This is a genomic window from Clostridium sp., from assembly GCF_051650885.1.
Classification (GTDB): Bacteria; Bacillota; Clostridia; order Clostridiales; family Clostridiaceae; genus Clostridium.
In genome coordinates, this window is record NZ_JBOFRG010000241.1 from 1 (window position 1) to 54,862 (window position 54,862).

40 protein-coding genes, 6 tRNA genes, 1 pseudogene and 1 other annotated feature are annotated in these 54,862 nt (G+C 28.5%); of the genes and pseudogenes, 40 read left to right on the top strand and 7 right to left on the bottom strand.

What is annotated here, in order from left to right; translation table 11 throughout:
• Window positions 1-61 precede the first annotated feature (61 nt).
• The 7 genes from ACRC28_RS11350 to ACRC28_RS11380 all read left to right on the top strand — a co-directional run bounded on the left by ACRC28_RS11350 (window position 62) and on the right by ACRC28_RS11380 (window position 5,097).
• A tRNA-Ala gene (locus ACRC28_RS11350) sits at window positions 62-137 on the top strand.
• 110 nt (window positions 138-247) lie between these two features.
• Window positions 248-751 (top strand): HD domain-containing protein, encoded by a 504-nt coding sequence (locus ACRC28_RS11355; protein ID WP_438543562.1) that lies wholly within the window; start codon window positions 248-250, stop codon window positions 749-751.
• An 86-nt stretch (window positions 752-837) separates the two neighbouring features.
• Entirely contained in the window at window positions 838-1,344 is a 507-nt protein-coding gene (locus ACRC28_RS11360; protein ID WP_438543563.1) for a transcription repressor NadR, read from the top strand.
• A gap of 66 nt (window positions 1,345-1,410) precedes the next feature.
• A complete protein-coding gene (locus ACRC28_RS11365; protein ID WP_438543564.1) occupies window positions 1,411-2,820 on the top strand; it encodes an NAD(P)/FAD-dependent oxidoreductase in 1,410 nt (469 codons plus the stop codon).
• 110 nt (window positions 2,821-2,930) lie between these two features.
• Window positions 2,931-3,158: a DUF1667 domain-containing protein gene (locus tag ACRC28_RS11370; RefSeq protein WP_438543565.1), complete on the top strand. Its 228-nt coding sequence runs from the start codon at window positions 2,931-2,933 to the stop codon at window positions 3,156-3,158.
• Window positions 3,159-3,242: 84 nt separating this feature from the next.
• Window positions 3,243-3,448, top strand: a binding site (T-box leader).
• Window positions 3,449-3,509: 61 nt separating this feature from the next.
• Window positions 3,510-4,787: a serine--tRNA ligase gene (serS, locus tag ACRC28_RS11375; RefSeq protein ID WP_438543566.1), complete on the top strand. Its 1,278-nt coding sequence runs from the start codon at window positions 3,510-3,512 to the stop codon at window positions 4,785-4,787.
• 94 nt (window positions 4,788-4,881) lie between these two features.
• On the top strand, window positions 4,882-5,097 hold the full coding sequence (locus tag ACRC28_RS11380; protein ID WP_438543567.1) for a hypothetical protein: 216 nt from the start codon (window positions 4,882-4,884) through the stop codon (window positions 5,095-5,097).
• A gap of 5 nt (window positions 5,098-5,102) precedes the next feature.
• On the opposite strand, the gene ACRC28_RS11385 is transcribed toward ACRC28_RS11380, so the two are convergent.
• The gene (locus ACRC28_RS11385; RefSeq protein WP_438543568.1) at window positions 5,103-5,921 is read right to left on the bottom strand and encodes a Cof-type HAD-IIB family hydrolase; all 819 of its coding nucleotides are present in this window, start codon (window positions 5,919-5,921) and stop codon (window positions 5,103-5,105) included.
• A gap of 152 nt (window positions 5,922-6,073) precedes the next feature.
• Here ACRC28_RS11385 and ACRC28_RS11390 point away from each other — a divergent pair, with 152 nt between their 5' ends.
• The 3 genes from ACRC28_RS11390 (at window position 6,074) to ACRC28_RS11400 (ending at window position 8,982) form a co-directional block, all read left to right on the top strand.
• A complete protein-coding gene (locus ACRC28_RS11390) occupies window positions 6,074-8,644 on the top strand; it encodes a YfhO family protein (RefSeq protein ID WP_438543569.1) in 2,571 nt (856 codons plus the stop codon).
• Window positions 8,645-8,766: 122 nt separating this feature from the next.
• A tRNA-Ser gene (locus ACRC28_RS11395) sits at window positions 8,767-8,858 on the top strand.
• 33 nt (window positions 8,859-8,891) lie between these two features.
• Window positions 8,892-8,982: transfer RNA gene (locus tag ACRC28_RS11400), tRNA-Ser, on the top strand.
• 133 nt (window positions 8,983-9,115) lie between these two features.
• Here the strand turns inward: ACRC28_RS11400 and ACRC28_RS11405 are convergent.
• The 3 genes and pseudogenes from ACRC28_RS11405 to ACRC28_RS11415 all read right to left on the bottom strand — a co-directional run bounded on the left by ACRC28_RS11405 (window position 9,116) and on the right by ACRC28_RS11415 (window position 11,258).
• Window positions 9,116-9,472 (bottom strand): C-GCAxxG-C-C family (seleno)protein, encoded by a 357-nt coding sequence (locus ACRC28_RS11405; protein WP_438543570.1) that lies wholly within the window; start codon window positions 9,470-9,472, stop codon window positions 9,116-9,118.
• A 14-nt stretch (window positions 9,473-9,486) separates the two neighbouring features.
• Window positions 9,487-9,766: pseudogene (locus ACRC28_RS11410) on the bottom strand (rhodanese-like domain-containing protein).
• A 160-nt stretch (window positions 9,767-9,926) separates the two neighbouring features.
• Entirely contained in the window at window positions 9,927-11,258 is a 1,332-nt protein-coding gene (locus ACRC28_RS11415; RefSeq protein WP_438543571.1) for an FAD-dependent oxidoreductase, read from the bottom strand.
• A 562-nt stretch (window positions 11,259-11,820) separates the two neighbouring features.
• Between ACRC28_RS11415 and ACRC28_RS11420 the strand changes: the two genes are divergently transcribed.
• From ACRC28_RS11420 to ACRC28_RS11465, 10 genes are all read left to right on the top strand, one after another.
• A tRNA-Ser gene (locus ACRC28_RS11420) sits at window positions 11,821-11,912 on the top strand.
• Window positions 11,913-11,939: 27 nt separating this feature from the next.
• A tRNA-Ser gene (locus tag ACRC28_RS11425) sits at window positions 11,940-12,030 on the top strand.
• A gap of 183 nt (window positions 12,031-12,213) precedes the next feature.
• Window positions 12,214-12,564: a LiaF transmembrane domain-containing protein gene (locus tag ACRC28_RS11430; protein ID WP_438543572.1), complete on the top strand. Its 351-nt coding sequence runs from the start codon at window positions 12,214-12,216 to the stop codon at window positions 12,562-12,564.
• Between the two features lie 140 nt (window positions 12,565-12,704).
• Window positions 12,705-16,157, top strand: coding sequence for a helicase-exonuclease AddAB subunit AddB (addB, locus tag ACRC28_RS11435; RefSeq protein ID WP_438543573.1), 3,453 nt, complete (start codon window positions 12,705-12,707; stop codon window positions 16,155-16,157).
• Window positions 16,138-19,830, top strand: coding sequence for a helicase-exonuclease AddAB subunit AddA (addA, locus tag ACRC28_RS11440; protein ID WP_438543574.1), 3,693 nt, complete (start codon window positions 16,138-16,140; stop codon window positions 19,828-19,830). The genes addB and addA overlap by 20 nt, the downstream gene beginning before the upstream one ends.
• A gap of 97 nt (window positions 19,831-19,927) precedes the next feature.
• The gene (locus ACRC28_RS11445; RefSeq protein WP_438543575.1) at window positions 19,928-20,350 is read left to right on the top strand and encodes a GtrA family protein; all 423 of its coding nucleotides are present in this window, start codon (window positions 19,928-19,930) and stop codon (window positions 20,348-20,350) included.
• Window positions 20,337-21,284: a glycosyltransferase family 2 protein gene (locus ACRC28_RS11450; protein ID WP_438543576.1), complete on the top strand. Its 948-nt coding sequence runs from the start codon at window positions 20,337-20,339 to the stop codon at window positions 21,282-21,284. The genes ACRC28_RS11445 and ACRC28_RS11450 overlap by 14 nt, the downstream gene beginning before the upstream one ends.
• Window positions 21,285-21,322: 38 nt before the next feature.
• Entirely contained in the window at window positions 21,323-22,843 is a 1,521-nt protein-coding gene (locus tag ACRC28_RS11455; RefSeq protein ID WP_438543577.1) for a DUF6056 family protein, read from the top strand.
• A 211-nt stretch (window positions 22,844-23,054) separates the two neighbouring features.
• The gene (locus tag ACRC28_RS11460) at window positions 23,055-25,613 is read left to right on the top strand and encodes a YfhO family protein (protein ID WP_438543578.1); all 2,559 of its coding nucleotides are present in this window, start codon (window positions 23,055-23,057) and stop codon (window positions 25,611-25,613) included.
• A gap of 249 nt (window positions 25,614-25,862) precedes the next feature.
• Entirely contained in the window at window positions 25,863-28,085 is a 2,223-nt protein-coding gene (locus ACRC28_RS11465; RefSeq protein ID WP_438543579.1) for an SH3 domain-containing protein, read from the top strand.
• Between the two features lie 186 nt (window positions 28,086-28,271).
• On the opposite strand, the gene ACRC28_RS11470 is transcribed toward ACRC28_RS11465, so the two are convergent.
• A complete protein-coding gene (locus tag ACRC28_RS11470) occupies window positions 28,272-29,561 on the bottom strand; it encodes a CCA tRNA nucleotidyltransferase (RefSeq protein ID WP_438543580.1) in 1,290 nt (429 codons plus the stop codon).
• A gap of 68 nt (window positions 29,562-29,629) precedes the next feature.
• The gene (locus ACRC28_RS11475; protein WP_438543581.1) at window positions 29,630-30,385 is read right to left on the bottom strand and encodes a hypothetical protein; all 756 of its coding nucleotides are present in this window, start codon (window positions 30,383-30,385) and stop codon (window positions 29,630-29,632) included.
• 140 nt (window positions 30,386-30,525) lie between these two features.
• Between ACRC28_RS11475 and ACRC28_RS11480 the strand changes: the two genes are divergently transcribed.
• From ACRC28_RS11480 to ACRC28_RS11535, 12 genes are all read left to right on the top strand, one after another.
• A complete protein-coding gene (locus tag ACRC28_RS11480) occupies window positions 30,526-31,362 on the top strand; it encodes a DUF1189 domain-containing protein (protein WP_438543582.1) in 837 nt (278 codons plus the stop codon).
• A 199-nt stretch (window positions 31,363-31,561) separates the two neighbouring features.
• Window positions 31,562-31,636: transfer RNA gene (locus ACRC28_RS11485), tRNA-Arg, on the top strand.
• A gap of 143 nt (window positions 31,637-31,779) precedes the next feature.
• On the top strand, window positions 31,780-32,829 hold the full coding sequence (locus ACRC28_RS11490) for a glycosyltransferase family 2 protein (RefSeq protein WP_438543583.1): 1,050 nt from the start codon (window positions 31,780-31,782) through the stop codon (window positions 32,827-32,829).
• A gap of 17 nt (window positions 32,830-32,846) precedes the next feature.
• Complete coding sequence (locus ACRC28_RS11495; protein WP_438543584.1) at window positions 32,847-35,144, top strand: bifunctional glycosyltransferase/CDP-glycerol:glycerophosphate glycerophosphotransferase; 2,298 nt, start codon at window positions 32,847-32,849, stop codon at window positions 35,142-35,144.
• 18 nt (window positions 35,145-35,162) lie between these two features.
• Window positions 35,163-35,960: an ABC transporter permease gene (locus ACRC28_RS11500; RefSeq protein WP_438543585.1), complete on the top strand. Its 798-nt coding sequence runs from the start codon at window positions 35,163-35,165 to the stop codon at window positions 35,958-35,960.
• Between the two features lie 11 nt (window positions 35,961-35,971).
• Window positions 35,972-37,129, top strand: coding sequence for an ABC transporter ATP-binding protein (locus ACRC28_RS11505; RefSeq protein WP_438543586.1), 1,158 nt, complete (start codon window positions 35,972-35,974; stop codon window positions 37,127-37,129).
• A gap of 113 nt (window positions 37,130-37,242) precedes the next feature.
• A complete protein-coding gene (locus tag ACRC28_RS11510; RefSeq protein WP_438543587.1) occupies window positions 37,243-37,965 on the top strand; it encodes an IspD/TarI family cytidylyltransferase in 723 nt (240 codons plus the stop codon).
• Window positions 37,955-38,974, top strand: coding sequence for a ribitol-5-phosphate dehydrogenase (locus ACRC28_RS11515; protein WP_438543588.1), 1,020 nt, complete (start codon window positions 37,955-37,957; stop codon window positions 38,972-38,974). Before ACRC28_RS11510 ends, ACRC28_RS11515 begins: the two co-directional genes overlap by 11 nt.
• A gap of 54 nt (window positions 38,975-39,028) precedes the next feature.
• The gene (locus ACRC28_RS11520; protein ID WP_438543589.1) at window positions 39,029-40,174 is read left to right on the top strand and encodes a CDP-glycerol glycerophosphotransferase family protein; all 1,146 of its coding nucleotides are present in this window, start codon (window positions 39,029-39,031) and stop codon (window positions 40,172-40,174) included.
• A 9-nt stretch (window positions 40,175-40,183) separates the two neighbouring features.
• Window positions 40,184-40,654 (top strand): PssD/Cps14F family polysaccharide biosynthesis glycosyltransferase, encoded by a 471-nt coding sequence (pssD, locus tag ACRC28_RS11525; RefSeq protein ID WP_438543590.1) that lies wholly within the window; start codon window positions 40,184-40,186, stop codon window positions 40,652-40,654.
• Window positions 40,654-41,115, top strand: coding sequence for a PssE/Cps14G family polysaccharide biosynthesis glycosyltransferase (gene pssE, locus ACRC28_RS11530; RefSeq protein WP_438543591.1), 462 nt, complete (start codon window positions 40,654-40,656; stop codon window positions 41,113-41,115). Before pssD ends, pssE begins: the two co-directional genes overlap by 1 nt.
• Before the next feature lie 72 nt (window positions 41,116-41,187).
• Entirely contained in the window at window positions 41,188-42,309 is a 1,122-nt protein-coding gene (locus ACRC28_RS11535) for a Card1-like endonuclease domain-containing protein (protein ID WP_438543592.1), read from the top strand.
• A 25-nt stretch (window positions 42,310-42,334) separates the two neighbouring features.
• Here ACRC28_RS11535 and ACRC28_RS11540 read toward each other — a convergent pair whose 3' ends face one another.
• A complete protein-coding gene (locus ACRC28_RS11540; RefSeq protein ID WP_438543593.1) occupies window positions 42,335-43,225 on the bottom strand; it encodes a phosphatidylserine decarboxylase in 891 nt (296 codons plus the stop codon).
• 267 nt (window positions 43,226-43,492) lie between these two features.
• On the opposite strand from ACRC28_RS11540, the gene ACRC28_RS11545 reads away from it, so the two are divergent.
• The 8 genes from ACRC28_RS11545 to ACRC28_RS11580 all read left to right on the top strand — a co-directional run bounded on the left by ACRC28_RS11545 (window position 43,493) and on the right by ACRC28_RS11580 (window position 54,763).
• A complete protein-coding gene (locus ACRC28_RS11545; protein WP_438543594.1) occupies window positions 43,493-45,220 on the top strand; it encodes a ferredoxin hydrogenase in 1,728 nt (575 codons plus the stop codon).
• A gap of 96 nt (window positions 45,221-45,316) precedes the next feature.
• Window positions 45,317-46,102: a Cof-type HAD-IIB family hydrolase gene (locus tag ACRC28_RS11550; protein ID WP_438543595.1), complete on the top strand. Its 786-nt coding sequence runs from the start codon at window positions 45,317-45,319 to the stop codon at window positions 46,100-46,102.
• A 189-nt stretch (window positions 46,103-46,291) separates the two neighbouring features.
• On the top strand, window positions 46,292-47,746 hold the full coding sequence (gene wsfD / locus ACRC28_RS11555) for a glycan biosynthesis hexose transferase WsfD (protein WP_438543596.1): 1,455 nt from the start codon (window positions 46,292-46,294) through the stop codon (window positions 47,744-47,746).
• Window positions 47,743-48,597, top strand: coding sequence for a diguanylate cyclase domain-containing protein (locus ACRC28_RS11560; protein ID WP_438543597.1), 855 nt, complete (start codon window positions 47,743-47,745; stop codon window positions 48,595-48,597). The genes wsfD and ACRC28_RS11560 overlap by 4 nt, the downstream gene beginning before the upstream one ends.
• On the top strand, window positions 48,587-49,906 hold the full coding sequence (locus ACRC28_RS11565; protein WP_438543598.1) for a DUF2334 domain-containing protein: 1,320 nt from the start codon (window positions 48,587-48,589) through the stop codon (window positions 49,904-49,906). Before ACRC28_RS11560 ends, ACRC28_RS11565 begins: the two co-directional genes overlap by 11 nt.
• Window positions 49,907-49,917: 11 nt before the next feature.
• Window positions 49,918-51,165: a glycosyltransferase family 2 protein gene (locus ACRC28_RS11570; protein ID WP_438543599.1), complete on the top strand. Its 1,248-nt coding sequence runs from the start codon at window positions 49,918-49,920 to the stop codon at window positions 51,163-51,165.
• A 15-nt stretch (window positions 51,166-51,180) separates the two neighbouring features.
• Entirely contained in the window at window positions 51,181-53,271 is a 2,091-nt protein-coding gene (locus ACRC28_RS11575; protein ID WP_438543600.1) for a cellulose biosynthesis cyclic di-GMP-binding regulatory protein BcsB, read from the top strand.
• A 130-nt stretch (window positions 53,272-53,401) separates the two neighbouring features.
• Complete coding sequence (locus tag ACRC28_RS11580; RefSeq protein ID WP_438543601.1) at window positions 53,402-54,763, top strand: hypothetical protein; 1,362 nt, start codon at window positions 53,402-53,404, stop codon at window positions 54,761-54,763.
• Window positions 54,764-54,862: the final 99 nt, after the last annotated feature.

The following is a 54,862-nucleotide window of genomic DNA, read 5'->3' on the forward strand; positions in this document are numbered from 1 at the left end:
TAGAGCAACCGGCTCATAACCGGTAGGTCCGGGGTTCGAGTCCCTGAAGGTCCACCATTTTGGGGGTATAGCTCAGTTGGGAGAGCACCTGCCTTGCACGCAGGGGGTCAAGAGTTCGAATCTCTTTATCTCCACCAAAAGGTGGAAGCCATGAACGTAAGTTCATGGCTTTTTTTGTTTATTAGAAAATTGATATACTATATAGATAATGTTATTATATACTTAATGAAAAAAAGGAGAATTGTTTATGTATAGAGTAAAGCAGTTTATATGGGCTATAATAACTTCATTTAAAGAAGTTGATTCTGCATTTATAGAAAAATACTTAAATAAAGATGAAATTGAATTATTTAAAAAATTAAGGGTATCAGAACAACATCATTCCATAAGAGTATGTAAAGATGCAATTAAAATTGCGAAGCAGTATAGAGAAAAAGAACTTAATAAAGCAAGATTATGTAAGATAGCATTGTTACATGATGTGGGAAAATCTGAATATCCATTAAATGTGATTGATAAATCTATAATAGTTATTTTAGATAGATTAAGTAAGGGAAAATTGAGAAAATACTGTAATATAAAAAGAATAGACTCATATTATAATCATGCTAAAAAGAGCGTGATGCTTTTAAAAAAGGTCGAAGGGTATGATAATGAGTTTTTAAAAGTTATAGAAAAGCATCATGAGAGATTAGTCTTAGAGGATAATATATATTTGAAAATTATCAAAGAAAGTGATGATTTAAATTAAAAGTAAATGATGTATTTTTGTAAGAATAGATTTTAAAAAAGGTGGGTGAAAGGGAGCAGTGCTATATGTAGCATTGTTGAATTTGTATGAAGTCGAAAGAAAGAAGAATTGATATTGTAAAGAGAATATATGAAAGTGAAAAGCCACTTAAAGGTGTGGATTTAGCAGAGCATTATGGAGTAACAAGACAAGTAATAGTTAAGGATATAGCAATAATAAGAGCAAGTGGAGAAGAGATTATTGCAACGCCAGATGGATATACCTTTAGAAGTGAAAAGAATATATTTAAAGATATCATTGTTGTAAAGCATAAAAATGAAGATATGAGAAAAGAGTTAGAAATTGTAGTGAAGTATGGTGGAATAGTTGAGGATGTTATTGTGACTCATTCCTTATATGGAGAGATTAAAGGGATGATAATGGTTAAAAATTTAAATGAGATAGATAAATTTTTAGATAAATATGATAGAGAGAAAACATTGCCATTATCAACTTTAACGAATGGAATTCATATGCATACTATATCAGCTGAAGATAAGGAAAGTATTGAATTGATAAAATTAGAATTAAAAAAGAAAGGCATGTTGATATAGGCTATAGAGTTTGATAATAGTATTGTTTTAAGATTTAAAGTTTTAGAAGGTTGGGAGGAGTTTTAAATGGATTATGATATTTTGATTCTTGGTGGAGGAATTGTAGGTTGTGCTGTAGGATATGAGTTATCGAAGTACAATTTAAATATAGCAGTTATAGAAAAAGGATATGATGTAGCAGATGATATATCAGTGGTAAATACAGCTATTGTTTATGATGGTTCTGAAACATCTAATGCGCTTATGGCAGGGCTTGAGAATATTGGAAGTGAACTTATAAAAGAAAATTGTGAGAAGTTTAATATTCCGTATAGAAAAATAGGTTCTCTTAGATTATCATTAGATGAAAATGAAGATAGTAAAATTAGAAAGATGTATTCTATTGCAAAAAATAGAGGAATTCTTAATGTAGAATTAATAGATAAAGAAAGAATTAAGGAAATTGAACCAGAGCTTGTAGGTGATTATAAAAGTGCGTTATATTCAAGAAATACAGCGATAATAGCACCATATGATTTAGCTATTGCTTATGCTGAAGTAGCTGCTGATAATGGTGTAAATTTTAGATTAGAAGAAGAGGTAATAGACATTAAAAAAATTGGAAAAGGTTTTGATGTTACTACAAATAAAAATAAATTTAAATGTAAGTTTGTTATTAATACAATTCCAGATGAAATATATATTGGGGAAGATAAAAGTGATTTAGAGGTTATAGAAGAAGATAATGGTGTTAGAAAAAGCATGAATTATTTATTTACTGAGGGAAAGGTTGAGAAGAACCTAAGTAAGATAATAACAAAGGTAATTGATGAGAATACTTTCATTATAAGTTCACCTATGGTTGATGGTGACACAATGGTTTGTATTAAGTATACTGAAAAATTAAATGTTGATAAGGGCATTGAAATCACTAATCTTGTATTGCCTAAATTAAAAAAATGTAATGTAAGTGATATGGTTAGAGAGGTTTATAAGAAGGATGAGGTTCTTATAGATGATAGTGATATAGAGGATGGTTATATTAGAGTAACTGGAAAACATTACGGGAAAATGACTATTGCCCCGGCAATAGCTTTAAGCATAAAGGATAGAATTGTAAGTAATTTAAATGCAACGCTTAAGAAGAATTTTATAGATAAGAAGAGAGATTCATATAGAATTAGAGAGCTTAGTACAGATGAAGCAAATGAAGTTATAAAGCTTGATAAAAGATATGGAAATATTATTTGTGCATGTAATTATATAAGCGAAGGTGAGATTGTAGATTGTATAAGAAGACCTTTAGGTGCTAGAACATTAGAAGGTGTTAAGAAGAGAACAGGGGCAGGCTTTGGAAGTTGTCATGGTTCATATTGTACAAGAAAGATTATGAGCATACTTGCAAGGGAAATGGATAAGAATTTTATTGATATAGTTAAGGATACAAAGGAATCTAAAATTGTATGTGGTAGAATAAAAGAATTTGATGAAGTGTAAAGAATAATGGAGCTAGCTACTTTTGGATTTATAGTTAAAAAGAGTTTTAGCTAATTAAACATTAATCAGTTTGTGTAGAGTTTGAAAAAAATATGAGAAGGTGAAGAGAGATGAATAAGGATGTTTTTACAAGTATAGTTAGAGTGAAAGGTGATAATAAGCATAGAGTTGTATCTGTAAAAAGTACTGAGCCTGTAGATAAAGCTTTGTGGAGAGAATTATCTAAGGTAATTAGTAGGCTTTACGCAAATGTTCCTATTGATATTGGAGATACGATTTGTAAGAATATATTAAATACAGGGATAGATATTGTTTGTACTAAAAGAATAGAAAAATAAGTGTAGATATATTTATTGTAAAAAATATGGTAAAATATTGACAACTTCATTAGAAGTAATATATATTAAATATATATTTGAATATAAAAACCGATGAGAAGGCTAAGTAATTTTAATTATACTTTAAGAGAGTCAGTGTTTGGTGAAAACTGATAGTTATAGTTATTATGAATCTACCTTTAAGGGACTGTGAATTCAAGCAGTACGGGAAACCGTTAATTTATTAAGAGGATAAGATAGTTATATATTTTATCAATTAGGGTGGCAACGCGGAGTCTTTCGTCCCTTTTTAGGGGGAAGGACTTTTTTTTATACTCAAAATTTGAAATTTATTAAGGAGGACATAGTGAAATGTTAGATTTAAAAAGAATAAGAAACAACCCAGAAGAAATTAAATTAGCACTTACAAATAGAGGAGAAGACTTTGATGTATCTATTATAGATGAATTAGTATCTCTTGATGAGGAAAGAAGAAATATATTAGTTGAGGTTGAAGTTTTAAAAAGCAAAAGAAACCAAGTTTCTTCTGAAATACCTAAGTTAAAAAAAGCTGGTGAAGATGTTGCACCTATAATGGCTGAAATGAAAGAATTAGGTAATGAGATAAAAGAGCATGATGTGAAGCTTGCAGAAGTAAATGAAAAAATTGATTATATTATGTTAAGAATACCAAACATTCCAAATCCACAAGTTCCAGAAGGAGCTACTGATGAGGATAATGTTGAAATGAAGGTTTGGGGAGAAACTCCAAAGTTTGATGGTGAACCAAAAGCACATTGGGATTTAGGATTAGACTTAAATATCATCGATGCTGAAAGAGGTGGAAAAGTTGCTGGTTCAAGATTTACTTTCTACAAAGGTATGGGAGCAAGACTTGAAAGAGCAGTATTAAACTACTTTATGGATAAACATTCAGATGATCATGGATATGTTGAAATATTACCTCCATACATGGTTAACAGAGCAAGTATGACTGGAACAGGTCAATTACCTAAGTTTGAAGAGGATGCATTCAAAGTAGAAAACAATGGATTCTTCTTAATTCCAACTGCAGAGGTTCCTGTAACTAATATGTATAGAGATGAAGTTTTAGCAGGTGCAGAATTACCAGTTAAACATGTAGCTTACTCAGCATGTTTCAGAGCAGAAGCAGGATCAGCAGGAAGAGATACTAGAGGACTTATAAGACAACACCAATTCAATAAAGTTGAATTAGTTAAGTTCTGTAAGCCAGAAGATTCATATGATGAATTAGATAAATTAGTTAGAGATGCAGAATCAGTATTAGAAGAGCTTGGATTACCATACAGAAAGGTTAGAATCTGTAAAGGTGATTTAGGATTTACTGCAGCATTAAAATATGACTTAGAAGTTTGGATGCCAAGCTACAATAGATATGTTGAAATTTCAAGTTGTTCAAACTTTGAAGATTTCCAAGCTAGAAGAGCTAACATTAAATATAAAGAAGATCCAAAAGCTAAACCACAATTTGTACACACATTAAATGGTTCAGGACTTGCAGTTGGAAGAACAGTTGCAGCTATATTAGAAAATTATCAAAATGCAGATGGAACTATAAGAGTACCAGATGCATTAAAAAGATATATGGGTGTAGATGTAATAAAATAATTATTTATATAAGCTAGGTAGAAAAATAAACTACCTAGTTTATTTTTTTTTTTTGGAATTATATGGTACAATAAAAGTGTTAAGGGGTGAGGGTATGAAATTGGGTACAGCTATATGTATTGCAACTTGTGTAACTTTTGTGATGACATTTTTAGGAGATAGGCTAGGGTATTTTTGGATGGTAAGTGTTGTAGTAATTACTATATTAGTCTATAACAGGTTATCAGATAAGGAAGAGAATGAAGCATTAAAGAAGGACTTAAGTGAAATTAAGATAGCATTAGATGAAATAAGAAAAGATAGAGGTTAAAATCTCTATCTTTTCTTCATATCTTCTATTAAATATTTTACTACACCATCATTATTGTTGGAATCTATTACTTTAGTGGACATTTCTTTTAGCTTCTGAACTGCATTTTTTACTGCAATTTTATTTTCTGCCATTTCAAACATAGGAATATCATTATAATTATCACCAAATACTGTAAGATTAGTGAAGTTATGCTCGTCCATTAATCGTTTAATAGCTTTTGCTTTAGATGATTTGTGGCTGAAGATTTCTAGTAGATAGTTTTTATCTTCATATACATCTTCATAAGCATAGGCAGATATATTTTCAAGTTTTGAAATTTTCTCGTAGACAGATAGTATTCTTTCTTTTGTGTCCATTGCAAAGAAGTATAATGTATCCATATCTGTTGGAGCTTTTTCATTTAAAAAAGTCTTTAAAGGACTGCCGATACGACTTTTTATAAATTTTTCTTGAAATTCATTTGGATTTTGAAAATAAGCATATATATGATTATTTTTTAATGTATAAGTAAAATATGATAAATTGTGTGTATCTAAAATAGATTTTATGTCAATAATAGAGTTTTGAGGAATGTTATTATAGTGGATATATTGTTCTTTTTGTAGGCTATACATAGCAGTTCCATTCATAACAATGATTGGAAGCTCTAAGTTAAGATTTTTTAGAAGAGGAACTACCGTTGCTGGAGTTCTTGCTGTTGCTATTGAAAAATTTATGTTAGTTTCTTTAATTAATTCATTTATTTTATCTGTAGTATAAGCTGAAAGTTCAGCATCAGAATTTAGAAGTGTTCCATCTAAATCAGAAATATATAGGTTCATAAAGTGCTCCTTTAAAATATAAATTTTTGATAATTATATACCATTTAGAGGAAGATAGCAATAAATTAGTGTATACTAACTTAGTATATAGAAATCTACTATATACATAAAAAAGAAAATTTTACTAAGATTTATTTAATATAGGAGGAAAAATGGAAAGCAAAAGAAAAAAACATATAATTTATGTGTTAGCATTTTTAATACCAGTAAGTATATTAATAGTTGATTATTACTTTACAGGAATATTTCCTTTTGGTGATAAGACTATTTTGTATAGAGACTTACAGGGGCAATATGTAAGTTATTTTAGTGAATTTAGAAATGCTATTTTAGGGAATGGGGGATTATTATATTCGTTTACTAAGGGTCTTGGTGGTAATATGATTGGAATATTAACATATTATTTAATGAGTCCTTTTAATATTATAGTATTATTATTTCCTAAGGACATGATTACAGAAGCAATTTTATTAATTACAATCTTAAAGATTGGAACATGTGGTATAACTTTTAATTATTTCTTGAGATATACTTTTAAAGAAAATAAATATAAAAGCTTAATTTTCTCAACAGCATACTCGCTTATAGGATTTGTTGTAGTATATCAAAGCAATATTATGTGGCTTGATGGAGTCTACCTGCTACCACTTGTAATGGTTGGAATAAATAAGATTATTAATAATGAAAGGAAGAGGATGTATGTAATAACTCTTTCATTAGCTATAATAACTAATTTTTATATTGGTTTTATGATTTGTATATTCTCAGTACTATATTTTATTTACTTAATAATATATAAGATGTATGAAGAGAAAAAAGGTGGAAAGTACGTATTAGGCAGGATAAGAACCTTTATTTGCTGCTCCATTATTTCGGGGATAGCGAGTGCTATAACTATAATACCTACAATATACGCATTACAGGGAGGAAAATCTGAATTTGCTTTCTTTAAGGTTAAGTTAGGAACAGAGTTTTCAATAATGAGCTTTCTATCAAAGTTTTATGTAAATAGAATGAATGACGATAGAGTTTTAAATGGACTTCCAAGTGTTTATGCAGGATTATTTGTGGCTGTTTTAGTTTTCTTATTTTTCTTGAATAGAAGAATAAAAATGTTTGAAAAAGTAATGGCGATGGCAATGTTTTTAATTTTATTTTTAAGTTTATATATAAATAAAGTTAATTATATTTGGCATGGATTTAATAAACCAGCAGGATTCCCATATAGATTTACATTTATATTTAGTTTCTTTATGATATTTATTGCATATAAGAGCTTTAAGCAAGTTAAGGGAATTAACTTAATAAATAGTGGAATAGTAGTATTAGTATTTTTACTTACAACAATATTCTTCTACAAAAGAAACTACTATCATTCTCCAAGATATTTAATGGTTATTAGCTTTATATTAGTTGTAATATATTGCATAGGGCTATTACTAATATCAAAAGGGATAGGTGAAAATGCTGTGCTAATAGTGATTGCAATAATTTCATTTGCAGAGCTTGGATTAAATGGATATAGCACATTTAGTAATTTACCATATGCAAGTAGAAAGAATGTTGAATATTATCTGCAGAATGTTGGAACTGTAATGAATGAAATTGAAAATACAGACAAGGGATTTTATAGATTAGAAAAGAATTTTTATTTTAATATAAATGATCCAATGTTATTAAATTATAGAGGAATAAGTCATTTTAGTTCAGTATATAAGGTTTCTACTAGAAAGTTTATAAACGGTATGGGATTCCTTGATAATAATGTATGGACTATATACGATTCAGGTTCAGTACTTACAGCAAATTCATTATTAAATTTAAAGTATGTTTTATCTGAAGAAAAAACATATATTCCTGGATATAAGTATGTAGGAGAAAGTAAAGGATTATATGTTTATGAAAACCAATATTATTTAGATTTAGGATTTATGGTGAATTCTAAAGCATTAGGTGTTAATGTGATAGGAAATACTAATCCATTTGAAAATCAAAATGAATTATTGCAAAAAATGAGTAATACAAATTTAAAATCATATTACAGAGTAAATGATTATAAAATAGAATTAAATAATGTAACACAAGCTAAAAGTGGTCAAAGAAGAGTATTTACAAAGAAAAACAATAACAAAAATGCAAGCTTTACAATAAGCTTTAATGCTCAAAATGATTATCCTATGTATTTATTCTTGCAGAGTGGTGAAAGATATCAAGCTAACATTTATGTAAATGGAAAGCTTCTAACACCATATTCTTACTATAACTATAAAGTAAGTGGAATTGGTAAGTTTAAAGAGGGCGAAAGAGTAAAAATTAAAGTAGAATTAGAAGATAATAGATTTGTAATAGATAATAATGAGTTATATTATTTAAACTTAGATAACTACAGTGAAATATATAATATTTTAAAAGAGCAAGAGCTTAATATAACATCTTTCTCAAATAGAATGTTAGAAGGAACTGTAAATGTAAAAAATGATAATGAAGTGTTATATACAACAATTCCATATAATAAAGGTTGGAAAGTCTATGTAAATGGAAAACCACATAATTATGAAGAGGGATTAGGTGCAATAACAACACTAAAACTAAATAAAGGTGTTTATAATATAAGAGTTGAATTTACACCAGAAGGATTATATTTAGGAGTTAGCATTTCAGCGATAACAATAATTCTATGTATTTTATATATAGGAATAAAAAAAAGAAAAACTAAAATGTAAGAAAAGTCATCAAAAGCGCTAAATCAAAGGCTTTTGATGACTTTTTCAAATTATAAAAAAAAATTTTGAAAGAGTGTTGACAAACCTATAGAGAGTTGATATAATAATTTTTGTAATGAAACGGAGAGATGGTCGAGTTTGGTTTAAGGCACCGGTCTTGAAAACCGGCGTACCTTCACGGGTACCTAGGGTTCGAATCCCTATCTCTCCGCCATTTTTTTTATCCAAAAATAAAATTACAAATTATGGAGAATTACTCAAGTGGCTGAAGAGGCGCCCCTGCTAAGGGCGTAGGTCGGGTAACTGGCGCCCGGGTTCAAATCCCGGATTCTCCGCCAAAACACTTAACATTTGTTAGGTGTTTTTTTATGAAAAAAATATTATTGGAATAATAAGGAATAAAAAGCCGTTTTTTTAACATAAAAATCCCCTTAACAAAAACAATTTTGTTAAGGGGATTAAAAATAATATTTAAACTAACTCAGTTACTTTTTCATAAGCGAACTCAATAATATCATCACAAGAAGTTCCACTTTTCTTTAAATCAATACATTTAATAGTTCCGTATTTCTCCATAACAGCATCTACTAATTTTTTTGTAACTACTCTAGTATCATTTTTTTCATCACTTGATTCTCTTCCTTTTTCAGCACCAATAATCATAAGAGCACTTACAATAGCACCACAAGTATTTCCAGTAGACATTCCTGTCCCAAATGGAGTTCCAAGTGCTACTGGAATGTTAAGACCTTTCTCTTCATTTACAGTTTTTATAATAGATTCTGCACAGTTAAATCCTTGATCATGAAATTCTAAAACTTTACTCATTTTTTATTTCTCCTTTATGCTTTATATTTACCTAAATAAGAACCAAATCCACCAGAAACATTAACTATATCAAAACCTAATTTGTTAAGTTTTGAACAAGTCATTTTGCTTCTACCACCAGATTGGCACATTATATAATATTTTTTATCTGTTTTTAAAAATTTATCCGGGTTATTTATGTCCACGTTGATATTCCGATTTTTCACGAACATCAATTAAATCAATCTTAGATAATATTGGATCAATATCATTTACATTTACAACATCAAAATCTTTTTTTAAAAAAGAAAACATAAATATCACCTCTTTGAATAAAATCACTATATCGTAATAATACGATATAGTTTGATAAAAGTCAAGCTAATTTAATAACAGACAAGATAATTCTATCTTGTCTGTCTATTTATAATGTTATTTAGATTTGAGGGATCTAATTTATTAGGGATTTTAAATTTTATAGTGCTTTTAATGCAGTTGCATTTAATAAGCCCCAAGGTTTATTGTAATGTGGTTGGAAGAAGAAGTCTGTTACAGCTAATTCTTCAACAGTCATATTATTTTGAATAACAACAGATAATGTATTCATAAGTTCAGTTAAATCATAATCTGAAACTATTTGTCCACCAAGAATTCTTCTTGTATCAGCATCAAATACTAATTTAACAAGAGCTTCTGCATTTGTAGGCATAAATTCAGGTCTGAAGTTATCTTTATAAGTAACTGAAGCCACATTATAGTTTGTAGTAGCTTTTGCAATTGTTTCAGTCATTCCAGTTGAAGCAATGTTGTGCTCATAGATTTTTATTCCTGAAGTTCCTTGAGTTCCTAAGTATTTAAGTGTTGGTTTAACTAAGTTTCTTGCAACTAAAGTTCCCATTCTTACAGCATTAGTAGCTAAAGGAATATATCTATCTTCTTGTGCAGGATTGTATTTAACAACACAACAGTCTCCAGCAGCCATAACATCTAGGTTACTAGTTCTCATATATTCATCAATTTTGATTGCACCATTAGGAAGCATATCAAGTTGACCTTTAACTAATTCAGTGTTTGGTCTAAATCCAATACAAAGGATAACTAAATCACCTTCATATGAACCTTTATTGGTTACAACTTTTGAAACTTTACCATTTTCACCTTCAAATTTTTGAACTAATTCACCAGTTACAACATTTATTCCATGTGATTTAAAAGCATCTTCTGCTTTAGAAGTGAATTCTTCGTCTAAATATTTGCTCATGATTCTTTCTTCAGCATCAATTAAAGTAACATTTTTACCTAAAATTTCGAATGCTTCGGCAAGTTCAACTCCAATATAACCTGCACCAATAACTATAACATTTTTAGCGTTTTTAGCTTTTTCTATAATTACTTGTGAATGGTTATAGTTTTTAGAAAGAACTATATTTTCTAAATCAATCCCTTCGATTCTTGGAACTATTGGCCATGAACCAGGAGTTAAAACTAATTTATCATAAGTATCAACTGATTCTTCACCAGTTAAAAGGTTTTTAACAGTAACTTTTTTATTAGCAATATCAACGTTTGTAACGTCATGTTGCATTTTTGTAATAACACCCATTTCAGCTAATTTAGCTGGAGAACTGTAGAAAAGACCTTGAGGATCTTTAACAACATCTGCTACATGTAGTGCGATACCACATGATAAGAATGAAATATTATCATTTCTTTCATAAACAGTAACTTCACTTTCAGGGTGAAGTGCTTTAATATTATTGATTGCTGCTGTACCTGCGTGAGTACAACCTACTACTACTACTTTCATATTAAAATCTCCTTTTTATGACTGATATGCCAACGATGCGATTCGTATTAACACTAGGTTAATGTTGACATAAACAGTCTGATATATTTGTTAATAATATAACACAGTTTTAAATATTGTTCAATAGCAATTATTAATAAAAATAAAATTTTTACTAATTATTCTTATTCAATAGAAATGATTGGAATTAAGAATTAAAAATTAAAAATTTAGAATTGTGGGGGATTTGCAAGCAAATTTGGGGGGAGTTAAGAAGTAATAGGTTAGAGTTAAGAGTTTTTGAGAGACTCAAAATTTATCTGGCGATAAATTTTATCGTTAAATAAAATTTTAAAGTTGATAATTTAGAAGTAATAAAGATAATAGTTTGGGATTTTAGACTGATGGTTAAATTTTATTGGTATATATTAGTAATAATTAAGAAGGGAGAGGTGCATATAGATTAGTGAAGACGGATTAATGTAGTGAAAAAGAGTGAATCTATTAAAAAAATAAAAAAAATTTCTATAAAAATGTTGACAATGAAAAAGGTGGTTGCTATAATAATAAATGTCTTGAATACGGAGAGATGGTCGAGTTTGGTTTAAGGCACCGGTCTTGAAAACCGGCGTACCTTCACGGGTACCTAGGGTTCGAATCCCTATCTCTCCGCCATTTTAATTTTATTAAAAGAAGGCACATGGAGAATTACTCAAGTGGCTGAAGAGGCGCCCCTGCTAAGGGCGTAGGTCGGGTAACTGGCGCCCGGGTTCAAATCCCGGATTCTCCGCCAAAAACACTTAACTTTTTTGTTAAGTGTTTTTTTATACTCAAAATTAAAAATAGAATTTAATTTCTAAATCTTTTTATTTGAATATAAATAAAATAAAAGTTGATATAAATGATGATTTTATAATAAAATACATATATTGGGCTATGATGAAAATTTGAATAGATAAAAGGGGTATATGAAAAAATGAAGAGAGTATTAGCTAATATTTTGCAAGGTGGAGCATTTTTAGTGATAGGAATTGCTGTACTTGGGGCGGCATTAGGATTTTGGGATTTTAAACTTTTTAGAGGGTGGTGGACATTGCTAATTATAATTCCAATGGCTGTTGATATGCTTTTAAATGGTATAAAGTTTTGGAATACAACAGCTTTTGCTATTGGAATTGTATTATTATTGAAGGCACAAAACTTTTTTGCAAGAATAAATGTAGGGCTTTTAATTATAGGATTAGTTCTTATGGCTTTTGGTGGAAAAACGATTTGTGGTGGAAAAAATCCATTTAAAAAGAATAATGATATAGATGACAAGTATTAACGTTTATAGGAGGGGTCAGACCTTCCTTTTTTTTATGTAAAAATTTAAATTTAAGTAGAAGACAAAAAGTTTTTGTAATGAAGATAAAAATTTAAGAGTGGGTTATAATTAAGATAAGTAATAAAAAAAGGAGTTTTTTTATGGGAATTAGATTTGTTTATGGAAGAGCAGGAAGTGGAAAGAGTACTTTTTGTCTTAATCAAATAAAAGAAAAGATAAAAAATAATGAAAATAATAAATTAATAGTTATAGTACCAGAACAGTATACCTTCCAACGTGAGAAGGATTTACTAAGCTTAGCTGGAGAAAAGGCATTGCTTAGAGCAGAGGTTTTAAGCTTTAAGAGAATGGGAAACAGAGTCTTTGATGAATGTGGTGGAAGAGTTCACAAGATTATTAAAGATGAAGGAAAGAATATGCTTATTTATAAATTGCTTCAGGAAAAGGGGGAAGAGCTATCTTACTTTAATCGTATATCTAAGAAGCAAGGTTTTGTTGATATTATATCTAAAACTATAACAGAGTTTAAAAAATATAATATTTCCAAGGAAATATTGTTAGATAGTGTAGAAAAGGTTGAAGAAAAAGATTTAAAAGATAAGTTAATTGATTTAGCTAATATTTTTGATGAATATAATAATAGAATTGAGAAAAAGGTTATTGATGGTGATGATGAGTTAACTATATTAGCTAAGAAGCTTAAAGAGTGTAACTTATACGAAGGTGCAGAAATTTGGATTGATGAGTTTACTACATTTACGCCACAACAGTTAGAGATAATAAGGGAACTGTCTAAGAAGGCTAAGGAGATAAACATAACCTTATGTAGTGAAAATACAGGTAATAAGGGTGAGGATATAACTGATATTTTTAATGCTATAAAAAGCACTGAAAATAGAGTTGTAAAAATGATGGAAGAGAATAATATAGGCTATTTAGAACCAGTAGATTTAAATAAAGGTGTTCCGTATAGATTTAGAGATTCAAAGGAACTTGCACATTTAGAAAGGCATTTTTTCACATATCCATTTAAAATTTATAATGAAAATTTAAATGGTATAAGAATGTATAGAGCTAACAACACTTATGATGAAATTGATACTATAGCTAAGGATATTGTTTCATTAGTTAGAGATAAGAATTTAAGATATAAGGATATAGCTGTTATATGTAGAAATATAAATGATTATGAAAAGATTGTATCTGTTATTTTTGAGCAATATAATATTCCATATTTTTTAGATAAGAAGATACAAGTTTTAAGCAATCCAGCAGTAATACTTATAATGTCAGCTTTGGAGATTTCAATTACAAATTGGTCTTATGAAAGTGTATTTAAATATTTAAAAAGTGGGCTTATAAATATTGATAGAGAGTTTGTTGATAAGCTTGAAAATTATGTTTTAGCAAATGGAATAAAGGGATATAAGTGGACTACAGAAGAAGTTAATGATGGATTTTTTGATGAAATTAAAGAAATCTCAAATGAAGAACTTGAAATAAAAGAGGCTATGGAGTACGTAAGAGAGCCTTTAATAACTTTCCATAATAAAATAAAGGGAAAGAAAAAGGTTATAGATATTTGTACAGCTATTTATGAATTCTTAGTAGAGTTACAGATATTTAATAAGATAGAGGGATGGATTAAAAGCTTTGAGGAATTAGGTCTTGAGGGAAAAGTTAAAGAATATGAGCAAGTTCCAGAGATTATTATGGAGATACTAGACCAGGCTGTTGAAGTAATGGGAGAAGATAAGATATCCATAAAGGATTTTTATAAGGTTATTAATTCAGGATTTGAAAGCAAGGAAATTGGTGTAATACCAGTTGCATTAGACCAAGTTAATATTGGAGATATAGCAAGGGTTAAAGGGCGTGAAGTTAAATCGCTATATATTGTAGGGGTAAATGATGGAGTATTACCATCAGCATCAAAAGAAGAGGGAATAATTTCAGATAGAGATAGAGATACCCTTAAAGGAATTGATGTAGATTTAGCATCAACAACAAAGGCAAGGGCTTTTGAAGAACAATATATGGTTTATACAGCACTTACTATTGCAAGTGAAAGAATGATGATTACTTACCCTATGGCAGATTTTGAAGGAAAGTCATTAAGAGCTTCAATAATTGTACCAAGATTAAAGAGGGTATTAAGTAAATTGAAAGAAGAAAGTGAAATAATTGAATCTCTAGATAAAGAGTATAAAAAAATAACAACACCAATATCTACATTTAATGAACTTGTATTAGCACTTAGAAAACAAGCAGACGATATAGAAATTGAGGAATACTGGGCAGAAGTCTATAAATGGTTTACAACTAGAGAAGCATTCAATGATAAAGCTAGAAGTATATTTGATGGTATAAATTATACAAACTTAGAAAACGAGGTTTCAAGAGAGAAGCTTATTCCACTTTATGAAAATAAATTTGGTGAGCTTAGGTTTAATGTATCTAGATTAGAGCAGTATGCAGGATGTCCATTCTCTTATTTTGTTAAGTATGGACTAAAGGCAAGAGATAGAAAAATATATGAGTTTTCTGCACCGGATTTAGGTAGTTTCATGCATGAGATATTAGATAATTTTACGAACAAAGTGAGACGTGAAGAGATTTCATGGGCAGAGTTAAATAGAGATAAATGTAGAAAAATTGTAGATGAATTAGTTAATGTTAAATTACAAGAGGATAGAAATTCAATTTTAAATAGTAGTAATAGGTATAAATATTTTACAGGTAGATTTAAAAGAGTAATTACAAAATCAATTTCAGTTATTGCAGAGCAAATAAAACGTGGTGAATTTGAGGTATTTAGTAATGAGTTTTCTTTTGGAGAGAATGGTAAGGGTTCACCAATTAAATTAGATTTACCAACAGGAGAAAATATTTATTTAACAGGAAGAATAGATAGAATAGATAGTTTAAATATTGATGGAATGACCTACCTAAGAGTTGTTGATTATAAGTCTAGTGCTAAGAAGTTTGATTTAGCAGAGCTTTTTGCAGGAATTCAAATGCAGTTATTAGTTTATATAGATGCTTTAATTAGAAATTCTAAATACATTTTAGATGGAAATGCTATGCCAGGGGCAATTCTTTATTTCAAGATAGATGACCCAATTTTAAAAGGTGAGGATATTTTAGATGAAGAAAAGCTTAAGGATGAGATATTAAAGTCATTAAAAATGGAAGGATTACTATTAAAGGATGCAAAGGTAGTAAAGGCTATGGATAATGAGATGGACACATATTCACTTATTATTCCAGCAAGATTTAAGAAGGATGGAAATTTTGATAGCAAAAGTTCAGTTGCAACAGAAGAAGAGTTTGACCTTTTAAGGGAATATGTGAATGTGAAAATGACAGAACTTTGTACAGAAATGCTTAGTGGGGATATTAAAATAGAGCCTATAAAGTATGATAAAAAGGATAACTGCACTTATTGTGATTATTCATCTATATGCCAGTTTGATACAAGTATAAAGGATAATAATTATAAAATTGTATTTAAGAAAAGTAGTGATGAAATTTGGAATAAGATAAGAAAATGCGTAAAGGGAGAGTGTGAAGATGGGGCAGAAATGGACTAATGAGCAGTTAGATGCAATAAAAACAAGAAAAGTAAATTTACTTGTGGCAGCTGCAGCAGGTTCAGGAAAAACAGCTGTTTTAGTTGAGAGAATAATAAGGATAGTAACTGATGAAGAAAATCCAGTGGATGTAGATAGACTTCTTGTAGTTACATTCACTAAAGCAGCAGCAGCTGAAATGAGAGAAAGAATAGCAAGTGCTATAACTAAAAGATTAGAAGAAAGACCAGATTCTAAAAATCTTCAAAAACAACTTACTCTTTTAAGTAGAGCAAATATAACAACAATGCATTCATTTTGTTTAGATGTTATAAAAAATAATTTTCATACAATAGACTTAGACCCTTCATTTAGAATTTCTGATGAAACAGAGGGAACGCTTTTAAAAAATGAAATAATAGAGGAGCTTTTTGAAGACTTATATGATGAAGGAAGTGAAGAGTTTTTAAATTTAGTAGAAGTATTTTCAAACAGTAAAAATGATGATGCTTTAAAAGATGTTGTAAAAGAATTATATAGATTTTCAATGAGTGGACCAAATCCAAGAAAGTGGCTTTACGAAAAGGCAGAGGAATTTAGCTTTAAAGATGGATTTGATGGAACTGAATGGATTAATATTATAAAAAGAGAGATACAGACAGAAACAGAAGGTTTTATAAATCTTTATGGAAAAGCTATAAGGATTTTAGAAGAAGAGGAAGGCTTTGAAGCTTATTTACCTATTTTTCTTCAAGACTTAGATAATTTGGTGAATTTAAGAGAGTCTTTAAGTGGAAGCTTAGAAAATATAAGTAGAAATCTTTTAGGCTTTAAGTTTGATAAGTTAAAGGCTGTTCGTGGTGTTGATGCAGGGGTTAAAGAATTTGTTCAAAAGATAAGAAAAGATTGCAAGAAGAAAATTGATGGGATGATTAAAAATCCATCCTTTAGTGATATAGAAGGTTCTTTAGATATAGTTAAAAAATGCTATCCTTTTATGAAGGAATTATCAAGAGTTACTATTGAGTTTGCAGATAGATTTAGTGAAAGAAAAAAAGAAAAGAATATGCTAGATTTTAATGATTTAGAGCATTTATGTCTAAAGATTTTAGAGCAAGGTGGTGAGCCTACACAGGTTGCCTTAAACTTTAAGGAGTTTTTTGATGAGGTATTAGTTGATGAGTATCAGGATTCTAACAGAGTTCAAGAGGCTATAATTGATTTAGTATCAAGAAAAAATAGTGATAATCCAAATGTTTTCATGGTAGGAGATGTAAAGCAAAGTATATATAGATTCAGACAAGCAAAACCAGAGTTGTTTTTAGAAAAGTATAATACTTATTCTAAAAAAGAAGGTGGAAAAGATAGAGTTATTCAATTATATAAAAACTTCAGAAGTAGAGAAGAAGTTATAGAAGGAGTAAACTTTATCTTTAAAAAGCTTATGTCAGAAACTGTAGGAGAGCTTGAATATACTGAAAAAGAAGGCTTAAACTTAGGTGCAAGCTTTGCAGAGCCAGAGGAAGATATGATAGTTGGTGGCTGTGTAGAAGTGAATATTTTAGATAAATCTAAAAAAGAAGATATTGAAGAGGCAAATGGTGAAGAAGAGGAAGATATAGAGTCTATAAACTTAGAGGCTAGAATTGCATCTAAAAGAATTAAGGAACTAGTATCTGAAGATTCTAAGTTTAGAGTATGGGATAAAGATTTAAATGAAGGAAAAGGTGGATACAGAAAGGTTAAGTATAAGGATATAGTAATTCTTTTAAGAGCCACTAAAAATTGGTCAGATACATTTATTGATGAATTTGGAGCTGAAGGGATTCCAGCTTATGCAGATACAGGTTCAGGATATTTTGAATCAATAGAAGTTAGAACAATAATGTCTTTATTAAAAATTATTGATAATCCTATGCAAGATGTTCCTGTTATAGCTGTTTTAAGGTCGCCTATATTTGGGTTTAAAGCAGAAGATTTAACTGACATAAGAATTGTAGATAAAGAAAAGTATTTTTATGAAAATATTTTAAATATAGCAAATGACGAAAAAGAGGCATCTGAAGAATTAAAAGAAAGATGCAAATTATTTATTCAAAGATTGAATATGTGGAGAGAGAAGGTTATCTACACTCCTATTGATGAGTTTATTTGGTATCTTTATATGGATACAGCCTACTATGGTTACGTTGGAGCTATGCCAAATGGAACACTTAGACAGGCAAATTTAAAAATTCTTTTCCAAAGAGCAAAGATATATGAAGAAACTAGCTTTAAAGGATTATTTAATTTTATAAACTTTATAAATAAGCTTAGAAAATCTTCTGGGGATATGGAGAGTGCTAAAATCCTTGGAGAAAATGAAGATGTAGTTAGAATAATGAGTATTCATAAAAGTAAGGGGCTTGAGTTTCCGGTTGTATTTTTAGCGGGAGCAGGTAAAAACTTTAATTTAATGGATATGAATAAGACTATGCTATATCATGATGTTTTAGGCTATGGACCAAGTTATGTAGATTTAGAAAAAAGATTAAAATATTCAACTCTTCCAAAGGAAGCTATAAAGAAGAAGTTTAAATTAGAAACTTTATCAGAAGAGATGAGAATTCTTTATGTTGCATTTACAAGAGCAAAAGAAAAGCTAATTGTAATAGGAAGTGTGAATGATATAAACAAGAAGGCAAAAGAATGGAGTAATGCAGCAGCTATGGAAAGTGGAATTATTTTAGCATCAGAAGTTGCAAAAGGAAAATCATATATAGACTGGATCTGTATGGCACTTTGCCAACATGAAGATGGAAAAGAGATAATTGAACTTGGAAATGGGGATAATGGTGTAATAGATGAAGAATTATCCACATGGGATGTGAAAGTTTGGAGTAAAAATGACTTTATTGTGGATAAGAAAAATGAGGATGTGGATAAAAAAGAAGAAAAGAAACTGTTTATAAATTCTGATAATATTGTTGTGGATAAAGAAATTGAAAGAAGACTTGGATTTAAATATGAATATGACCAATTAACAACTATGAAAAGTAATTTCTCTGTTTCAGATTTAAAAAAGAAAAATTATGAAGAATTAGAGGAAGATTATAAAGGAAATAGTTTATTTAAAGAAGAGCTAATTATAAAGCCAAGATTTCTTCAAGAAGAGAAAGGGCTATCAGGAGCAGAAAGAGGTACAGCAATTCACTTTGTTATGCAAAAGATTGATTATGAAAGAATAAATACAATTGAAGAAATAAAAGTACAATTGAAAGAAATGCTTGAAGGGGAGCTTATAACAAAAGAAGAGTTTGAAGTAGTAAATCCTTTTAAAATAAAATCATTTTTTAATAGTAATATTGGAAAGAGAGCAATGAAGGCATACAGAGGTGGAAATTTATTTAGACGTGAATTCCCATTTTTCACAGAAATAGATGTTGATTGTATAAAAGAAGAATTACATGGTAAGGATTATGATGAAAAGGTAAGATTACAAGGTGTAATTGATTTATTTTTTGAAGAAGATGGGGAAATAATATTAGTAGATTACAAAACAGATTTTATTCAAGATGATGCTGAAAAAGAAATGTTTGATAAATATAATATTCAATTAGAGTATTATAAAGAAGCCTTAGAAAAGATAACTGAAAAGAGAGTTAGGGAAAAAGTGTTATTTCTTTTCTTTAATGAAAATGAAATTATTATATAAAATTGAAAATAATTATATAAATGTTATAATGTAAATTGTGATTTTAACTAAAATTGCAATTTACATTTGTATATAACTCTATTTCAAGGAGGAGAACATGATTAACGAGATAAAAAAATATAAAGAGCAGATACTTTATATAATATTTGGTGGAGCAACAACTGTTATAAATCTTGGTGTGTACTATATTATGACAAGATATCTAAATATGGAATTTGTTTTAAGTAATGTAGTTGCATGGATTGTATCAGTAATATTTGCATTTATTACTAATAAAATATTTGTTTTTAATAGTAGAAAATTGCATTTAGGTACAATAGTAAAAGAATGTATTCAATTTTTTTCATCAAGAGCTTTTACAGGTGGATTAGACATAGTATTGCTTTGGATAATGGTTGATTATATGCATTTAGAAGACATGATAAGTAAGGTAGTAATAGGAGTTCTAATTGTTATCTTAAATTATGTAATAAGTAAACTATATGTATTTAAGGAGGCTGAAAAAGTTGAAAGAAGCTAAGGAAAAAATATCAGTAATAGTTCCTTGTTATAATGAAGAAGAATCAATTCCTTTATTTTATGAGGAGATAATTAAATTAGCAGAAGATATGAGTTATGTTGATTTTGAATTTATCTTTATAAATGATGGTTCAAAGGATAAAAGTATCCTAGAGATGAGAAGATTAAGTGAACTAGACAATAGAGTAAGATATGTTTCATTTTCAAGAAACTTTGGAAAAGAAGCTGCAATGTATGCAGGACTTCAAAATAGCATAGGAGATTATGCTGTAATAATTGATGTTGACCTTCAACATCCACCAAGACTAATAAAAGAAATGTATGAAAGAATACAAAATGAAGGTTGTGACTGTGTTGCAACAAAAAGAAGAAATAGAGATGGTGAGCCTAAAATAAGATCATTCTTCTCAAGAAATTTCTATAAATTAATAAATAAGATATCAGATACAACAATATCTGAAGGGGCAACTGACTATAGACTTATGAAAAGAAAAATGGTCAATGCAATATTAGACATAACAGAATACAATAGATTTTCAAAAGGAATCTTTGAGTGGGTTGGATTTGATACAAAATGGATAGCTATAGATAATGAAGAAAGAAAAGTAGGAACAACTACATGGTCTTTCTGGAGTCTTTTAAGATATTCTATGGAAGGATTTTTAGCATATTCGACAAAACCATTATTAATATCATCATTACTTGGAATATTATTATGTATTCTTGCAGTAATATATGCAATATACATAGCAGTAAAAGCATGTGTAATAGGAGATATAGGAACAGGTTGGCCAACGATAGTATGTTTAGTTTTATTCTTATCAGGAATTCAATTATTCTGTATAGGAATACTAGGTCAATATCTTGCTAAAACATATTTAGAAACAAAGAAAAGACCAATTTATATAGTAAAAGAAACAGAAAAAGAAGATTAAGTTTATAATAATAAAAAAATAGAGAAAGGTTTAAATAAATGGATAATTTAAAGAAAAGAAAACTTTTATTTAGTATAGGATTTTTTGGTTTATTATTTGCTTTAATTTATATATTTCCGTATTCAGGAGATGATTGGGCGTGGGGAAGTTCAATGGGACTTGATAGACTGCACATATGGTTTGCAGACTACAATGGAAGATATTTAGGAAATCTTCTAGTATTAGCTTTAACAAGGTCATTAATATTAAAAACAGTAGTAATAACAGGTGTTTTATTTGGATTAGTGTATTTAACAGATAAATATACAAATACACATAAAAAGAACAATTTAATATACTATGTAGGAGCATTATTAATACTAGCACTACCAAGAGCGATGATGATGCAAAGTGTTGTATGGACAGCTGGTTTTTCAAATTATGTGCCACCAATATTTTTAATATTAGTATATCTTGTAGTGGTAAATAATATTTTTAAAAGTGAAAAATTAACATATTCAAAAATTCTTATAATTCCAATTTTTATATTGGGAATATGTGCATCATTATTTATGGAGCATGTAACTATATATAGTGTTGTATTAGCAATAGCAGTTATAATATATACTTTTATAAAATTCAAAAAAGTATATGCAGTACATGTATCTTATTTCTTAGGTGCATTATTGGGGGCTATAATTATGTTCTCAAATGGAGCATATAGAATAATAGCAACAACCGATAGTCCAGAGGCCTATAGAACAATGGCAAAATCAACAAATATAGGGACTACAATTTATAACGCAGTAACAGGAGCTATTTATCAGCAATTATCATTCAATAATGTATTGATAAATACATTACTAACAATATTATTAATTGTGATAATGTACAAATATAGAAAAAGACATAATAGATTTATAGTAGCAAGCAATGTTATAGGATTTATATTAGTTTTATATACAATGTTTACTGTAATACAGGCTTTAAATCCAAACTGGCAAATACTTTTAAAAAATACAGCGCCTTTTGAAGCAGGCTGTGCAATAGTATTTTATATTACATTGATAGTTGGAACGGCAATATTTATCGAAGAAAAGGGCAAGAAGGCTAAAACTTTATTCTTAGTATTAAGTTTAGGTGTATTAACAGGGCCATTATTCTTCGTTACACCAATAGGTCCAAGATGCTTCTTCCCAATGTATGTTATATACATGCTTATAATCGGATGTTATATTGATGAAATTGATATTAGCTTCGAGGCTGGAAGTGCATTAGGAAAAGTAACTATTGTTGCAATAATAGGATGTTTCATATATCTATGGTCAGTATATGGATATATAGGAATGGTTAGTAGTGAAAGAGCTAGTAGTATTGAACAGGGATTACAACATAATGCAACTGAAATTGTTATTCCTGAATTACCATATGATGCAAATTGTAATTATGTATGGGTAGCAAATCCAAAATCATTTTGGCTACAGAGGTTTAAGTTATTTTACAACATACCTGAATCCACAAAGGTAAAGCTTGTACCATATCCGGTGTGGGCGACAACTTATAAAAATAAAAATCTCTAGCAAATAAAAATAAAAATCTCTAGCAAACTTCTATTTTGCTAGAGATTTTTTTATTTATACACTTACACAATAAAAAATTCCAAATAAATTTTGCTCATAGTATTCCAAAAATTGGATTAAGTAATTCAATTCATATGTTTCAATCAAATAAATAGTATGATATACTATTTAAGTTACAAATGAGGAAATTCAAGGAAAGAGAGAATGATTAATGATTAAAGAAAAAAGGAATAAAGTAGTTACGTATAGTCTGGCATTTTTAATTCCGATAATAATTTTATTATGTGGATATTATTTTACAGGGATATTTCCATTTGGTGATAAAAGTATTTTGTACAGAGATTTAAAAGGTCAATATGTAAGTTATTTTAGTCAGTTAAGAAATGGAATTTTAGGAAATGGAAGTTTATTGTATTCATTTGATAAAGGTCTTGGCGGTAATATGATAGGGATAATTTCTTATTATCTTATGAGTCCATTTAATTTATTAATTTTATTTGCACCACTTAAAAATTTAATGGATGTAATTCTAGTTATAACTGTACTAAAAATAGGAACATGTGGATTTACATTTATGTATTTTTTAAATTATAAATTTAAAAAGATAAAAAAATCTTCATTAATTTTTACTACAGCATATGCACTTATGGGATTTAATATAATTTATCAAAGCAATATAATGTGGCTTGATGCAGTATATTTGGTCCCATTGGTTATAGTAGGTATAGAAAAGATAATAGAAGGAGAAAGCAAGAAGTTTTATGTTATAACTCTTGCTTTAGCGATAATAACAGAGTTTTATACTGGGTTTATGGTTTGTATTTTTTCAGTATTATATTATTTATACAGAATGTTTATAAAAATGTATTCAGAGAAGTTGAAGAAAAAGTTTTTTGTAAAAACTAGTATAAAGTTTATTGTATGTTCGATAATTTCAGGATTATTAAGTTTATTTATAATTTTACCAACAATTTTTCAACTTCAAGGAGGAAAATCAAAGTTTGCATTTTTTACAACTCCCCTTGGAGTGAATTTTAAATTAGGAACTCTTGTTAGTAAGTTATTTATAAATAATATACAGGATAAAAATATATTAGGAGGACTTCCAAGTATTTATGTGGGGGTATTAACTTTATTTTTTATAGGAATATACTTTTTGTCTAAAAATGTTAAAATTCATAAAAAGATTGCAACTATAGTTATGTTTGCAGTATTTATAGTGAGTTTTTATATAAATAAGTTGGATTATATATGGCAAGGTTTTAATGCACCAACAGGATTTAATTTTAGATACACGTTTTTATTCGGATTTTTTGCAATATATATAGGATATATAGGGTATAAAAATATAAAGGAAATAAGTAGGCCTAAGATAATTATAATATTTGTAGTTATTAGTGCTATGTTATTGTCATTTTATAATAAAAATATGAGTTTATTTGCAAATCATGCAATGAAAATAAATATGAGTTTTATAGCAATATATACTATCTGCATTTTATTAATTTCATATGGAAAGAAGGAAAAAATTGTAGTGGCTATTATGGCTATAATATTTTTTGTAGAACTTGGAATAAATGGATTTTTGACATTTTCTAATCTTCCATATGCGCCAAGAAAAGTCGTTAGATATTATCAACAAACTGTAGGTGGGGTAACGAACTATATACAAAAAGAAGACCCATCATTTTATAGATTAGATAAGAATTTTTCATTTACGATTAATGATACAATGCTTTTAAATTACAGAGGAATAAGTGAGTTTAGTTCTATGTATAAGGATTCTTTAAGAAATTTTATTAATGGATTTGGATTTATAAATAATGGATATTGGATGTTTTATGGAGATGGATCAACAATAACAGCAAACTCATTATTAAATTTAAAATATTTAATATCAAAAGAAAAAACAAATATTCCAGGATATCAATATATTTATAGTAAGAATAACTTAAATATATACGAGAATAAATATTATCTAAATGCTGGATTTATGGTAAATAAAGATATTTTAAATTTAGAATTTAAAGCAAATGATAATCCTTTTGAAACACAAGATAGAGTTTTAAATGCAATGATTGGAAATAATTTTGAAAAGTGTTATTATCCAATAAATGATTATTCTGTAAAGCTTGAAAACTTAAAAGAAATATCAACTAATAGTCAAAATACAGTATATAAAAAAATAGATGGAAACAAAGGGGCATACTGTGAAATAAGTTTTATAGCACCAATAGATGCACCTATATATTATTTTTCACAAGATGCATCAACAATAACAGCTAACGGAAAGCGTGTTGGAGGGTATTCAATATATAATTATAAAACTTTAAATTTAGGTCAGTTTAAAAAAGGGCAAGAAGTTAAAATTAAAATAAATGCTGAAAGAGAAAATTTCACATTAGGGAAAAATGCCTTAAATTATATAAATTTAAACAATTATGAAAAAGACTACCAAAAAATAAAAGCGGAACAGTTAAATATAACAAAATTTACAAATCGAACAATTACAGCTAATATCGATGTGAAGACGGATAATGGAGTTCTTTATACAACAATTCCATATGATAGTGGATGGAAATTGTATGTGAATGGGAAATCATATAAATATGAAAAAGTATTAGGAGCTATGATTGGAATTAAGCTACCTAAAGGTAGTTATAACCTAGAATTAAAATTTGTACCTAAAGGTTTGGTTTTAGGTATGGGAATATCAAGTATTGTGGGATTAGCATGCATTATTTATGCTATAAAAAAGAAAAAAAGATAATATTTTTAAATTAGACTATAATTTAAATCAAGAATAATTTAAAAGGTGATTTCTGTATTAGACAGAGGTCATCTTTTTTTATTTCTAATTTTTAAAAATGTAAATAAACAGTTAATAAAATCATTAAAGGTAAAAAATATAGAATTTATTTACTCTTAATATAGTGAAAAGAAATTACTGCAGTATTTTCAAGAAACTTATAAAATTTTAATAACAATTAGGAGGAGATTTTATTATGATAAAATTAGGATGTATAAAAAATTTACTGATTTAAGTACTCAACCTTCATGGAATGGACTTAATGAGAAGGAAAACTTAAATAGTGGAACAACTATTCAGATAATAGTAATGCAAAATGGATGGTGTGAATTTAATTATGATGGAGGGTCAGGAGAATCTACTGAAACAAGATGGGTGCCAAGTACAATCGTTGAGATAATGGGAGAGACTCCAAGTCAAGGGATTATTGAAAACTCGACAACAGGAACAGCAGTTCAATCTGGGGCATCATGGGATAATACAACATATCTTGGTATGTTAAAAAATGGAGACTATGTTAGTATTTTAGATGTAGTTAACGGATGGTATAAAATTAATTTTAATGGAAAGCCGGGATATATCCCAGTATACAGAGTAAATATTCAACAACTAGGATGTATAAAACAATTCACTGATTTAAGTACTCAACCTTCATGGAATGGACTTAATGAGAAAGAAAATTTAAATAGTGGAACAACTATTCAGATAATAGGAATGCAAAATGGATGGTATGAATTTAATTATGATGGAGGGTCAGGAGAAGCTAGTGAAACAAGATGGGTGCCAAGTTCAATAGTTGAGTTAACAGGAGGAATTCCAAGTCAAGGGATTATTGAATATTTAGCAACAGGGACATCGGTTCAATCAGGAGCTTCATGGAGTGATGCAACGTATCTTGGTATGTTAAACAATGGAGATTATGTTAATATTCTAGGTGTAGTTAATGGCTGGTATAAAATTAATTTTAATGGAAAGCTAGGATATATCCCGGTATATAGAGTAAATATTCAACAACTAGGATGTATAAAACAATTTACTGATTTAAGTACTCAACCTTCATGGAATGGGCTTAATGAGAAAGAAAATTTAAATAGTGGAACAACTATTCAGATAATAGGAATGCAAAATGGATGGTATGAATTTAATTATGATGGAGGATCAGGAGAATCTATAGAAACAAGATGGGTGCCAAGTTCAATAGTTGAGTTAACAGGAGGAATTCCAAGTCAAGGGATTATTGAATATTTAGCAACAGGGACATCAGTTCAATCAGAAGCTTCGTGGAGTAATGCAACGTATCTTGGTATGTTAAATAATGGAGACTACGTTAATATTCTGGGTGTAGTTAATGGCTGGTATAAAATTAATTTTAATGGAAAGCCAGGATATATCCCAGTATATAGAGTAAATATTCAACAACTAGGATGTATAAAACAATTTACTGATTTAAGTACTCAAGCTTCATGGAATGGGCTTAATGAGAAGGAAAACTTAAATAGTGGAATAACTATTCAGATAATAGGAATGAAAAATGGTTGGTATGAATTTAATTATGATGGAGGCTCAGGAGAAGCCACTGAAACAAGATGGGTACCAAGTTCAGTAGTTAAATTAATCTCTGAAATTCCTAGTCAAGGGACTATTGAATATTCAACAATAGGAACAGCAGTTCAATCAGGTCCATCATGGAAAAACACAACTTATCTTGGAACTGTAAGCAATGGTACTAATGTTAGTATAGTAGCAATGGTTAATGGATGGTATGAAATTAGCTATGATGAGACTAAAGGCTATATTCCTGTATATAGAGTATGTCCTTTATTAAGTAATTCAAGTTCAACTTCTGGTGTTGCCGGCGTTCATGCAAGTGCAAATTTAATTTACTTTATGAAAGGGCAAGAAGGATTTGCACCTAGTAGATATTTTGATATTGGTGGAACTTTAACAGATGGCTATGGAATGACAGGAAATGAACTTGACGGAGTACCTTCCGTTATAAGTGAAGCAGATGCAACAACATTATTAACACACCATGTAAATTCTGCTTATTATAATGAAGTTTTAAATATAATTAAAACTAACGGAGCTACATCTCCTCTTCAAAGAGAAGTAGATGCATTTACAGACTTTGCATATAATGAAGGTGTAGGGAGTTTTGAATCTTCGACATTATTAAAGAAATATTTAGCTGGTGTAAGAGGGGACGAACTTAAATATTATTTTAGAGAATGGGATAAGGTTAAGAGAAATGGACAATTTATTCCAAATTCTGGATTAGAAACGAGAAGAATGCTTGAATGGAATATATTCTGTGGCAACGATGTTTCTATTCCAGGATATAACTGTAGTCCAAGTATAGAAATTGTAAATTCTAGCGATCGATCAATTGGAACTGTAACTGTTAATAATGGCTATGGGGCTAATCCTTATTAAATTTTTCAAGAGTGTGAGAATAGAAAAAGTATAGGTACTTAGAATAATATAAAGTATTATATAGAAGTATAGTATGATAAAATTTTTATGATTATATCTAATTTATGGATATAAAATAATTTTGACTAGTATTAAAAAGCGATTCGTATTAGAATCGCTTTTTGTATAAAGAATATTATTTGCATATTATAGACGAGGAATTAAATTAAGTAAGAGTTCCTTTTTATTCAACTCAGGTTGTTTTAATACAATATCTAATAGTTGACTTAGGAGAATACCTATTTCTTTACCGGGCTTAATTTTAAGCTCGTAGATTAAATCGTTACCTGTTAAATCAAGATCTTTGACAGATAAAGGCTCATTAGAATTTAAGATATATAAGGCTAATTCTTTAGTTTTGTTTATTTTATGAATGTTTAGATTAAAGTCAACCAAAGAATGTATATAAGATTCTTGTAAGTAAAATAAATTCATTATATTATCTACACCAACTCTATTAATAAGTTGTTTAACCTCATAAGAGGATGGGGTTTCTAAAATACTGATATATTCTTTAATTAAGATTAAAGTATCTTTTATGGTTTTATTATCAAATCTAAGACGAGTTAATATTTTTTCACATAAGGAAATATTTTTTTTGTGATACATATAAAAATGCTCAATCCTATTATCAATGGAGAAACAATTAGGAATTCCTATATTATAAAGTAAAGCAGCTAATCGGACAGGGAAAATATTTGGAGTATTGTCCAATATAGAAAGATTGTGATTAAAGTCTATACAATCTTTAAATTCTGGAATTATGGTTAAAAGTAAGCCAGAATTTAAAAGAAGTTCAATTCCGAATTTAGGATTATCAGAGGATAGCATTTTACTAAGTTCATCTCTAATTCTTTCATAGCTAATATTAGAAATAAGAGCACTATTCTTCGTTATACTATCAAATGTATTTTCTTCAATAGAGAAGTTTAATTGGGATGAAAATCTAATTGCACGTAGCATTCTAAGAGCATCCTCGTTAAAACGAGTATTACTATCCCCAACAGAACGAATTATTTTATTTTTTAAATCTTCTTGACCGTTAAAAAAGTCTAGTAAGCCTTCTTTATGATTGTATGCAAAAGAGTTAATAGTGAAATCACGTCTTGATAAATCTTCTTTAATATTCTTTACAAAATTAACTGATTCAGGACAGCGGTTATTAAGATATGTTGATTCAGTTCTATAGGTAGTTACTTCGAAGCCTTCATTTTCAAGGACTACCGTAACAGTACCATGTTGAAGCCCAGTTGGGATAGTTTTCTCAAAAAGTTGTATAGTTTCTTCAGGTAGTGCTGAAGTGGCTATATCATAATCTTTAGGTATTAAACCTAATAGTGAATCACGAATACATCCACCAACTATAAAAGCTTCAAAGCCATTATTATAAAAAGTATCTATTATAAATTGAACATTACTCGGTATTTCAATTTTCATTTAAAAATCCTCCTAAAAAAATCCTTGTATCATAATTATACTATGATACAAGGATAGTAGTGTAAAAATTATCTAACTCCATCACGAAGTTTAATATATTCATCACGCTCAACTCTTAAAGTGTTTATTTTAGATAAGATTGCTTTATCGTTGTCTAAAAGGTTAAGGTTAGCTTCTAATAAATCGATAGCTTTTGTATAGAATTTATCAGCTACTAATTTATCAACTTCAGTCATTAGAGTTTTTGTGTATTCAGTTTTACATTTAGACGTATAAGCCATAGCTGTGCTATAACCTTCATGATTTGATGGAATAGAGTTAAAGATAACTAAGGCTTCTTTAAAATTCCCTTTTTGGAATTCTGAGATACCACGCGTTACTTCACTGTTTGTTTCTGAAACATTTTTAGATAAAACGCTAATTGTGTCATCAATTTCAGAATCTAAAAGCATATATCTGTTGATTTCATTGATAATAACTAAAGCATCATCACTTGATATTTCCCCAGAACTAAGTTTTTTAGTTATACCATCAAGTTTCTCTTTAAAATAAAGAGATAAATCATCATCAAGCTTTATGGATTTTAAAACATTCATATTTCCTTTAGTTAACACTAAGTTGTTTGCGGTGCTATAGTGAGCACTTTCAAAATAAGATTTAAAATCAGTAACTAAAGACTTATATGATAATGCCGTAAAGCTAACGAAAATTCCAATAATTAAAACTGCAGACAATGAAATAATTAGGAATTTTAAGTTTAAAATTTCTTTTTTCTGAGGAGCTTTATCCTCAGGATGTTTTATGTTTTCATTAATTTCTTTCAAAAAAATCACCTCTATCTTAATCTTTAACAAAAAATGTAAAAAATAAACATTCGGATTTAATATTTTAATTAAGTGTGATAAGATATTTCTTGATGGTTAAAATAAAATTATAGATTTTTAATATTAAGGGAGGTAACAAGATGAGGGATAGTTTTTTTGTAAAATTTAAAAATTGCTTACATAGATTAGATAAATTTCCTAGATATATAGATCAAGGAGTAGGAAAAGCTATTAAATATGGATTTTTAATAAGTCTTATATTTGGTGGAATAATAGGAATATATAATTGTGTTTTATCTAACGGATATATAAACAAAGGGGTTCAAGAACTTAATAATCCTAAATATGCATTCGCAGTAAAAGATAATACTTTAGATATGAAAGCAGAGCCGATTAAAATAGATCAAAATGGAAGTATGATTTACGTTAATGATAATAAGACATTAAGTGAAGCAAATGGAATTTTAGATAGTAATCCAGGAAATGTAGCAAGTGTTCTTATTCTTAAAGATGGCGTATTAGTTAATGGTGGTGGTGTAGAAACCAATGCAACATATAGCCAAATAAGTTCACAAATATTCAACTCACAAGAAATAAACAATAAAACAGTAGGTGAAAAAATACAAAGTATGAAAAAATATTATTTTGTATTCCAGTTTGTTTATAATGTATTAGAAAAATTTATAAACCTAGTAATAGATAGTTTATTTATTTCAGTGATTGGACTTATAGCATCAATGCTATTTGGAATGCTAGTTAAGCCATCTGCTTTATATAGTCTAGCTATATATGCAGCAACTGTGCCATTTTTAATATCATTACCAATAAGCATAATTTTCCCAGAGGTAAATATGCAAATGCCACTTCTTATTGCAACAGCAATTTATGTTGTAATTATATTGAAGTCAATTAAAAATGATTTAGTTAAAAGAAAAGAAGGTTCAAATAAAAACGATAAAACTAGTAAATTTTTATAAAAGAGAAAGCTTTGATGTATGGAAACTTACATTAAAGCTTTCTTTTAAATTAAATCAGATTTAGGAGTATGAGATTTGGGAGATATGTCAAAACTTAAGGTAGATGATGAATTTTCAATAATTTTAGGGAAATATATCTTTTAAAAAATTTGCACAAAAGCTTTTAGTGTGATAATATAATTGTGTTAAAGATATATATGGAGCGTTAGTTAAATGGATATAACATACCGCTACGGACGGTATATTATGGGTTCGATTCCTATACGCTCTACCATAGACTTATTGAATTTCAAAAACATCACTGTTTTTGAAATTTTTTTTATGGAATAAAACTAGTAATTTTGATAAAATATAGTAGTTTGTAGTAAAATGTTAAGTGAAACTTAAAAAGTACATAAAACAAGGAGGAAAAGTTTAGTGGACATATATAAGTTGAGTGTCATAATTCCTGTATACAATGTTAAGTCATATATTATAGAAACATTGGAATCACTGTATAATCAAACATTAAAAGAGTTTGAGCTAATATTGATAGATGATGGTTCAACAGATGGAACTTATGAAATTCTTAAAGAATATGAAAAGAAATATGAAAATATAAAATTAATTAAACAAGAAAACTCCGGACCCAGTATAGCAAGAAATAAAGGATTAAAAATAGCAACAGGTGAGTACATAGTGTTCGTGGATTCTGATGACTTACTTCCAGAAGATTCATTAGAATATAGATACAATATAGCAAAAGAAAAAGATTCAGATGTAGTGATTTGTGGAACGGCAAAAACTGATGATGGTGAAACAATGAAGCCCATTCAAAGGCATATGTTTGAAGAGGGATATAGAGAACTTGGAAAAGATTCAGATATTTTATGGGCATTAGGACCTTGTAATAAGATATTTAAAAAAGAAATTTTAAAGGATTTATATTTTCCAGAAAATATAAATTATGCAGAAGACCAAGTATTTATGATACATGCATTTTTAAATGCAAAAAAAATCTATGCAACGCCAAAAGTAGTTTATTACTACAGAATGAGAAATACGCCAGGGGAGTCTTTAACACAACAAGTTGACACAAATTCAGCGAACGTATTAAAACAAGTTTGTGAAGTATGGAAAATTTCTGTTAATTTAATAAATGAAAAAGTAAAAGATAAAGATATAGCTTATAATATAAAGGGAAATTATTTTTATAGATTAATGATTATAGATATATGGCCACCGCTTAACAAAGTATTTAAAAGTGGAGATAAAAAGGCAGAAGTGAAGAGTCTTGAAAGCTTAAATGAACTTATGAAATATGTATCAGATAAAGAGCTAGAAAAGATAGGAAAGCTTAAGCAAATCCCATTTAAAAAAATAATAAAAAATGATGAGCTTACAGATGTTCAAAAAATAAAAAAAATAAGACACATTATGTTTATATATAAATGCATCATTAAGTTTAGACAAATAACAAGAATATAAAAAGCGGGAGATAAAATATGTGTAAGATAAGTGTAATAATGCCAGTCTACAACGTAGAAGGATACCTGAGAGAAACTATAGAATCACTTGAGAATCAAACAATGAAGGATTTTGAAGTAATATTTATAGATGATGGTTCAACAGATTCAAGTAAAGAAATTTTAGAGGCATGTTCGAAAAAACATGAGAATTTCAGACTTGTATGTCAAGAAAATAGTGGGCCAAGCAGAGCAAGAAATAAAGGAATAAAGCTTGCTAAAGGGGAATATATAGCTTTTATGGACTCGGATGATATAATTCCTAAAGATTCATTAGAAGTTAGATATAAGCTAGCAACAGAACATGATGCTGAAGTTGTTGTATGTGGAACATATATGTATGATGGGAAAAAGAAATGGCCTATACAAAGTCACTTCTTAGAAGGTGAAAAAAACTTAAGAAATAGTTATGAGCTTTTATGGACACTTGGACCATGTAACAAACTATTTAAGACATCTTTAATAAGAGATAGTGAGTTTCCAGAAGATATAAAATATGCAGAAGATCAAGTATTTGTAATAGATGCATATTTAAGAGCAAATAAGGTATATACTTCAAAATATTTGGCATACTTTTATAGAGTAAGGCCTGAAGAGGATAAAACATCTCTTACAAGCTTAGTACAAAATAATTCAAGTTATGTAATTGAGCAAGTTACAAAAGTATGGGTAACTTTGAATAAAATTATAGAAAAAAACTGTACAAATTTTTATACAGCAGAAGCTTTAAAACAAGAGTACTTAGGAAGACTAGTGAGCGTTGATATATGGCCACCATTTATGGCAGCAATGGTAACTAGGGATGAAAAAATCCAATTAAAAGTTTTAGAAAGTATGTTAGAGCTTATAGATAACATAGATGATTATGTATTTAATAACTTAAGAAAGTTAAGATGGATAGTTATACAAGGGGTTATAAATAAATTCTTATTCTTAACACCAAAGGCAAGAAAAAAATCTGTAGAATTAATTGTAAAAGCTTATGAAAAGTTTGATAGTAACAGTAAAAATATTTTAAAGGTTGAAAATGAGTTCTTAAATCCTTATGTAAAGAAAGTAGTAAAACATAAGAGTTATAAATATATCATTTTCTACTTAGTTAGAAGAAAAATATCAAGAATACCAGGTAAGCTTGGGCGTATTTGGAAAAAGGTATACAACAAAATTAAAAATAGAACAGGTCAGATTATATTCAATATAGCTAAAATACTTCCTATAAAAAACAATAAGGTTGTACTTGCAAGTAATAAGACTAGTGAGCTTTCAGGAAATTTAAAATTTATATGTGATGAACTTGAAAAAAGAGGAAAGTATGACATAAGAATTTTTATGAATAGACCTGATAGAGGAATATTAGAATCTCTAAGTTTATATACAAACATGGCAAGAGCGAAATATATTGTTTTAGATGACTATTATAGACAACAATATGGTTTAAAGTTTAAAAATAAAGTAGAAGTTGTTCAAGTATGGCATGCATGTGGTGCATTTAAAAAGTTTGCATTTAGTGCTGTTGGAAAAGGGGATGGAAATCCACTTTGGTTTGAAAAGAGAGCCCATGCTTCATATACAAAAGTTATCACAAGCTCAAAGGATGTTATTCCACAGTTTGCAGAAGCTTTTAATGTTCCGAAAGAAAATGTATTACCACTTGGAGTACCAAGAACTGATATTTTATTAGATGAAGATTATAGAGTCTTCAGAAAAAGAAACTTTGAAAGTCAGTACCCTAAATTAAAAGGAAAGAAAATAATAACCTATGCACCAACTTTTAGAGGAAATGCTAGAGAGAGACAAAGTTTTAAAGTTGAACTTAATGCAACTCAGATATTAAGAGGTGTTGGAGAAGATTATGTTATAGTATTTAAGCTTCATCCAAGTGTAAAAAATGGATTTAATATAAATACTATTCCAAAAGACTTAAAAGATAGGGTAATAAATATGGATAGTTCAGCGGATATAAATGATGTAATAATGATATCAGACATTGTAATATCAGATTATTCATCAGTAGTATTTGAAGCTGCCTTATTAAATAAAAAAATGATAATGTATGCATATGATAAGGAAGAATACTTAGGAGAAAGAGATTTTTACTTTGATTATGATGAATTTGTTCCAGGTCCAATAGCTAGAAAGAATGAAGATATTATATCAATAATCAATAATGATGATTTTGATATGGAAAAAGTTAAAGAATTTAAAGAAAAATTCTGTGATAGCTGTGACGGAAAATCTAGTGAAAGATTTGTTAATAGTATTTTTAATGAAAAGTAACTGAAGATAGGTGATAAAATGTTAAAAGAAATTATTAAAGAAAATATGCAGTATCGAAAGCAAACCTTACTTATATCAAAAGTTGATTTAGTTAAAACTTATAAGGGTTCTGCGTTAGGATATGCATGGGCTGTAGTTAGACCACTTGTAACAATTGCTGTATATTTATTTGCATTCCAAATAGGTATACGTAAAAGTAGTACGATGGATTGTTTTCCATATTTACTTTGGCTAGTTTCAGGACTTTGTCCTTGGTTTTTTGTAAGTGATGCTGTTGTTGGAGGAGCAATGTCTATAAGAGGTTATAGGCAATTTGTTACTAAGATGAAATTCCCAATATCAACAATACCAACATTTGTACTATTATCTAAGATGTACGTGCAAGTAATGCTAGTAGGATGTGTAATGGTGATATTTGCAATATATGGATATTTCCCAGATTTATATTACTTACAATTCTTATTCTATATACCAATGATGTACTTGTTCTTCTTAGCACTGACATGGACACTTTCGTCATTATCAGTAATTAGTAGAGACTTTGAAAACTTAGTTAAATCGTCATTACAAGCTATATTATGGATATCTCCAATACTTTGGAATGTAAATGATATTCATACACCTTGGCTTAGAACATTGATGAAATTAAATCCAGTTGCTTACTTTATAGCAGGGTACAGAAATATATTTTTATATAAGCAATGGTTCTTTGATAGCAAATATACTATTTATATAATAGTTGTAACAATAATATTTGCTGTAATAGGAAGTAAGGTTTATAAGAGAACATATAAAGAATTTACAGATGTTTTATAAGGAGAAGAGTTATGGAAGAATATGCAGTGCAGTTTAAACATTTATCAAAAGAATATAAATTATATAAAGATGATAAAGATAGATTTAAAGATTTGTTCTGGGGAAAAAGATTTACTCCTTTTAGAGCATTAAATGATGTAACATTAGACTTACCAAAAGGTGAAGTTATAGGAATATTAGGTAAAAACGGTTCTGGTAAAAGTACAATTTTAAAAGTTGTAACAGGAGTTGTATATCCAACAGATGGTGAAGTTATTGTTAATGGTAGAGTATCAGCTTTACTAGAATTAACAGCAGGGTTTGATGGAGAACTTACAGGAAGAGAAAATATTTACCTTAAAGGATATTCAATGGGAATGCTAAAAGATGAAGTAGAGGCTATGGAGGAGTCGGTTATAGACTTTTCAGAGCTTGGAGATTATATAGAGCAACCAGTTAGAATGTATTCAAGTGGTATGAAAGCAAGACTTGGTTTTGCAATAGCTGTTAATATTGATCCAGACATTCTTGTTGTAGATGAAGCCTTATCTGTTGGAGATGAAATGTTTAGAAATAAATGTTTAGAGAGAATGGATAAGTTTAGAGATGAAGGAAAAACAATACTTTTCGTTTCTCACTCATTACCACAAATGAGAGACTTCTGTACAATAGGATTTTGGCTTTATCATGGAGAAGTAATTGCTTATGGTGATATGGATGAAGTAGCAAATCTTTATAAGCATTATTTAAATGGTGTTCCAGTAGAAAAAATATTAGCAGATAGAGAAAAATATATTGATTTAATTGAAATTAAACAAAGTTTAGAAGAAATAGATTTTGGAACAGAAGAAGTATCATTTAAAGGATATATTGATTTAGAACCAGTTCATAAGCAATATTCAATTGAAAATATAACATTAAGAGAAGATGAAGTTGAGTATGCTTTTGAAGATATAAAATTTGAAAAAGATGAAGAATTCCCAAAAAATAATAGATATAAATATGAATTTGTACTACCATTTAAAGATATTCCAGAAGGATTCTTTAACTTTGAAATTAACTTAAGTGTTGATGGAGAAAAGTATGTAAGACAGGCATGGTGTGCAAGTAAATTTGGGCAATTTGTAAATGCAGATAATAAGATAGATATAACAATAAAATCTAATAGAATGAAAATTAGAAAAGGTTAGTTATTAAAGGAGTTGTTTTGTTTAAAACAACTCCTTTGTTTTAAATAGGGAATAAATGTGATAAAATTATAATAAAAAATAAGTAAATGTCCTAAACGGGAGGGAATAGATTTATGATATACGCAGAGATTTTAGCAGGTGGAAAAGGAACTAGAATGGGGAATACTGAAATGCCTAAACAGTTCTTAAAGATTGGAGAAAAGCCAATAATAATTCATACACTTGAAACGTTTTTATTAAATACTAGATTTAATAAAGTTATAATAACTACACCAAGCCAATGGATACAACATACAAGTGATTTAATAAATAAGTTTATACCAAAGGCAATACAAGAGAGAGTTCATGTATGTGCAGGTGGAGCTGATAGAAATGAATCAATAATGAGCGGAATAAGATTTATAGAAAAAGAATTTGGAATTAATGATGATGATGTTATAGTAACGCATGATGCAGTAAGACCATTTTTAACACATAGAATAATAAATGAAAATATAGATGAAGCTTTAGCTTGTGGAGCTTGTGATACAGTAGTTCCAGCTTTTGATACTATAGTTGAATCTAAGGATGGAGAAGCTATAAGTGATATTCCAAGAAGAGACTTCATGTATCAAGGTCAAACACCTCAAAGCTTTAACATAAGAACACTTGTTGACCTTTATAATTCATTAAGCAAGGATGAAAAAGAAGTTTTAACAGATGCAGCTAAGATATTTGTTGTTAAAGGAAAGAAAGTTAAGCTAGTGCAAGGAGAGGTTTATAATATGAAAATAACTACTCCATATGATTTAAAGTTAGCTAATGCTTTAGTGAGGGATGATTTAAATGATAAATAAAGTTTATAGATTAATAGCACCTAAGCAAATTGTTGTTGAATTTAAAGATAGAAGCTTAGATGGTGAAGGTATAATTGTTAGACCTACAAGACTTTCTATATGTGCAGCTGACCAAAGATACTATACAGGTACAAGAGGGAAGGAAGCTATGAAAAAGAAACTTCCAATGGCACTTATCCATGAAGGGGTAGGGGAAGTTATATATGATCCAAAAGGAGAGTTTAAAGCTGGAGATACAGTAGTAATGATTCCAAACACTCCAACAGAAGGAAATGATGTTATTGCAGAAAACTATTTAAGAACTAGTAAGTTTAGAGCCAGTGGATATGATGGATTTATGCAACAATATGTTTTTATGGGAAGAGATAGAATTATAAAGTATAACAATATAAATCATGAAGTAGCATCTTTCTTAGAGCTTATTAGTGTATCGGCACATGCTATTGATAGATTTGATAAAAAGGCTCATAAGAATAGAGAAACAATAGGAGTTTGGGGAGATGGAAATGTTGGGTTTATAACAGCATTAATATTAAAGAAAAAGTTCCCAAAATCAAAAATAGTTGTTTTAGGGAAAAATGAAGAGAAGCTTAACTTCTTCTCATTTGTAGATGAAACATATCAGATTGATGATATTCCAAAGGACTTTAAAGTAGACCATGCTTTTGAAGCTGTTGGTGGAAGAGGTTCTGAAAGTGCAGTAAAGCAAATAATAGATTATATAAATCCAGAAGGAGTTATTGCTTTACTTGGAGTTTCTGAAATGCCAGTTCCGATAGATACTAGAATGGTTTTAGAAAAAGGAATAACACTAGTAGGAAGCAGTAGAAGTGGAAGAGTTGATTTTCAGGCAGCAGTTGATTTCTTAGAAGAACATGTTGATGCTCAAAATCAATTACAAAAGCTTATATCAGCAGTAATAGATGTAAGAGAAATCAGTGATATAATAAAAGGATTTGAATATGATTTAACAACTCCATTTAAGACTATATTAGAGTGGAATATTTAAAAATAAGGTGCTGTAATTTTGCAGCACCTTTAGATTATTAGTGAGGTAGATGATTTGAAAATAGTTGAAAGGTTAATAATAAAATATATACTAAAGATTATCTATGGTGTATCCCATATATTTAGAGTGAAAAAGCGTGTAGTCTTTGCAACTTATAGACCAGATTATATGGAGGGAAATTATAAATATATTATTGAAGAACTTAAAAGACAGGATAAGAGCTTTGAAGTCAAAATTTTATACAAGAAACCAGAAGGTGGAGCTTTAGGAAATATAAAATATTTACTTCATATGTGCAAGGCTGAATATTATTTAGCTACATCAGAATTCTTTGTAGTAGATGATTTTTATTTCCCAGTATATGCAATGAATAGCTTAAGAAAAGGAACTGAAGTAATACAGGTGTGGCACGCTTGTGGTGCATTTAAAAAGTTTGCATTAAGTACAGTAGATGAAAATTATTCAAATGGAAATGAGTATATAAAATATGTTAAGATTCATACAAATTATACTCATGTTATAGTTACATCAGATGAGGTTAAAGAGGCATATAAGGATGCATTTATAGTAGATGATGAGGCCATAAAACCACTTGGAGTAGCAAGAACTGATTTGTTTTTTGATGAAGAAAAAAAGGAAGATATAAAGGCTGAGTTATATAAATTATATCCAAGTCTAGAAAATAAGAAGATAGTTTTATATGCACCAACTTTTAGAGGAACAGGACAAAGTAATGCTGAAAGTGAAATTACCTTAGATATAGAAAAGCTTGTAAATAGCTTTGATGAAGATACTATTTTAGCTTTGAAAATGCATCCTTTTGTAAAGTGGAGATATAAGGGGAATAATAATCGTGTTGTGGATATGTCTGATTATAAATCTATAAACAATATCTTACTAATAACAGATAGCTTAATAACTGATTACTCTTCAACAATATTTGAATTTGCATTATTAGAGAGAAGGATGTTCTTTTATGCAGATGATTTAGAGGAATATATAGATGATAGAGATTTTTACTATGACTTTAAGGAGTTTGTTCCAGGTCCAATAGTAAAAACAACCGATGAACTTATTAATGCTATGAAAAATGAAGACTATGATTTAGAGAAGGTTAGAGAGTTTAAAAATAAATTCTTTAAGTATACAGATGGAAAATCGAGTGAAAGAATAGTAGAAAAAATAATATTAAAGAAATAAGGTGATAACTTGAAAAAAGTACTTTTTGTAGCTTCAACAGGAGGACATTTGTCAGAACTTATGGAGCTTAAACCTCTTTTTGAAAAATATGATTATCATATAATAACTGAAAAAACTGATACCACTATAAAGCTTAAAGATAAATATAAAGAAAAAATAAGCTATTTAGTATATGGTGCTAGAAATTATATGCTTAGTTATATGTTTAAATTTCCATATAATATATTAAAATCATTAGTTTTTTATATGAAGCTTAGACCAGATGTTATTGTAACAACAGGAGCTCATACAGCAGTACCAATTTGTTATATAGGAAAGTTATTTAAAAAGAAGATAATATTTATAGAAACTTTTGCAAGGGTTAATAGCACAAGTATGTCAGGAAGACTTATTCATAAGGTGGCTGATGTATTTATAGTTCAACATCCTGAAATGGAAAAGGTTTATGAAAATGCTATATATAAAGGAGCGTTGTATTAATGATATTTGTTACAGTAGGAACACATGAATTAGGATTTGATAGAATGCTCGACTTTATAGAAAAAATAGACATAAAAGAAGAAGTTCTTATACAATCAGGAAATACTGATTTTAAATCAGAAAAGTATAAGGTAATTCCGTTTCTTTCACCAACAGAGTTCAACGAAACTATGGCAAAGTGTACTTTAATAGTAACTCATGGTGGAGTTGGGTCTATATTATCAGCACTTAAAAAAGGAAAGAAAGTTATAGTTATGGCAAGGCTTCAAAAGCATAATGAGCATAACGATGACCACCAGTTAGAGATTTGTGAAAAGCTTGGAAAAGATGGTCATATCATAAACTGCACAAGTTTTGAAGAGTTTAAAGAAGCAGTTTTAAATTATAATGAAATAGAGTTAAAGCCATATAAATTTGATAATAGTAGATTATTGAATTTTATCGAAGAAACTATAGGATAAGAGTGAAAAGGTTATTTTTAATTAAATAACCTTTTATTTTTTTGGAATAATAGGTATATAGGAGTTGATAATATGTACGATATTTTAGTTACACCAATAGATAAGCATAATGATAGTACAATTATTTTAATTAAGAAATATAAATTTAAGAAGATAATAATCTTAGTAACAGAAAAATGTAATGATTGCATTAGAGAGTGTATTATAAATGTTGCAAAGGAAAATGGTTCAAAGCTAGAGTTTTTTAAGTGCGGTGAAGATGATTTTTCTATTATAAATAAGCTAATAGAAAACAATGAAGTACTGTTAAATTTAACAGGAGGAGAAAGAATACAGGCATTATATTTATTAAAATTTGCATTAGAAAAAAAGGTGGATAGCATATATATAGATATATTAGGAAGGAAAAAATATATATTTGGGAAAAATGATGGGAAAGTGGATGAGCATTTAATTGATTTAAATATTGAAGAAATGATTCATGCAACAGGACATAGGATAATAAGTGATGAAACAAATCTTATAAAGAAGAATTATGTGTTAGAGATTGCAAAAAAGATTCACGAGAATATAGATTTGTGGGATAAATATAAAAGAAAGATATACGACCCAAGCATTTTCTCCCATTATTATGGCGATACAAAGAGAGTTGTTGTACAAGAAGAGGTACTAAATGAGGAGGAAAAAAATCTTCTTTATAAAATATTAGACTATGGTGTGGAAAAAGAAATAATTAAAAAGTTTAAAGAAGGAAATGAGCTTGTAATAGAATTTAAAGATAAGGATATAAAAGGTTTTATTTTTAAAGTTGGAACATGGCTTGAAGTTTTAACAGAAGCTGTGGTAATGTCTATAAAATCCATTGATGAAGTGAAAAGTGGTCTTGTCTTTACATGGATTAAGGATAATATAGAACTGAAAAATGAGTTAGATGTAGTTGCAATAAGAGATTCAAGCATAATAGTAATATCATGTAAAGACAGTGAAAAATATGAGGAGTCAGCATTAAATGAATTAAATGTTTATAGTGAAAGAATTGGTGGAAACAAAGTGAAAAAAATTTTAGTAGCAACAAAAGCACCACATAAAAAGAATATAGTGGAAAGAGCAAAGGAAATGGATATTGATATTGTAGTGCTTGAAAAGGATATAAACAAATTTAGAGAAAAAATAAAAAAAATTATCGATAGATAAAAATATAAAAGCTAGCAAAAATTTGCTAGCTTTTTTTATGTCCGATAGTTTCACCCATGAAAACTTTAGACTCATATCCTAAGTTTGTTTGTTTAATTATATCTTCATCAATTTTTATAGCCTCTTTCTTAAAGAAAAGAACTACTGTTGATCCACCAAATTTAAAGTAACCTTTTTCATCACCTTTAGATACCTCCATATTTGGCATATATGTTTGAAGAATTGTTCCAACACATGTGGCACCTACTTCTACATATAAGACATCATTAAAATTATCAGTTTTAAATAAAGACCACTCACGTTTATTTTCACAGAATAATCTAGGAATATTCTTAAGTGCAATTGGATTCACTGAATAATATTTCCCAGGAATAAATGTAGATTTAGTACATATACCAGAATCTATAAAATGAAATCTATGATAATCAATTGGAGAAAGTCTACAAATAATACATGTACCACCTTCAAATTCATCAGCAACAGAATCGTTATTTATAAAATCACGTAGGCTATATGTTAAACCCTTTACTTGAACTAGCTTGTTTAAATTAATATCTTCATATGCTAAAATTCTACCATCAGCAGGTGAAATTAAAATGTTAGAAGCCTTATCAAAAGGTCTAGCATCAGATTTTAATGTTCTAGTGAAGAAATCATTAAAGTTTCTAAATTCCTTTGGTTTTTTTCTGCAAACGTTCATATCTATATCAAAATCACGTATAAAATGCTTGATTTTTTTACGGCTAAATTTAGTATCACAGAAAGCACCATAAACTTTAGAACAAAGTTTTTTCTTAAAGATAAGTTCAGTTAGTTTCTTACCTTTAGGAGATTCATAGCACCATACTAGATACTTTTTACCAGCAATATTTTCTTTTTCATATTGTCCTGTTTTTCTGTTGTAAACTAATAACATATTTTCTCCTTCTATAGCCACTTAAATATACTTAAATGATATAGTAAAGTTAGATATTATGCAAGGTATATGGGAATTATATGGATAATCTTTAATATGAATTGATATTCTACAAATAATATTGTAAAATTATATATAGATTTAAAATATTTATCTGTAAGTAAAAAAATGAAAAAGTTAGGGTTTGTTTAAACTAGTTAAAAAAATAACAAACTTTTTAGGTTTTAAGAGGCGATTTTAAAATGTTAATGGAGGGAAATTTTTAGGATGAAAAATTTAATTATTAATGACAAAGAAATCCAAGTTGCAGAGGGAACTACTATCTTAGATGCAGCAAGACAAAATGGAATTGATGACATTGCAACATTATGTTATTTAAAGGACTGTGGAAACGTAGGTAAGTGTGGAGTTTGTGCTGTTGAAGTTGAGGGTAAGCCAAACTTAGCATTAGCATGTTTAACTAAAGTTGAAGATGGAATGGTTGTAAAAACTGATACTGAAAAAGTTCAAGAAAGAGTGAAAATGAGAGTATCTACAATTTTAAATAAACATGAATTTAAATGTGGTCCATGCCCAAGAAGAGAAAATTGTGAGCTTTTAAAATTAGTTATAAAAACTAGAGGAAAAGCAGCAACTCCTTTTGTACCAGAAGATAGAGAAGCAAACATTGATAGAAGAAGTAAATCAATCGTAATTGATAGAAACAAATGTATATTATGTGGAAGATGTCAAGCGGCTTGTAAAGATAAAGCAGGAACAGAAATAATTCAAATCAGAAATATTGATGGAGTAAGAATGGTATGTCCTCCAGAGAATAAAAGCTTTGATGATGTTAAATGCTTACTTTGTGGACAATGTGTAGCAGCATGTCCTGTTGGAGCACTACAAGAAAAATCACATGTTGAAAGAGTTCAAGATGCATTAAATGATGATGAAAAGCACGTAATAGTTGCTATGGCACCAGCTGTAAGAACAGCTATGGGTGAATTATTCAAAATGGGATACGGTGAAGATGTAACAGGAAAATTATATGCAGCATTAAGAAAATTAGGATTTAACAAAGTATTTGATATAAACTTTGGTGCTGATATGACAATAATGGAAGAAGGAACAGAGCTTTTAGGAAGAATTAAAAACAATGGTCCATTCCCAATGTTCACATCATGTTGTCCTGGATGGATAAGAGAAGTTGAATTATACTTCCCAGAATATCTTGATAATGTATCAACAGCAAAATCACCACAACAAGAATTTGGTGCAGCAAGTAAAAGTTACTATGCACATATAGAAGATATAGATCCAAGTAAAATATTCACAGTAACAATAATGCCTTGTACAGCTAAAAAGTTTGAAGCAGATAGAGAAGAAATGGAAAACAACGGAATAAGAAATATCGATGCTGTAATAACTACAAGAGAATTAGCTAAATTAATAAAAGAAGCAAAAATAAACTTTGCACAGTTAGAAAATGAAGAAGTAGATCCAGCAATGGGAGAATATACAGGTGCAGGAACTATATTTGGAGCAACTGGTGGAGTTATGGAAGCAGCACTTAGAACAGCTAAGGATTTAGCAGAAGGTGCCGATTTAGAAAATATTGAATATAAAGAAGTTAGAGGATTAGATGGATTAAAAGAAGCAACTGTAAGCATAGCTGGAAAAGACTATAATGTAGCAGTTGTTCATGGTGGAAAAAATATAATGAACTTCTTTAATAGTGGTAAATTAAATGAAAAAGAATATCATTTTGTTGAATTCATGGCATGTCCAGGTGGATGTGTAAATGGTGGAGGACAACCACATATAAATAATTTAGATAGAGAAAAAATGGATATTAGATCCGTAAGAGCTTCAGTGTTATATAATCAAGATAAGAATTTAAAAAGAAGAAAATCACATAAAAATGAAGCATTATTAAAAATGTATGATTCATATATGGGAGAGCCAGGACACGGTAAAGCTCATGAATTATTACATCATAAATACACAAAATAGATATTAAAACAAATTAGAATGAAGAAAAGGCTATGGTTAGACATAGCCTTTTTAATATATAATAGGAATTGAATAGAATGGATGTGGGGGAAAAATATGAAAATTTTAGCTAGTGATATGGATGGAACATTAGTAATCGAAGATAAAATTAATGAAAAAGATGTACAAGCTATAAATGAATTAAAGAAAAAAGGGCATAAGTTTATAGTTTCAACAGGAAGAACTTTAAGTGGAATGGGAAATATCTTTGAAAAGCATAAATTGCCTTATGATTATATGGTTTTATGTAATGGTGCTTTAATATTAGATGAAAATAATAAAATTATTTATAAGAATGTCATCGAAAATAAAAAAATAAAAAGTATTATTGAGACTTTTAGAGATAAAGAAAATTTAATGATGTATATGGATGATGGAGAAAACTTTTATATAGTTCAAACAGAAAATATAATAAAAAATGAAATATATTTTTTTGAAGGAATAGATTACATAAAAATAACCCCTGATGAGGCTTTAAAGCTTGAACAGGACTTTATTATGGGAAGTATTTTTGCTTGTGATAAAGATATCTCAAAGGCCATAAATGCAAAAGAAATATTAAATGAAATACTTCATGAAGGTGAAAGCTTTAGAAACGAGTATTTTGTTGATATAGTACCAAGTGGCTGTTCAAAAGGAAAAGGACTTGAAAAAGTATTAGAAATAGAAAATAAAGGAATTGAATCTTTATATACTATTGGGGATTCATATAATGATATATCTATGTTCCAAATAACAGAAAATAGTTATACATTTAATAGAGTTGAAAATGAAGTGAAAAAGCATGCTAAAAATAATGTTGATTATATTTATGAACTTATAGAAAAAATGTTAGAAGATTAAAGATATTTTTTTAATTATGAGGCATAATAATATTAGAAAATAAAGGATGTGAGTAGGGATGATATATGATGAGAGTAAAAATAATTTTAAAATCTCAAAAAAGAAGCACTATCACATACCTATTTTATACATTAAAGCCAATTTATATATAAATTGGCTTATTTTAATTAGAAAAAGTGAGTGATGTATATGAAGAATAAAGTTTATACTATTGCTAAAAATCTTAATTTTCCTATAATAACAGTTATTTTGGCAGCTCTAATAGGAGTAAATATATTGTTTATAAAACCTATAGTAGGAATGGCTAATAATGGTGATTATTTTAGGATTATTTCTTCAAATAATTTATATTATCTAAGAGATACAAAGAATCAAGAGCCTTTGTATTTTAAGTATTTTCAACCTAAATACGGAGTAAGTGATTTATATAATACAAATCAAAAAATGATAGTATCAACGCAGTCGTTGCTTATAAAGCCAGCAATGTTATTAGATAAGTTAATTACGGGTAATGATAAAACTTTTGATTTGAGATATTTAGCAATAATATTATTGGGATTTCAGTTATTGGCTACATACTTTATTATGAAAGTATTTTGTAGTTATTTAAAATCGCCATTAAGTAAGGCGATAATATCATTTTTATATTTATTTGTATTTATGGATGTTGGATATATTGCATATTTTAATTCGTTCTTTGGGGAAGGAGTTAATATTCCATTTTTTTTACTGAGTGTTGGATTTTTGCTATATATTATACGATTTAATAAGGTTAAATGGTATAATATTTTGATTTTTTCAATTGTATCAATAATATTCTTTGGAGCAAAGCAACAATTAGCACCAGTTGGAGTATTGCTTGCAATTCTTTTATTTAGAGTGATGTATTATAAAAGAAGCATGGAAATTAAAGTCGTTTCAATAACTTGTGCAATTATATTAACCTTTGCAGGTATATATTTTTACTCTGCAATTAAGGGAGATTTTCAATACATAAACAAGTATCATGCATTGAATAGGGGAATTTTATTAAATGAAAAGAATCCAGATGAAATATTGAAAAGTATGGGAATAAGTACACAATATTCTCTTTTGGAAAATACAATTTATTTTTCTCCTGTTACTCAAATTAACTTAAATGATAAAAAACTTATAAAAGAGTATTACGATAAAATTGGTGTTGGTAATATAATAAAATTTTACGCACTACATCCTAATATCATGATTAAAATGATGGATTTAGGTTTTAGAGAGGGGTATGATATAAGACCAAATGAGCTTGGAAATTATACTGTAGCATCAGGCAAGCCACCAGTTGCTAAAAGCTACTTTTGGGGAGGATGGAGTTATATTAAAGCGAAGTTTTTTCCGAAGAGCTTACTTGCATCACTTATTTATATAAGTATCTTTTTATATTTTTCAATTAAAAGATATAAAAAAGGTAATGATAAGGAAAAGCTTGTTGAGGAAGTGTATTATTATGTACTGTTAGTTGGAATAAGTCAAATTGCAATTTCTTTAATTGGAGCTGGAGATGCAGATTTAGCAAAGCATGAGTTTATGTATAATATGGCTTTTGATTTTCTATTTTTAGTTTGCATAAATAACGTATTGATAAAATTAGAAAAAAGAGGTGATAAATGATGGAGAAATTTGATGTAAGAAAAAGAGTGGATATTGCAATGACTATAATAATTGTATTCTTTTTTGGGTTAGGACTTACATTTAGTATGTTTAACTTTAAGAGTAGCTATGAAAACTATGTTATGTTTTTATTATTGATGATAGTTTGTATAGTTAGTTATTATTTAGGAGTTACAATGTCATTAGTAGTGACGTTGGTAGTAGATTTTGGATACATTAGCTTTAAAATATATGACTTCTTTATGGATGGGGTTTTAGCTAATGTAGAAACCTATTATTGGATAATTTTAATTGTAGTAGGAGCTATAGTTTCATCATATTTATCAAAAAATATAAATGTGATGCAAGAAGAAGTAAAAGAGCTTACAGAGAAAAACAATGAACTTGTAATGATAGATTCAGAAAGTGGAATAAGAAATATAAAGGCATTTATAAATGAAATGCCAATTTATATGAGTATGGTTAATAGACATAGAGATTTACCTCTTAGTTTAATGGTTATGCAGATAAAACATAGTGGAAATATAAGAAAAATATTAGGAGTTGATAAATATAAAGTACTTATAAACACAATAGCTAAGATAACTAATGAAACTTTAAGAGATGAAGACAGAAAATATGTATTAAGTAATGATACTTTTGCGTATATTCTTATCACTGATGAAAAAGGATCGCAAAGAGTAAAGGAAAGAATTAAAGAGAGTATAAACAAGGAAATTGATTTAAAAAGAGAGAGTCTTCGTGGAATCAAAATCGAAATTCAGATGGGAATATGTGAGTGGAAGGAAACTATAAAAGATCCAGTTGAATTTTTAACCTTAGCTGAAAGTGAGTTAAATTATGATGTTTAAGAAAAGTAAAATACTTGTTTTAAGCATAATAATTTTGATTGGCATAAGCCCAATAATAAAGGCAAATGCAACAGAAATAAATAAAGGTATATTGGTGCTATATGATGCCACTAATATTTATGGGACTTCTGAGAATATATTAAATGAAGTAAATTTAACTTTAATGCAATCCGGTGAAAAGGTTACTATAAAAAAATCAAACTTTCAAAGAAGTGAAAGCTTAGAAGGATATTCAAAGATAGTAATTTTGAATTGTAATACAGAAAATTTTGGAACAGCATTTATTCAAGATATTGATAAAGAAAAGAATAAGATTATATATATATCTAATATTTCAAATGCAGGATTAAAATATGAAAAGAAAATAGGAATTGAAAGTTCTAATTTAAATATGTTTAGAAATGAAATATTAAATAGTTTAAACATAACGAATAGAGAAAAATATTTGATGATTGATAATGTTACTCCATTTATGAATTTAAATGATTTAGTTTCTAAAATAAAATATTTAAATAAAAATGGAATACCATTTATTATAAATACAATTCCTGTTTTTGAAAATCCAACATTTAAAGCAATGCAAAACTTTACTGAGGTATTAAGATATGCACAGGCATCAGGTGGGGATATAATTATGAGCCCACCATATATAAATCAAGGTGGTGCAACACCAGATGAAATATTTAGTGCAATGATGGAGGGATATAAGAATTATATAAATTACTTAGTTTATCCGATAGGTTTTGAAGCACAAAGTTATCTTCTTTACAATGAAGGTTTAAAGGCGGATTTAGAAAAAAGCAATACCATTTTTATAAAAAGAACAGGCGTAGATATGTCTTGGTTAAAGGATTATAATAATCCGACATTTAAAAATGTAGTAGAAGAAATTTCATACAATGGGGAAACAAATAAGATAAAAAATATGAAAGGGAAAGTGGCTATAAGCTTAGATGGAGCTGAAGAAAATAATTTATTTGAAGAGCAAGTAGAGCAGCTTTCTAATAATAATATATTTTTTAATAATCCAAGAGATTTAAATACAGAGGTTGAGATTTCAGGCAATAAAATTCAATGTGGGGCTGAAGGAGTTTACTTGAATGGGAAGTATGTACAACAAAATACATACATTTCAAATAAAGAATTATTTAAAGAAAATAATAATAAGACTTTACCAGAAAATAAGGATGATATAGATATTTCAGGAGCAAGCAAAAAGTTAGCTTTCTTTGCGATAGTAGTATGTATTATTTTTATAGTTATAACGATTTTAAGTAAGAGAATAGATAGAAAAAAATATTTTAGATAGGAGTACAAAAGATGATAAGTGGATATTTAGCGATATATTCCCTTATAGTAATTTGGATAATAATATTTATAAACGTTATTTTAGTTATAGCGGGATATGTTTATTATGAGAAGTTACAAAAGGTTAGTATGAAAGAAGAACTTTCATACTATCCCTTTGTATCAGTTATGGTTCCAGCTCATAATGAAGCAGTTGTAATAGAAAAAACGGTGAGGGCATTACTTAATTTATCTTATCCACATGATAGGTATGAAATTATTGTGATAAATGATAATTCAAGTGATAATTCAGCAGAAATATTAAAGGGAATTCAAGATGAAAATAAAGAGAGAAATTTAATTGTAATAAACACAGATAGTGTAACAGGGGGAAAAGGAAAATCAAATTCCTTAAATATAGGATTTGAGAAAAGTAAGGGAGAGATATTAGCAATTTATGATGCTGACAATACACCAGAAAAAAATGCTTTAAAATATCTTGTACAAACATTAATGGAAGATGATGGACTAGGTGCAGTTATTGGAAAATTTAGATGTAGAAATAAAAATGTAAATCTACTTACAAGATTTATAAATATAGAAACATTAACTTTTCAATGGATGGCACAAGCAGGTAGATGGCAGCTTTTTAAATTATGTACAATACCAGGAACAAACTTTGTTATTAGAAGATCAATTATAGAAAGTATTGGAGGCTGGGATACAAAGGCAGTTACAGAAGATACTGAGATAAGCTTTAGAATGTATAGAATGGGATATAAAATAAAGTTTATGCCAAAGGCTGTAACTTGGGAGCAAGAACCACAAACTTTAAAGGTATGGATAAAGCAAAGAACGAGATGGGCAAAAGGTAATAATTATGTAGTTGTAAAAAACTTTAAATATCTATTTAGAAAAGATGCAGGTGTTACACGATTTGACATATTGTATTATTCTATAACATATTTTTTATTTTTATCAGCAGGTGTAATCTCAGATTTACTATTTATATTAGGTTTACTAGGAATAGTACATTTAGATATAGCAGGATATAGCATAATATTCTGGGTGATGGCTATACTGGTTTTTGTCTTATCAATTCAAGTAGCAATTTCAACAGAAAAAGGAGAACTTACATTAAAAAATGCAGGTGTAACAATAATAATGTATTTTGTATACTGTAAGCTTTGGGAAGTGGTTGCGGTAATGGGGTTCTATGGATATATGAAAGATACAATTCTAAAAAGAGAAACAAAGTGGTATAAAACAGAAAGATTCTAAGGAGGAGATTTTAGAGTGAAAAGGAAGATAAGTAGTACACTTCTAGCGATTTTAATGGCATTTACATTTGTAATATTAAGTAGTGGAATAACGGCAAATGCAGCTACAAATAGTAATGAGCAAAAGACATTTTCATTACAGTCAGATGTTGTATTTAGAGGAGATTTTTCATCACATGAAATATATTTTAATGTTAATAAGTGGTGGAATGTAAATGGGGCTAATATGACAGTTAATTTTACAAGAAGTCAAATAAAATCAGAAAATACTCAAACGTTTTTTGTATTTTATATAAATAATATACCTTTTAGAACAGAGCAGGTATATTACAAAGGAAATGATAATGTTCAAACATTAAAGCTAAATGTGCCTAAAAGGCTATTTAAAGAAGGAACTAATACTTTAAAAATTGAAGCATATATGAGAATTTCAGAGTTGCCTTGTGTAGATGATGTTAATCCAGCAAACTGGGCGACTGTAAATAAAGGAACTAATATAACTTTAAATTTTGCAAATAAGGAATCAAATAATAATATAGGTAATTTTCCTTATCCATATATAAGAGAAAATAACAATCCAAGTGCAGATACACAAATAGTAGTTCCAAATGATTATAAAGACTTTGATGTCTCAAATGCATTTTTATTAAATTCTTACTTTGGAAGAGTGTTTGAACAAAGCGATTATAATGGGCAAATAGTTAAACAAAGTGATGTTAATAAGAATGATAATTTAATTTATATAGGGAGCTATGATTCTTTGCCACAAGAAGTTAAGGATAAGGTTTCAAATAGCAATGTGAATTTTGATAATCAAGCCTTGATAGAGCAAATAAATTCCCCATATAATAATGGAAATAAAATGTTGCTTGTATTAGGAAGTAATAATGAACTTTTAACTAAAGCAACAAAACTGTTAATGAACTCATCTATAGTTAATCAGTTAAATATTAATCGTTACGTAGTGGATAATAATGTTCAAGAACTTCAAATAGTAAATGGAGTGCAAGATAAAATAACATTACAAGATATGGGAGTTAATGGAGCATACCTTGAAGGGCCATTTACAAGGTCAGTGGATATAGGATATAAAATGCCTAAAAACAGGGTCCTTGCGGCAGGTGGAAAAATATTTTTAAATATGAGATATGCACAAAATTTAGACTTTAATAAAGCTTTAGTAACTGTATATATAAATGGAGTGCCAGTTGGAAGCAAAGCATTATCTGCAAATAAAGCTAATGGTGATACATTAGAATTAAATATTCCAACAGATATTCAAACAACATCATATTTAAATATAGAGATAGCATTTAATCTAGCGGTTAAGGACACATGGTGTGAGAAGAGACAAGTAAAAGCACCATGGGCATATGTAACACCAGAATCATATGTATACTTACCAACAGTACAAACAAAAGATTATAATTTTGTTAGATATCCAAGTCCATATATACAAGATAATGATTTTAATAATGTACTTGTAATAGCACCAAATAATATGAATTCAACAGATTTAACTAAGCTTGGTCAAATGTTTGCATTAATGGGGCAAGGAACAAAATATAATGTAGGGAATATAACTGTTGAAAATGGAAATGATGTAACAAGTGCAAAGAACAGTAGCAACTTAATTGTATATGGAACACCAAATAGTAATCCATTTATAAAAGAAATAAATAAAGATTTATGGTTTAAATATAATTCAAGCTTTACAGGGTTTGAATCAAATGCAAAACAATTCTTAACAGAACCATATAACAGTCAAATAACTTCAATGCAAATAAGTAAATCTCCATATAACAGTAGTAGAGGAATGCTTGTACTTACAGCACCGAATGAAACAAATCTGCAAAATGCAATGTTATATTTAGATAATTCAAAGAAAGAATTAGAGCTTACAGGAGATTCAGCACTTATAGACCAAAATGGGAATGTTCAAAATTATCAAATGGTAAAACCAGAAGATAATGAGCCATCATTTGATATGATAAAAGGAAGTAATATTCTAACCAAAGGATTAATGGGAATATTAGTATTATTAATAGCATTAATAGTAGTTGCAGGATTATTATTCGTAAACAAATATAAAAAAAATAAAAAGTAAAATTAAGGTAAGGATGTTATAATTTATATTATGACATTCTTTTTTTCATATTTATTTCATATTTCATATTAATTTCATATTGAGAAGTTAAATTTAAAGTGAGAATAAATCAAAATAAGGGGGTAGTTTCATGGGAATTAGCAAATTTTCTAAGAGTATCTACAAAAGAGAGAATAATAGGCCATTCATTATAACTATTGCAGTAATAGCAGTATTTATGTATAACACTATAAGTACTTATTATAATGAAGCTGTATACAAAGTAACTATAACAGGTGTGCCACAAGAGTTTATTACAGAATTTGAAGAAGGTTGGATGAATTTATATAATGGGCCAACAGGAAATGAGTTGCAAATGAATTTATTTTTAGTTTTAAGTGCAGGTGCATTACTTGCAATATTTTCAACAATGATTTACACAAAGGAAAAAGGAAAAAATATAGCATGTATGTTTTATAGTGGAGGAAGCTATGGAGATGCATTTAAATTTTTAATATACAATACAATGAAAAGCTTTTTAATTGGATATGTATTAGGAACAGTTGTGGGAGCTTTAATATCACCATTATATAATTTAATTATTTATAAGATGATGGGAGTTGATGGAGCAATTTTCATCCCATTAGATAGTGAAGGAATTGTAGTATCGGTATTATTTATGATGATAATTATAGTAGCATCACTTATGGTGAACTGGGGATTTGTGTATAGAAAAGACACGCTAGGGTTAATGAAACTTGAAGGTGCTAGTAATATAGGTGATAAAAGGTCAACAAAGCTTCATTGGTCAGTTATATTAGGAATATACTTACTACCTTTTGTGTATGTTTTAGTTGTAGGAAAGGTAGAAGGAGTTCAAGACCATGTTGGAATTTTAAGCTATTTAAGCTTAGGAATGTTATATTGGCTTATAACTTATTCTCTTGCAGATATGATGGAAAGCTTTAAACAGAGAAAGTTTATGTATAAAAAAGGAAGAATAATATATCTTGGAAATGCATTGAAAGCAGTAAAAGATTCTTTCTCATATATAACAATTTTTCTTTTTGTTTTAATATATACAGTTAACAGTGTTGCAGGATTAATTCATGAGCAAGGAATAAAAGAAAGCTTAGCTCTTAGTTTAATAGGAATTGGATTATGTATTGCAGTAAGTCTTGGGTATAAATTAAATACTGAATTTGAAGGAATTAAAGAAAGAGCAATGCAATTAAGACTTATAGGTTTTTCAGACAAGCAAGTGGTGAAATGTGTAAAAGCAGAAGTAATGAGTATATTTATGTTTGTAATTGGAATCCCATTAATGATACTTGGAGCAAATATTTTAGCTTATGCATTTCAAGGAAGTTTTGATTATAGTTTTGGATTAGGAGTAATGATTGGGGTTTGCACACCAGTAGTTACGATAGCTATAGTGATATCGAGTTATTATGAAAAGAAAATAAAGAGTGATTTAAGTCATAAAGAAAAAAATGAGATAAAAGTAGCATAAAGGAGGGGAGAATAATGGACAATTATATAGAAGTTAAAAATTTATATAAAATATATGGTGAATATACTACAAAGTTTGAGGCTTTAAAGGATATAAATA

What these genes read in the sequence shown, in the direction of transcription:
- ACRC28_RS11540 (WP_438543593.1), bottom strand. Translation starts at nt 43,225, where the DNA reads ATGTTATTAGTTTACAACAGAAAAACAGGACAATATGAAAAAGAAAAT.
- ACRC28_RS11460 (WP_438543578.1), top strand. Translation starts at nt 23,055, where the DNA reads ATGATTAAAGAAAAAAGGAATAAAGTAGTTACGTATAGTCTGGCATTT.
- addA (WP_438543574.1), top strand. Translation starts at nt 16,138, where the DNA reads ATGGGGCAGAAATGGACTAATGAGCAGTTAGATGCAATAAAAACAAGA.
- ACRC28_RS11535 (WP_438543592.1), top strand. Translation starts at nt 41,188, where the DNA reads ATGTACGATATTTTAGTTACACCAATAGATAAGCATAATGATAGTACA.
- ACRC28_RS11355 (WP_438543562.1), top strand. Translation starts at nt 248, where the DNA reads ATGTATAGAGTAAAGCAGTTTATATGGGCTATAATAACTTCATTTAAA.
- ACRC28_RS11510 (WP_438543587.1), top strand. Translation starts at nt 37,243, where the DNA reads ATGATATACGCAGAGATTTTAGCAGGTGGAAAAGGAACTAGAATGGGG.
- serS (WP_438543566.1), top strand. Translation starts at nt 3,510, where the DNA reads ATGTTAGATTTAAAAAGAATAAGAAACAACCCAGAAGAAATTAAATTA.
- ACRC28_RS11360 (WP_438543563.1), top strand. Translation starts at nt 838, where the DNA reads ATGAAGTCGAAAGAAAGAAGAATTGATATTGTAAAGAGAATATATGAA.
- ACRC28_RS11430 (WP_438543572.1), top strand. Translation starts at nt 12,214, where the DNA reads ATGAAGAGAGTATTAGCTAATATTTTGCAAGGTGGAGCATTTTTAGTG.
- ACRC28_RS11470 (WP_438543580.1), bottom strand. Translation starts at nt 29,561, where the DNA reads ATGAAAATTGAAATACCGAGTAATGTTCAATTTATAATAGATACTTTT.
- ACRC28_RS11500 (WP_438543585.1), top strand. Translation starts at nt 35,163, where the DNA reads ATGTTAAAAGAAATTATTAAAGAAAATATGCAGTATCGAAAGCAAACC.
- ACRC28_RS11515 (WP_438543588.1), top strand. Translation starts at nt 37,955, where the DNA reads ATGATAAATAAAGTTTATAGATTAATAGCACCTAAGCAAATTGTTGTT.
- ACRC28_RS11545 (WP_438543594.1), top strand. Translation starts at nt 43,493, where the DNA reads ATGAAAAATTTAATTATTAATGACAAAGAAATCCAAGTTGCAGAGGGA.
- ACRC28_RS11465 (WP_438543579.1), top strand. Translation starts at nt 25,863, where the DNA reads ATGTATAAAAAATTTACTGATTTAAGTACTCAACCTTCATGGAATGGA.
- ACRC28_RS11445 (WP_438543575.1), top strand. Translation starts at nt 19,928, where the DNA reads ATGATTAACGAGATAAAAAAATATAAAGAGCAGATACTTTATATAATA.
- ACRC28_RS11415 (WP_438543571.1), bottom strand. Translation starts at nt 11,258, where the DNA reads ATGAAAGTAGTAGTAGTAGGTTGTACTCACGCAGGTACAGCAGCAATC.
- wsfD (WP_438543596.1), top strand. Translation starts at nt 46,292, where the DNA reads ATGAAGAATAAAGTTTATACTATTGCTAAAAATCTTAATTTTCCTATA.
- ACRC28_RS11370 (WP_438543565.1), top strand. Translation starts at nt 2,931, where the DNA reads ATGAATAAGGATGTTTTTACAAGTATAGTTAGAGTGAAAGGTGATAAT.
- addB (WP_438543573.1), top strand. Translation starts at nt 12,705, where the DNA reads ATGGGAATTAGATTTGTTTATGGAAGAGCAGGAAGTGGAAAGAGTACT.
- ACRC28_RS11495 (WP_438543584.1), top strand. Translation starts at nt 32,847, where the DNA reads ATGTGTAAGATAAGTGTAATAATGCCAGTCTACAACGTAGAAGGATAC.
- ACRC28_RS11565 (WP_438543598.1), top strand. Translation starts at nt 48,587, where the DNA reads ATGATGTTTAAGAAAAGTAAAATACTTGTTTTAAGCATAATAATTTTG.
- ACRC28_RS11560 (WP_438543597.1), top strand. Translation starts at nt 47,743, where the DNA reads ATGATGGAGAAATTTGATGTAAGAAAAAGAGTGGATATTGCAATGACT.
- ACRC28_RS11385 (WP_438543568.1), bottom strand. Translation starts at nt 5,921, where the DNA reads ATGAACCTATATATTTCTGATTTAGATGGAACACTTCTAAATTCTGAT.
- pssE (WP_438543591.1), top strand. Translation starts at nt 40,654, where the DNA reads ATGATATTTGTTACAGTAGGAACACATGAATTAGGATTTGATAGAATG.
- ACRC28_RS11480 (WP_438543582.1), top strand. Translation starts at nt 30,526, where the DNA reads ATGAGGGATAGTTTTTTTGTAAAATTTAAAAATTGCTTACATAGATTA.
- ACRC28_RS11455 (WP_438543577.1), top strand. Translation starts at nt 21,323, where the DNA reads ATGGATAATTTAAAGAAAAGAAAACTTTTATTTAGTATAGGATTTTTT.
- ACRC28_RS11580 (WP_438543601.1), top strand. Translation starts at nt 53,402, where the DNA reads ATGGGAATTAGCAAATTTTCTAAGAGTATCTACAAAAGAGAGAATAAT.
- ACRC28_RS11405 (WP_438543570.1), bottom strand. Translation starts at nt 9,472, where the DNA reads ATGAGTAAAGTTTTAGAATTTCATGATCAAGGATTTAACTGTGCAGAA.
- ACRC28_RS11390 (WP_438543569.1), top strand. Translation starts at nt 6,074, where the DNA reads ATGGAAAGCAAAAGAAAAAAACATATAATTTATGTGTTAGCATTTTTA.
- ACRC28_RS11505 (WP_438543586.1), top strand. Translation starts at nt 35,972, where the DNA reads ATGGAAGAATATGCAGTGCAGTTTAAACATTTATCAAAAGAATATAAA.
- ACRC28_RS11365 (WP_438543564.1), top strand. Translation starts at nt 1,411, where the DNA reads ATGGATTATGATATTTTGATTCTTGGTGGAGGAATTGTAGGTTGTGCT.
- ACRC28_RS11380 (WP_438543567.1), top strand. Translation starts at nt 4,882, where the DNA reads ATGAAATTGGGTACAGCTATATGTATTGCAACTTGTGTAACTTTTGTG.
- ACRC28_RS11570 (WP_438543599.1), top strand. Translation starts at nt 49,918, where the DNA reads ATGATAAGTGGATATTTAGCGATATATTCCCTTATAGTAATTTGGATA.
- ACRC28_RS11550 (WP_438543595.1), top strand. Translation starts at nt 45,317, where the DNA reads ATGAAAATTTTAGCTAGTGATATGGATGGAACATTAGTAATCGAAGAT.